Annotated in this window: 51 protein-coding genes and 1 riboswitch (1 of these 52 cut by a window edge); of the genes, 31 read left to right on the forward strand and 20 right to left on the reverse strand. The window is 73.3% G+C overall.

The annotated features are described in order from the left end of the window. Window positions 1-541: 541 nt before the first annotated feature. Window positions 542-2,488: an anthranilate synthase family protein gene (locus AB0K43_RS09400; protein ID WP_363637547.1), complete on the reverse strand. Its 1,947-nt coding sequence runs from the start codon at window positions 2,486-2,488 to the stop codon at window positions 542-544. A 308-nt stretch (window positions 2,489-2,796) separates the two neighbouring features. Here AB0K43_RS09400 and AB0K43_RS09405 point away from each other — a divergent pair, with 308 nt between their 5' ends. Both AB0K43_RS09405 and AB0K43_RS09410 read left to right on the forward strand, forming a co-directional pair. Further along, a complete protein-coding gene (locus AB0K43_RS09405) occupies window positions 2,797-4,146 on the forward strand; it encodes a class II 3-deoxy-7-phosphoheptulonate synthase (protein WP_363637549.1) in 1,350 nt (449 codons plus the stop codon). A 202-nt stretch (window positions 4,147-4,348) separates the two neighbouring features. Continuing rightward, window positions 4,349-4,585 carry a (2Fe-2S)-binding protein gene (locus AB0K43_RS09410; protein ID WP_363637551.1) on the forward strand — a complete coding sequence of 79 codons (237 nt, stop codon included), beginning with the start codon at window positions 4,349-4,351 and terminating at the stop codon, window positions 4,583-4,585. Between the two features lie 16 nt (window positions 4,586-4,601). On the opposite strand, the gene bfr is transcribed toward AB0K43_RS09410, so the two are convergent. After that, a complete protein-coding gene (gene bfr, locus AB0K43_RS09415) occupies window positions 4,602-5,081 on the reverse strand; it encodes a bacterioferritin (protein WP_363637553.1) in 480 nt (159 codons plus the stop codon). A gap of 191 nt (window positions 5,082-5,272) precedes the next feature. On the opposite strand from bfr, the gene AB0K43_RS09420 reads away from it, so the two are divergent. Then, window positions 5,273-5,902 (forward strand): sulfite oxidase-like oxidoreductase, encoded by a 630-nt coding sequence (locus AB0K43_RS09420; protein WP_363637555.1) that lies wholly within the window; start codon window positions 5,273-5,275, stop codon window positions 5,900-5,902. A 35-nt stretch (window positions 5,903-5,937) separates the two neighbouring features. Here the strand turns inward: AB0K43_RS09420 and AB0K43_RS09425 are convergent, their stop codons facing one another. From AB0K43_RS09425 to thiO, 7 genes are all read right to left on the reverse strand, one after another. Next, window positions 5,938-6,579, reverse strand: a complete 642-nt coding sequence (locus AB0K43_RS09425) for a hypothetical protein (RefSeq protein ID WP_363637557.1) — start codon at window positions 6,577-6,579, stop codon at window positions 5,938-5,940. Continuing rightward, window positions 6,576-7,565 carry a PPE domain-containing protein gene (locus AB0K43_RS09430; RefSeq protein WP_363637559.1) on the reverse strand — a complete coding sequence of 330 codons (990 nt, stop codon included), beginning with the start codon at window positions 7,563-7,565 and terminating at the stop codon, window positions 6,576-6,578. The genes AB0K43_RS09425 and AB0K43_RS09430 overlap by 4 nt, the downstream gene beginning before the upstream one ends. Beyond that, complete coding sequence (locus AB0K43_RS09435; RefSeq protein ID WP_363637561.1) at window positions 7,562-7,876, reverse strand: type VII secretion target; 315 nt, start codon at window positions 7,874-7,876, stop codon at window positions 7,562-7,564. The genes AB0K43_RS09430 and AB0K43_RS09435 overlap by 4 nt, the downstream gene beginning before the upstream one ends. 132 nt (window positions 7,877-8,008) lie before the next feature. After that, window positions 8,009-9,760, reverse strand: a complete 1,752-nt coding sequence (gene pknB / locus AB0K43_RS09440) for a Stk1 family PASTA domain-containing Ser/Thr kinase (protein ID WP_363637859.1) — start codon at window positions 9,758-9,760, stop codon at window positions 8,009-8,011. 95 nt (window positions 9,761-9,855) lie between these two features. Further along, window positions 9,856-10,653 carry a thiazole synthase gene (locus tag AB0K43_RS09445; protein WP_363637563.1) on the reverse strand — a complete coding sequence of 266 codons (798 nt, stop codon included), beginning with the start codon at window positions 10,651-10,653 and terminating at the stop codon, window positions 9,856-9,858. A 5-nt stretch (window positions 10,654-10,658) separates the two neighbouring features. Then, window positions 10,659-10,868 (reverse strand): sulfur carrier protein ThiS, encoded by a 210-nt coding sequence (gene thiS, locus AB0K43_RS09450; RefSeq protein WP_363637564.1) that lies wholly within the window; start codon window positions 10,866-10,868, stop codon window positions 10,659-10,661. Further along, window positions 10,865-12,037 carry a glycine oxidase ThiO gene (thiO, locus tag AB0K43_RS09455; protein WP_363637566.1) on the reverse strand — a complete coding sequence of 391 codons (1,173 nt, stop codon included), beginning with the start codon at window positions 12,035-12,037 and terminating at the stop codon, window positions 10,865-10,867. The genes thiS and thiO overlap by 4 nt, the downstream gene beginning before the upstream one ends. After that, a riboswitch (TPP riboswitch) is annotated at window positions 12,006-12,118 on the reverse strand. Its footprint overlaps the gene before it by 32 nt. Window positions 12,119-12,196: 78 nt before the next feature. Between thiO and AB0K43_RS09460 the strand changes: the two genes are divergently transcribed. Genes AB0K43_RS09460 through thiE form a run of 3 tightly spaced genes read left to right on the forward strand, consistent with a single transcriptional unit; the run spans window position 12,197 to window position 14,447 of the window. Further along, entirely contained in the window at window positions 12,197-13,390 is a 1,194-nt protein-coding gene (locus tag AB0K43_RS09460) for an FAD-dependent oxidoreductase (RefSeq protein WP_363637568.1), read from the forward strand. A 47-nt stretch (window positions 13,391-13,437) separates the two neighbouring features. Beyond that, complete coding sequence (locus tag AB0K43_RS09465; RefSeq protein ID WP_363637570.1) at window positions 13,438-13,803, forward strand: Rv2175c family DNA-binding protein; 366 nt, start codon at window positions 13,438-13,440, stop codon at window positions 13,801-13,803. Next, window positions 13,800-14,447, forward strand: a complete 648-nt coding sequence (gene thiE / locus AB0K43_RS09470) for a thiamine phosphate synthase (RefSeq protein ID WP_363637572.1) — start codon at window positions 13,800-13,802, stop codon at window positions 14,445-14,447. The genes AB0K43_RS09465 and thiE overlap by 4 nt, the downstream gene beginning before the upstream one ends. 4 nt (window positions 14,448-14,451) lie before the next feature. Here thiE and AB0K43_RS09475 read toward each other — a convergent pair whose 3' ends face one another. Next, window positions 14,452-15,558 carry a polyprenyl synthetase family protein gene (locus tag AB0K43_RS09475; protein WP_363637574.1) on the reverse strand — a complete coding sequence of 369 codons (1,107 nt, stop codon included), beginning with the start codon at window positions 15,556-15,558 and terminating at the stop codon, window positions 14,452-14,454. 179 nt (window positions 15,559-15,737) lie between these two features. Between AB0K43_RS09475 and metF the strand changes: the two genes are divergently transcribed. Together metF and AB0K43_RS09485 are read left to right on the forward strand one after the other, a co-directional pair. Next, a complete protein-coding gene (metF, locus tag AB0K43_RS09480; RefSeq protein WP_363637576.1) occupies window positions 15,738-16,652 on the forward strand; it encodes a methylenetetrahydrofolate reductase [NAD(P)H] in 915 nt (304 codons plus the stop codon). A gap of 128 nt (window positions 16,653-16,780) precedes the next feature. Continuing rightward, window positions 16,781-17,563, forward strand: a complete 783-nt coding sequence (locus AB0K43_RS09485) for a hypothetical protein (RefSeq protein WP_363637578.1) — start codon at window positions 16,781-16,783, stop codon at window positions 17,561-17,563. Window positions 17,564-17,579: 16 nt separating this feature from the next. Here AB0K43_RS09485 and AB0K43_RS09490 read toward each other — a convergent pair whose 3' ends face one another. Together AB0K43_RS09490 and AB0K43_RS09495 are read right to left on the reverse strand one after the other, a co-directional pair. After that, the gene (locus AB0K43_RS09490; protein ID WP_363637580.1) at window positions 17,580-19,004 is read right to left on the reverse strand and encodes an FAD-dependent oxidoreductase; all 1,425 of its coding nucleotides are present in this window, start codon (window positions 19,002-19,004) and stop codon (window positions 17,580-17,582) included. A gap of 96 nt (window positions 19,005-19,100) precedes the next feature. Next, a complete protein-coding gene (locus AB0K43_RS09495) occupies window positions 19,101-19,706 on the reverse strand; it encodes a DUF4126 domain-containing protein (RefSeq protein ID WP_363637582.1) in 606 nt (201 codons plus the stop codon). A gap of 452 nt (window positions 19,707-20,158) precedes the next feature. Between AB0K43_RS09495 and AB0K43_RS09500 the strand changes: the two genes are divergently transcribed. From AB0K43_RS09500 to AB0K43_RS09510, 3 genes are all read left to right on the forward strand, one after another. Beyond that, window positions 20,159-20,758, forward strand: a complete 600-nt coding sequence (locus AB0K43_RS09500) for an SAV_6107 family HEPN domain-containing protein (RefSeq protein WP_363637584.1) — start codon at window positions 20,159-20,161, stop codon at window positions 20,756-20,758. Between the two features lie 94 nt (window positions 20,759-20,852). Beyond that, window positions 20,853-21,605, forward strand: a complete 753-nt coding sequence (locus tag AB0K43_RS09505; RefSeq protein ID WP_363637586.1) for a methyltransferase domain-containing protein — start codon at window positions 20,853-20,855, stop codon at window positions 21,603-21,605. A 362-nt stretch (window positions 21,606-21,967) separates the two neighbouring features. Continuing rightward, on the forward strand, window positions 21,968-22,351 hold the full coding sequence (locus tag AB0K43_RS09510) for a DUF3040 domain-containing protein (protein WP_363637588.1): 384 nt from the start codon (window positions 21,968-21,970) through the stop codon (window positions 22,349-22,351). Between the two features lie 116 nt (window positions 22,352-22,467). On the opposite strand, the gene AB0K43_RS09515 is transcribed toward AB0K43_RS09510, so the two are convergent. The 4 genes from AB0K43_RS09515 to AB0K43_RS09530 all read right to left on the reverse strand — a co-directional run bounded on the left by AB0K43_RS09515 (window position 22,468) and on the right by AB0K43_RS09530 (window position 28,116). Beyond that, window positions 22,468-24,879, reverse strand: a complete 2,412-nt coding sequence (locus AB0K43_RS09515) for a DUF3488 and transglutaminase-like domain-containing protein (RefSeq protein ID WP_363637590.1) — start codon at window positions 24,877-24,879, stop codon at window positions 22,468-22,470. After that, entirely contained in the window at window positions 24,876-26,213 is a 1,338-nt protein-coding gene (locus AB0K43_RS09520) for a DUF58 domain-containing protein (RefSeq protein WP_363637592.1), read from the reverse strand. The genes AB0K43_RS09515 and AB0K43_RS09520 overlap by 4 nt, the downstream gene beginning before the upstream one ends. A 1-nt stretch (window position 26,214) precedes the next feature. Next, the gene (locus AB0K43_RS09525; protein ID WP_363637861.1) at window positions 26,215-27,162 is read right to left on the reverse strand and encodes a MoxR family ATPase; all 948 of its coding nucleotides are present in this window, start codon (window positions 27,160-27,162) and stop codon (window positions 26,215-26,217) included. Window positions 27,163-27,573: 411 nt separating this feature from the next. Continuing rightward, window positions 27,574-28,116, reverse strand: a complete 543-nt coding sequence (locus AB0K43_RS09530; protein ID WP_363637594.1) for a carbonic anhydrase — start codon at window positions 28,114-28,116, stop codon at window positions 27,574-27,576. A 520-nt stretch (window positions 28,117-28,636) separates the two neighbouring features. Between AB0K43_RS09530 and rsmH the strand changes: the two genes are divergently transcribed. The 15 genes from rsmH to AB0K43_RS09605 all read left to right on the forward strand — a co-directional run bounded on the left by rsmH (window position 28,637) and on the right by AB0K43_RS09605 (window position 46,549). Further along, complete coding sequence (gene rsmH / locus AB0K43_RS09535; RefSeq protein WP_363637596.1) at window positions 28,637-29,605, forward strand: 16S rRNA (cytosine(1402)-N(4))-methyltransferase RsmH; 969 nt, start codon at window positions 28,637-28,639, stop codon at window positions 29,603-29,605. Between the two features lie 105 nt (window positions 29,606-29,710). Further along, a complete protein-coding gene (locus tag AB0K43_RS09540) occupies window positions 29,711-30,334 on the forward strand; it encodes a septum formation initiator family protein (RefSeq protein ID WP_363637598.1) in 624 nt (207 codons plus the stop codon). Then, window positions 30,331-32,394 (forward strand): penicillin-binding protein 2, encoded by a 2,064-nt coding sequence (locus tag AB0K43_RS09545; RefSeq protein WP_363637600.1) that lies wholly within the window; start codon window positions 30,331-30,333, stop codon window positions 32,392-32,394. Before AB0K43_RS09540 ends, AB0K43_RS09545 begins: the two co-directional genes overlap by 4 nt. 194 nt (window positions 32,395-32,588) lie before the next feature. Beyond that, window positions 32,589-34,076 carry a UDP-N-acetylmuramoyl-L-alanyl-D-glutamate--2,6-diaminopimelate ligase gene (locus AB0K43_RS09550; RefSeq protein ID WP_363637602.1) on the forward strand — a complete coding sequence of 496 codons (1,488 nt, stop codon included), beginning with the start codon at window positions 32,589-32,591 and terminating at the stop codon, window positions 34,074-34,076. Further along, complete coding sequence (murF, locus tag AB0K43_RS09555; RefSeq protein ID WP_363637604.1) at window positions 34,073-35,476, forward strand: UDP-N-acetylmuramoyl-tripeptide--D-alanyl-D-alanine ligase; 1,404 nt, start codon at window positions 34,073-34,075, stop codon at window positions 35,474-35,476. Before AB0K43_RS09550 ends, murF begins: the two co-directional genes overlap by 4 nt. Then, window positions 35,473-36,534, forward strand: a complete 1,062-nt coding sequence (mraY, locus tag AB0K43_RS09560) for a phospho-N-acetylmuramoyl-pentapeptide-transferase (protein ID WP_363637606.1) — start codon at window positions 35,473-35,475, stop codon at window positions 36,532-36,534. The genes murF and mraY overlap by 4 nt, the downstream gene beginning before the upstream one ends. Then, window positions 36,531-37,964, forward strand: coding sequence for a UDP-N-acetylmuramoyl-L-alanine--D-glutamate ligase (gene murD / locus AB0K43_RS09565; RefSeq protein WP_363637608.1), 1,434 nt, complete (start codon window positions 36,531-36,533; stop codon window positions 37,962-37,964). Before mraY ends, murD begins: the two co-directional genes overlap by 4 nt. Before the next feature lie 143 nt (window positions 37,965-38,107). After that, window positions 38,108-39,373, forward strand: coding sequence for a putative lipid II flippase FtsW (ftsW, locus tag AB0K43_RS09570; protein ID WP_363637863.1), 1,266 nt, complete (start codon window positions 38,108-38,110; stop codon window positions 39,371-39,373). Between the two features lie 6 nt (window positions 39,374-39,379). Beyond that, the gene (murG, locus tag AB0K43_RS09575) at window positions 39,380-40,486 is read left to right on the forward strand and encodes an undecaprenyldiphospho-muramoylpentapeptide beta-N-acetylglucosaminyltransferase (protein WP_363637610.1); all 1,107 of its coding nucleotides are present in this window, start codon (window positions 39,380-39,382) and stop codon (window positions 40,484-40,486) included. Further along, a complete protein-coding gene (locus AB0K43_RS09580; protein WP_363637612.1) occupies window positions 40,479-41,252 on the forward strand; it encodes an FtsQ-type POTRA domain-containing protein in 774 nt (257 codons plus the stop codon). The genes murG and AB0K43_RS09580 overlap by 8 nt, the downstream gene beginning before the upstream one ends. Before the next feature lie 361 nt (window positions 41,253-41,613). Further along, window positions 41,614-42,819, forward strand: a complete 1,206-nt coding sequence (gene ftsZ, locus AB0K43_RS09585; RefSeq protein WP_363637614.1) for a cell division protein FtsZ — start codon at window positions 41,614-41,616, stop codon at window positions 42,817-42,819. 385 nt (window positions 42,820-43,204) lie between these two features. Continuing rightward, entirely contained in the window at window positions 43,205-43,939 is a 735-nt protein-coding gene (locus AB0K43_RS09590) for a YggS family pyridoxal phosphate-dependent enzyme (protein WP_363637865.1), read from the forward strand. 211 nt (window positions 43,940-44,150) lie between these two features. Beyond that, on the forward strand, window positions 44,151-44,759 hold the full coding sequence (sepF, locus tag AB0K43_RS09595) for a cell division protein SepF (RefSeq protein WP_363637616.1): 609 nt from the start codon (window positions 44,151-44,153) through the stop codon (window positions 44,757-44,759). A 76-nt stretch (window positions 44,760-44,835) separates the two neighbouring features. After that, the gene (locus tag AB0K43_RS09600) at window positions 44,836-45,126 is read left to right on the forward strand and encodes a YggT family protein (protein ID WP_363637618.1); all 291 of its coding nucleotides are present in this window, start codon (window positions 44,836-44,838) and stop codon (window positions 45,124-45,126) included. Window positions 45,127-45,175: 49 nt separating this feature from the next. After that, window positions 45,176-46,549 carry a DivIVA domain-containing protein gene (locus AB0K43_RS09605; RefSeq protein ID WP_363637620.1) on the forward strand — a complete coding sequence of 458 codons (1,374 nt, stop codon included), beginning with the start codon at window positions 45,176-45,178 and terminating at the stop codon, window positions 46,547-46,549. 141 nt (window positions 46,550-46,690) lie between these two features. On the opposite strand, the gene ileS is transcribed toward AB0K43_RS09605, so the two are convergent. Beyond that, window positions 46,691-49,819 (reverse strand): isoleucine--tRNA ligase, encoded by a 3,129-nt coding sequence (gene ileS, locus AB0K43_RS09610; RefSeq protein WP_363637622.1) that lies wholly within the window; start codon window positions 49,817-49,819, stop codon window positions 46,691-46,693. A 601-nt stretch (window positions 49,820-50,420) separates the two neighbouring features. On the opposite strand from ileS, the gene AB0K43_RS09615 reads away from it, so the two are divergent. The 5 genes from AB0K43_RS09615 (at window position 50,421) to AB0K43_RS09635 (ending at window position 53,812) form a co-directional block, all read left to right on the forward strand. Further along, a complete protein-coding gene (locus AB0K43_RS09615) occupies window positions 50,421-50,927 on the forward strand; it encodes a TraR/DksA family transcriptional regulator (protein WP_363637624.1) in 507 nt (168 codons plus the stop codon). 256 nt (window positions 50,928-51,183) lie between these two features. Then, on the forward strand, window positions 51,184-51,759 hold the full coding sequence (gene lspA, locus AB0K43_RS09620) for a signal peptidase II (protein ID WP_363637867.1): 576 nt from the start codon (window positions 51,184-51,186) through the stop codon (window positions 51,757-51,759). Between the two features lie 99 nt (window positions 51,760-51,858). Next, window positions 51,859-52,797 carry an RluA family pseudouridine synthase gene (locus AB0K43_RS09625; protein ID WP_363637626.1) on the forward strand — a complete coding sequence of 313 codons (939 nt, stop codon included), beginning with the start codon at window positions 51,859-51,861 and terminating at the stop codon, window positions 52,795-52,797. An 11-nt stretch (window positions 52,798-52,808) separates the two neighbouring features. Next, window positions 52,809-53,264, forward strand: a complete 456-nt coding sequence (locus tag AB0K43_RS09630) for a GNAT family N-acetyltransferase (RefSeq protein WP_363637628.1) — start codon at window positions 52,809-52,811, stop codon at window positions 53,262-53,264. A 101-nt stretch (window positions 53,265-53,365) separates the two neighbouring features. Further along, window positions 53,366-53,812, forward strand: coding sequence for a hypothetical protein (locus AB0K43_RS09635; protein WP_363637630.1), 447 nt, complete (start codon window positions 53,366-53,368; stop codon window positions 53,810-53,812). Window positions 53,813-53,831: 19 nt separating this feature from the next. Here AB0K43_RS09635 and AB0K43_RS09640 read toward each other — a convergent pair whose 3' ends face one another. The 3 genes from AB0K43_RS09640 to AB0K43_RS09650 all read right to left on the reverse strand — a co-directional run. Next, window positions 53,832-54,851, reverse strand: a complete 1,020-nt coding sequence (locus tag AB0K43_RS09640) for a mechanosensitive ion channel family protein (protein WP_363637632.1) — start codon at window positions 54,849-54,851, stop codon at window positions 53,832-53,834. Window positions 54,852-54,980: 129 nt separating this feature from the next. Next, window positions 54,981-55,364: a VOC family protein gene (locus AB0K43_RS09645; RefSeq protein WP_363637634.1), complete on the reverse strand. Its 384-nt coding sequence runs from the start codon at window positions 55,362-55,364 to the stop codon at window positions 54,981-54,983. Between the two features lie 195 nt (window positions 55,365-55,559). Next, window positions 55,560-56,932 carry the 3' portion of an N-acetylmuramoyl-L-alanine amidase gene (locus AB0K43_RS09650; protein WP_363637636.1) on the reverse strand. 1,975 nt of this gene lie beyond the right edge of the window, so 1,373 of the gene's 3,348 nt are visible here — the last part of the coding sequence; the start codon falls outside the window, past its right edge — the gene reads right to left on this strand; its stop codon occupies window positions 55,560-55,562.

The following is a 56,932-nucleotide window of genomic DNA, read 5'->3' on the forward strand; positions in this document are numbered from 1 at the left end:
CCTGCCGTCCGGCTGCGCGACCACATCAACGGTCTCGGACCGCTTCGAGGCCACCTCGACCGGCTTCCCGGTCCGCCTCGCCTCCACAACCGCCGCCACCTCGGGGGAAGCGTCCTTGGCCGGTGCCGTCTGCGCCGCCGGCGTGGAGGGAGACCCGGCGGCCGTCGCTGCCACTGCCGGGGTCACCCCCGCACCGGCGAGTATCCCTGCGGCAGCCACGGCGGCCAGCCAGCCGCGTGTGGACCGTCTCCACTCAGAATGTGCCACTGTTTCCCAGTCCCAGTTCCGGATTCTTAAGATCTTTTAATGCGGGCTCGCGGAGCTTCGCGGACGCTCGAACTGGGTGTCAAAGGGAAATCGCCGAGAGTGACCCTCCGTGGCGATCATGATCGTGATCAAGAGGGTCTATAGGTAGCAAATCGGCCACTCCTGGCATCGATTTGTGGCGGGAATCACCCCTGCCCGTGACCGAGCGTCACAAGCTGGGGGTGATTCTTACCCTCCATCAATCGAACGCCGGAGCAGTAAAATTGACGGATGGTCAGCCGGAAACGGGGGTGGCGGCCGTGTGCAGGAGGTGGGCGACGATGTCGACGCCTTCGCGGGTGAGGACCGACTCCGGGTGGAACTGGAGGGTCGCGAAGCCCGGGCCGCGCAGGGCGTGGACGTCGCCGGTCAGGGGGTCGCGGGCGACCTCGATGCCGTCGAGGGCGAGGCGGGCCGCGTCGGCGTCGGTGCAGCGGGCGGTGAAGGTGTTGTAGAAGCCCACGGTGCGGCGGGTGCCGAACAGGTCGACGGTCTCCTGGGCGCCCTGGTAGGGGATGTGCTTGCGGGCCAGCGGCAGTCCGAGCAGGTCGGCGGTCAGCTGGTGGCTGAGGCAGACCGCGAGCAGTGGCGCGCCGCGGGTGCCGGTCCGGGCGGCCGCCAGGGCGTCGGCGGTGATCGAGCGCAGCAGCGCCATCTTGGCGTCGGACGGGTCGGCGGGGTCGCCCGGGCCCGGGCCGAGCACCAGCGGGCCCCGGTGGGCCGCCACCAGCGCGCGCAGCCCGGGGGTGTCGTAGCGCAGCACGGTGACCCGGTGGCCGAGCGAGCGGAGCAGGTGGGCGAGCATCGAGGTGAAGGTGTCCTCGCCGTCCACCACCAGGGTGTCCAGGCCCGCCACCGGCGCGACGGGCTGCTGCATCCGCAGCCAGAACGGGGCGAGTCCGGCCCGCCGGGCGTCCAGCGCGGCCTGCACCCGGTGGTCGTCGGCCAGCCGGGGCCCGCCCCCGCCGGCGCCGCCCGCCCTGGCCGGGCCGGGCCGGGCACCGATCGCGGCGAGCACGCCGGCCGCCTTGGCGTGCGTCTCGGCGACCTCGGAGTACGGGTCGGAGTGCCGCACCAGGGTGGCGCCGACCCGGACCACCAGCTCGCCGGTGGCGGGGTCGATGTCGGCCGCGCGGATGCAGATCGGCGAGTCCAGCTGCTGTCCGCCGCTGGCGCCGCGTCCGATCAGGGCCAGCGCGCCCGAGTAGTAGCCGCGCCCGCCGCGCTCGTAGCGCTTGATCACCCGGGTGGCGTTCTGCACCGGGCTGCCGGTGACGGTGGCGGCGAACATGGTCTCCTTCAGCACCTCCCGGACGTCCAGCGAGGTGCGGCCGCGCAGCTCGTACTCGGTGTGCGCGAGGTGGGCCATCTCCTTGAGCCGGGGGCCGAGCACCTGGCCGCCGAGGTCGCCGACGGTGCACATCATCTTGAGCTCCTCGTCGACCACCATGGTGAGCTCCTCCAGCTCCTTGGGGTCGTGCAGGAACGCGAGCAGCGAGTCGATGTCGGAGCCGCCCGCCGGGTAGCGGTAGGTGCCGGAGATCGGGTTCATCACCACCGTGCCGCCGGACTGCCGGACGTGGACCTCGGGGGAGGCGCCGACCAGCACCCGGTCGCTGGTGTGCACCAGGAAGGTCCAGTACGCGCCGCGCTCCTGCTCCAGCAGCCGGCGGAACAGGCCGAGCGCGGTGCCGGTGCCGAAACCCTCCAGCACGGCACCGAAGTCGCGCCGGATGACGAAGTTGGCGCCCTCGCCGTTGCCGATCTCGTCCTCGATCACCCGGCGGACGATCCCGGCGTACTCCTCGTCGTCGATGTCGAAGGCGCCGCCGCGCAGCCGGACCGGCGCCGCCGGCAGCGCCGCGAGCAGCTCGTCCAGCCCGAAGGCGTACTGCTCCTCGACCGCGAGGGCCTGCAGCGGGGTGCCGTCGTCGTGCGCCTCGAAGCCGCGCTCGCGGATCTGCCGGTACGGGACGAGGGCGAGCAGGTCGTGGCGCGGGCCGTCGGCCGGGATCCCGGCCGCGACCGGCAGGTCGGCCAGCTCCCGGTAGCTGCCGACGGTGCCCAGCAGCACCTCGACGGTGTCCGGGGCGAGCCGGGGGGTGCGGCGGTGCAGCAGGGCGAAGGCCGGGGCGCCGGGGGCGGTGAGACGGGCGAGCAGGGCGGCGGGACTGGTGGTCACGGGTGCGGCTTCCTTCCGGGGAGGTGGGCGGGGAGCTGTGCTCCGGTCCGCTGTCCGGGAGGGCCGTCAGAGCCTCGATACGCCGACGGCCGCCCCGAGGGGCGGCCGTCGTTCGTCTCAGGGACGCGCGATTCGTGGACCACCCGACGGGTTGGTCCACCACCAGCAGAGGGTGTGCGGCGCGTTCATGGGGACGAGCGTAACCGATCGCCCGGAGGTGTGAACCGGATCACCGCAATGTCCACCGGGTGTCTCATCCAGCGGGCGGTGGTCACAATTGGGTTGGCGCACCCCGTAGCCTTGATCCTGTGACCGTGACGACTGAGACATCGAGGACTGGCCACTCCTGGCAGTCCCTGCCCGCGGCGCAGCAGCCTGAATGGCCGGACCAAGAGGCGCTGCGCAAGACCCTTGCGGACCTCGCCTCCTATCCGCCGCTCGTCTTCGCCGGCGAGTGCGACCAGCTGCGTGCCAGGCTCGGTGCCGTCGCGCGCGGTGAGGCGTTCCTGCTCCAGGGCGGTGACTGCGCCGAGGCCTTCGACGGAGTCTCGGCCGAGCAGATCCGCAACAAGCTGAAGACGCTGCTGCAGATGGCCGCGGTGCTCACGTACGCGGCCTCGGTGCCGGTCGTGAAGGTCGGCCGGATCGCCGGGCAGTACTCCAAGCCCCGCTCCAAGTCGACCGAGACCCGCGACGGGGTGACCCTGCCGGTCTACCGCGGCGACTCGGTGAACGGCTTCGAGTTCACCCCCGAGTCCCGGATCCCGGACCCGGAGCGGCTGAAGCGGATGTACAACGCCTCCGCGGCCACCCTCAACCTGGTCCGCGCGTTCACCACCGGTGGTTACGCGGACCTGCGCCAGGTGCACGCCTGGAACCAGGACTTCGTGCGCAACTCGCCGGCCGGTCAGCGCTACGAGAAGCTGGCCCGCGAGATCGACAACGCGCTGGCCTTCATGAACGCCTGCGGGGTCGCCCCCGAGGAGTTCAAGACGGTCGAGTTCTTCTCCTCGCACGAGGCGCTGATCCTGGACTACGAGACCGCCCTCACCCGGACGGACTCGCGCACCGGCCACCTGTACGACGTCTCCGGCCACATGGTCTGGATCGGCGAGCGGACCAGGCAGCTGGACCACGCGCACATCGAGTTCGCCTCGAAGATCCGCAACCCGATCGGGGTCAAGCTCGGCCCGACCACCTCGGTCGACGAGGCGCTCACCCTGATCGACCGGCTCGACCCGGACCGCGAGCCCGGCCGGCTCACCTTCATCACCCGGATGGGTGCGGGCAAGGTCCGCGAGCACCTGCCCAACCTGGTCGAGAAGGTGACCGCCTCCGGTGCCCAGGTGGTGTGGATCTGCGACCCGATGCACGGCAACACCTACGAGGCCGAGACCGGTCACAAGACCCGGCGCTTCGACGACGTGCTCGACGAGGTCAAGGGCTTCTTCGAGGTGCACCGCGCGCTCGGCACCCACCCGGGCGGCATCCACGTCGAGCTGACCGGTGACGACGTCACGGAGTGCGTCGGCGGCGGCGACGAGGTGTTCGAGGACGACCTGCACCAGCGCTACGAGACGGCCTGCGACCCGCGGCTCAACCGCAGCCAGTCGCTGGACCTGGCCTTCCTGGTGGCGGAGATGTACCGCGGCCACTGAGGCCCGGCGGTTGCGCCGGTGTGACGAAGGCCCCTCCCCACTCGGGTGATCCGAGCGGGGAGGGGCTTTTTCGTGCGCCGATCCGCGGGTAAGGTAAGGCTTAGCGAGGTAAGGCAAGGCTTTACTGATCTTGCTCGCGCACCGCCAGTACCGCCAGTACCGTCCACCCCCAACCGGGCCAGCACCACCGGGAGAGAGCGCGATGTACGTCTGCATGTGTCATGCGGTCACCGAGGCCCAGGTGAAGGACGAGATCGACGCCGGTGCGGTCACCCCGCGACAGATAGCCAAGGGGTGCAAGGCCGGCACGGACTGCGGCTCCTGCGTGCGACGGATCCAGGCACTGCTCGGGGAGCACGGTGCCCGTCCGTGCCCGACAGCCAGGCTGGCGGCCAGACTGGGGCTCGCCGAGCCGGACTCCGAGCCGCTGGCGGCGTAGCGCCCTAGGGGGCGGGTCAGGACTCCGGCTGCTCGATCAGCTGGGCCAGGTAGAGCGCCTCGCCGAGCTTCTCCAGGAGTTCCAGCTGGGTGTCGAGGTAGTCGATGTGGTGCTCCTCGTCGGCCAGGATGTCCTCGAAGATGTTGGCCGAGGTGACGTCGTTCTTGGCCCGCATCACCACGATGCCCCGGCGCAGCCGGTCGATCGCCTCGACCTCGACCTGGCGGTCGGCCTCGAACATCTCCTTCACGGTCTGCCCGATCCGGACGTGGAACAGCCGCTGGTAGTTGGGCAGGCCGTCCAGGAAGAGGATCCGGTCGGTCAGGACCTCGGCGTGCTTCATCTCGTCGAACGACTCGTGCCGGGTGTACTTGGCGAGCTTCGTCCACCCGTTGTTCTCCTGCATCTTGGCGTGCAGGAAGTACTGGTTGATCGCGGTCAGCTCGGCGGTGAGCTGCTCGTTGAGGAATTCGATGACCTCGGGGTCGCCCTTCATGGCGGTGCCTTCCTGTCCCATGCGTCACTCGCGCTACCGCGATTGAGGGCATCGTGGCACCGTTTCGCGCCGTAATTCCAGTAAGTTCACACTCACTAGGACATGTGTCGGATTGTCCGATATGCGTCAAGCGGGGGGCGTGGAGAAGGGGCGCGCACGGTGTGGCGTCCGCCGTCTGTCACCATGGAGGCATGGGTCAGCACGAACCGGAACATCCTCAGCCGTCTGACCCGCGGATCCCCCCGGGCCAGCGGCTGCAGCGCGGCTGGCCGGTGCTGCACTACGGGCCGGTGCCCCGTTTCAAGCCGCTGAGCTGGGATTTCCAGGTGTTCGGCGCGACCGCCTCGGCCGAGAAGCAGAGCTGGGACTTCACCGCCTTCCACGCGCTGCCCCGGGTCACCGTGCGGGGCGACTTCCACTGCGTGACCCGCTTCTCGATGCTGGGCAACGAGTGGGGCGGGGTGGCCGCCAAGACCATCCTCGACCTGGTGCCCCCGGCGCCCGGTGTCACCCACGTCATGGTCTGGGCCGAGTACGGCTACAGCGCGAACCTGCGGCTGGCCGACTTCGCCGATCCGGGCACCGTCTTCGCCACCCACCACAACGCCGAGCCGCTCACCCTGGAGCACGGCTTCCCGGTCCGCCTGGTGGTGCCGCACCTGTACGCCTGGAAGGGGCCCAAGTGGGTCCGCGCGGTCGAGTACATGCGGGCCGACCGGCGCGGTTTCTGGGAGGAGCGGGGCTACCACAACCTGGCCGACCCCTGGGCCGAGCAGCGCTTCTCGTACCAGGAGGAGCCCGGCGACGGGCCGCTGCGGTAGCCCCGCCGGCCGGACCGGCCGGCGGGGCCCGCCGGTCAGTCCAGGGCGGCGCGCAGCGCGGCCACGTCCTCGGGGCGCTCCATCCGCAGCGCGAGCCAGGAGCCGTCGGCGAAGGCCAGGTCCACCCGGCGGGTCTGCCGGGCCGGATGCGGCTCGCGGCGGCGGTGGAAGCCGCCCCTCGGGACGGCGGCCAGCAGCTCCTCGGGCTGCGGACGGCTCGGCGTCGAAGCGTCGGTGAGCAGTAGCAGGCGGTGGCCGGTGACGGCCAGCACGAGGTTGTCGTCGTCCCAGCGGACCGGCCGCAGCCGGGCGGAGTTGCGGACCGCGGCGAGCAGGCCGCCCGCAGTGCCGGACCAGCCGCCGGACCAGGAGCCGCCGTGGAAGGCCCGGCGCACCGCGCGGTAGGAGCGGCGGCCGAAGGCGGGGCCGTGCCAGCCGACCGCGAACGGATTCAGCCATGCGGGCAGCAGCTGTTCGAAGGCCGCGCCGAGCCAGCTCTCGGTGTCCGGCCCGCCGGGGCGCCGGCGGCGGTGGGCCCGCGGCACCTGCAGCGGCAGCAGGTCGTCCAGGTCGCACTGGAGGGCGATCAGCACCTGCTCGCCGGCGTACAGGTGCGGGGCCAGTACGGGGGCGAGCCAGCCGTGGCCGGTCCGGTGGGGGGCGTTCGGGATGCTCATCCGAAGGCCTGCTCGATCCGGCCGCGGTCCACGTGGTACGCGGGCGGTGCCTCGTCGCCGTCGTCCAGCAGCGACCGGCGGCCGTCCTCGTCCTTGGCGTAGTCCTTCAGCGGGCCGGTCCACTTCTTGTCGATGCCGAGCTCCTTGAGCCCCTTGCCGACGATCTTCGCGGGGGCCCCGACCGCCTGCCGCTGCAGGAAGCTCAGGCCCTCCTCCTTGCCCTTCTTGCCGCTGAGTGCCTTGGCGGTCTTGCGCACGTCGGCGGCGGCGGAGCGGACCTTCTTGGCCTCGGCCAGGATCTCCTTGATCGGCTTGCCCGCCCGCTGCGCCTCCTTGAGCTCCTTGACCGCCTTCAGCAGCTCCTCCAGCGCCTTGCCGAGCCGCACCGAGACGGCCGAGATCCGCTCGACGTAGACCGCCACCTCGGCCCCGCTGACCAGCGCGTCGACCACGGTGGCCAGGCCGAAGCTGACCAGGTCGAGGATGAAGCTGGTGGCGAGCTGGGCGATCAGCAGGTCGATCAGCTCGGAGATCAGGTGGATCACCGTCTCCTCGGCCAGCTCGCACTCCTTGGCGGCCTGCCCGAGGATCTGCGCGGTCTGGCTCATGTCCTCGGCGGTGGCGTCCACCGCCTCGACGATCTGCGCGGTGTGCCGGGCGAAGTTGTCGGAGGCCGCGCCCTGCCACTGCCCGGCCAGCGGAACGGCGCCGGCCCGCAGGTCGTCGGCGACCCTGGCCAGCTCGACCGCCCGGTCACGCCAGCCGTGGGCGGCCTCGGACAGCAGCTCGGGGGCACCGGTGACCTTCTCCAGCCACTCCAGGACCCCGGTCTTCTCCAAGGTCCACTCGACGGCCTCGTCCAGCGCGCCGCTGATCCCCTCCCGGTCGGGGCTCTTGGCCTCGGGTATCGCCGGGAAGTCGGGCCGGGCGGACTGCCTGGTCCAGGCGTAGGCGTCGGAGGCGCCCTGCTCGCTCGGCATGCTCATGCGGGGATACCGCCGATCGCGTCGGCCAGCTCGGCGTCCAGCGCGCGGTAGTTCTCGGCGGTGCCGGACAGGCCCTCGGCGGTCTCCGCCAGCAGCTGGGCGAGATCGGCGCAGTTCTGCACGTCCGCGTCGTGGTGCTCCTGGTAGGAGGCAGCCAACCCGTGGGAGTCGGGGAGCTTGCCGAAGGCGTCCTCGGGGACGTCGACCGAGCCCAGCGAGCTCATGATCTGCGCGACCTGCTGGGCGGCCTGCTCCAAGGCCGAGGCGTATCGATCGAGTGCGTCCGGTTGGACCTGGTACCCCGTACTCATGACTCTCCCCGTGCTGAACTCACGTTCGGACGGTGCGTCAAGTTACCGGACCGGGGCAGCCGATCAGGCCGCGAGCGGCTGCCCCGGAGCGGTTCAGGTGAAGGTATTGCCCAAAGATGATCTGTTCTTTGCCTAGAACAGGCTGAAGTCGAGCGTCACCGTCGAGCCCTGGGGGCGGGGCTGGCCGGCGGCCGGGCTCTGCTTGTTCACGGTGTTCAGCAGGCCGAACGGGTCACGGCCGGTGACCTGGGCCTTGAAGCCGGCGTCGGTGAGCGCCTTGGTGGCCGCGTCCTTGTCCAGCCCGACCACGTTCGGCACCGGGACCATGCCCTTGCTGACCACCAGCGCGACCGGGGCGCCGACCGAGAGCGGCTGACCGGTGCCGGGGGAGGCGCTTACCACCGCGCCCTTGGGCACCGTGTCGTTGAAGGCCTCGGTCACCGTCCCGGGCGTCAGCCGGGCATCGGTGAGCGCCTTGCGGGCGGCCTCCAGCGGCTTGCCGGCCAGGTCGGGCACCGGGATCCGCTCCGGGCCGCGGGAGACCCTGACCTTCACCGAGTCGCTCTTGCGCAGCTTGTGCCCCACACCGGGATCGGTCGAGATCACCTGGCCGGCCTCGACCGACTCGCTGAACTCCTGGGTGTAGGTGCCGTGCAGGCCGGCCCTGTCCAGTGTCGCCTGGGCCTGCGCCTGGCTCTGCCCGAGCACGCTCGGCATCTTCGTGTACACCGCGCCGGACAGCGTGAAGGTCGCGACGCCGACCATGGCCAGCACCACCGCGACCACCGCGGCCCAGACGAACGGCTTGCGCGAGCGCCGGGGCCGCCCCGGCGGCCGGACCGCGCGCAGCTGCACGGTGCGGTGCGAGGCGGGTTCGTCCACCGGGGGCCGCTGCGGCAGCAGGTCCGGCGGGACCTCCAGCACGCTGGTGCGCTCCACCGGCGGGGCGATCACCGAGGTGACCTCGCCGGTGGAGTACTGCGGGGTGAGCCGCGAGGAGGCGGGCGGCTCGGCGTCCAGCTGGGCCTGGGTCAGCCGGCGGCGGACCCGCTGCAGGGTCGCCAGCAGCTCGACCGCGTCCCAGGGCCGGTCCTGCGGGTCGCGGGCGGTGGCGGCGGCCACTATCGCGTCCAGCTCGGGGCCGACGGCCGGCGCGGACAGCGAGGGGGCCGGGACGTGCTCGTGCAGGTGGCGGTACATCACCTGGGCCGGGTTGTCCCCGGTGTGCGGCTTGGCGCCGGTGAGCAGCTCGTACAGCAGGATGCCGGCCGCGTAGACGTCCACCCGCTGGTCGGTCGGGTCCTGCCGGATCTGCTCCGGCGCCAGGTAGGAGACGGTGCCCAGCACGGTGCCGGCCTCGGTGGTGCTGGTGACCGCGCCGTCGGTGCCGGAGAGCAGCCGGACCAGGCCGAAGTCGGCGACCTTGACCATGCCGCCCTCGGTGATCAGGACGTTCTCCGGCTTGATGTCCCGGTGCACCAGACCGGCCCGGTGCGCCGCGCCGAGCGCGGCCAGGATCGGCTCCAGGACGTCCAGTGCCGCCCGCACCGAGAGCGCGCCGCGGTCGCGCAGCACGTCGCGCAGATTGCTGCCGGGGACGTACTCCATCGCCAGGAAGACCGCCTGGCCGTCGGCGCCCTGGTCGAAGACGTTCACCACGTTCGGGTGGGCGAGCCGGGCGATCGCCTTGGCCTCGCGGATGAAGCGCTCGGTGAAGTCGCTGTCGCCCGCCAGCGACGGGTGCATCACCTTCAGCGCCACCACCCGGTCCAGCCGGGTGTCCAGCCCCCGGTAGACGGTGGCCATTCCGCCCGCGGCGACCCGCTGCTCGACCCGGTACCGACCGTCGAGCAGGGTTCCGATGAGGGGATCGCGCAGCGTCATGTCCACCAGAGGAGTGTAGGGGCGCGGCCCCCCGGGCGGCCGGGGAGCCCGGCCGGAGCGGGCAGTCTGTGCCGAAGTTGAGACCCGTCGCCCGCTCAGAAGGCGGGGCGCTCGCGGACGTCGAGCTCGGCCCGCCCCGCCATCGCCGAGGAGGCCTCGGCGTGGAAGCGGCGCGGGATCCGCCCGGCGCGGTGGGCGAGCCGGCCGGCCTCCACCCCGCGGCGCATCGCCTCGGCCATCAGCACCGGGTCCTGAGCCCGCGTCACGGCCGAGGCCAGCATCACCGCCGCGCAGCCCAGCTCCATCGCCAGGGCCACGTCGGAGGCGGTGCCGGCGCCCGCGTCCAGCACCACCGGCACGCCCGCGTTCTCCACGATCAGCTGGAAGTTGTGCGGGTTGCGGATGCCCAGGCCGGAGCCGATCGGCGAGCCCAGCGGCATGATCGCCGCACAGCCCACGTCCTCCAGCTTCCGCGCCAGCACCGGGTCGTCGTTGGTGTACGGGAGCACCGTGAAGCCGTCGTCGACCAGCGTCTCGGCGGCGTCCAGCAGTTCGATCGGGTCGGGCAGCAGGGTGCGCTCGTCCGCGATCACCTCCAGCTTCACCCAGTCGGTGCCGAGCGCCTCGCGGGCCAGCCGGGCGGTCAGCACGGCCTCGCCGGCGGTGAAGCAGCCGGCCGTGTTGGGCAGCACCCGGATCCCGTTGCGGGTCAGCACGTCGAGCACCGAGCCCTGGGTGCCCGGGTCGACCCGGCGCATCGCCACGGTGGTCAGCTCCGTCCCGGAGACCAGCAGGGCCTGCTCCAGCACCTCCAGGCTGGGGGCGCCCCCGGTGCCCATGATCAGGCGGGAGGTGAAGGTGGCGTCCGCGATCGTGAACAGGTCGTCGGCCATCGCGCTCAGCCGCCCTGGACGGCGGTGAGGATCTCCACCCGGTCGCCCGCGCTCAGCACGGTCTCGGCCCACGACCCGCGCGGCACCACGGCCTCGTTGAGCGCCGCGGCGACCCCGGAGGGCGCCTTGCTCAGCTGGGCCACCACCTCGGCGAGCGTGGTCGCGGCGGGCAGTTCGCGGGGCTCGCCGTTGACGGTGAGCGGGATCTGGTTCATGACGGGACCTCTGCGGTGAAGCGGCTGGGGGTGAAGGGGGCGGCGAGCTCGGGCACGGCCCCGGTGGCCAGGTGCTCGGCCAGCAGGTCGGCGGTGACCGGGGTGAGCAGCACGCCGTTGCGGTAGTGGCCGGTCGCCACGGCGAGGCCGGGCAGCGCGGTCGGGCCGAGCAGCGGGGCGTTGTCCGGCGAACCGGGCCGCAGCCCGGCGCCGGTCTCCACCAGCGGCAGCTCGGTGATGCCGGGGATCAGCTCGTGCGCGTCGCGCAGCAGCTCGTACACCCCGCCGGCGGTGACGGTGGTGTCGTGGCCCAGCTCCTCGCTGGTCGCCCCGATCACCAGCTCGCCGTCGGCCCGCGGCACCAGGTAGATGTGCTGTCCGCGCACCACGGCCCGGACGTTGCGGGACAGGAACGGCGCGTACGGCCCGGGGATCCGCAGCCGCAGCACCTGACCCTTGACCGGGCGGATCGCCGGCAGCACCCCGGCCGGCAGGCCGGGCAGCAGGTGGCTGCGGCAGCCGGCCGCCAGCACCAGCCGAGGAGCCGTCAGCCGCGAGCCGTCGGCCAGCCGTACACCCCTCGCCCGGCCGTCGGCGACCAGGAGCTCGACGGCCTCGGCCCGGTGCAGCACCACGCCGGCCCGCTCGCAGGCGGCCAGCAGGGCCGCCGACAGCCGCCGCCCGTCGACCTGGTGATCGCCCGTCACCTGGAGGCCGCCGCGCACGCCCGGGGCCAGCATCGGTTCCAGCCGGCGGCACTCGCGGCCGGTCAGCCAGTGCGACTCCAGGCCGAGCCGCTGGTGGAAGGCGAGCAGCTCGCGCAGCTCCGCACGGTCGTCGGAGTCCAGCGCCACCGCCAGCGTCCCGGTCGGCCGGTAGCCGGTGTCCAGGCCGGTCACCTCGGTCAGCTCGGCGGCGAAGGCCGCGTACCGCTCGTTGGACGCCATGCCCAGCCGCAGCAGCGGCTCCTCGCCGTACTGCAGCTCGGTGACCGGCGCCAGCATGCCGGCCGCGACCTGGGCCGCGCCCCCGCCGGGTGCCGGGTCGAGGACGGCGACCGCCAGCCCGCGCTGGGCCGTGCGCCAGGCCACGCCGAGGCCGATGATCCCGCCGCCGATCACCAGGACGTCAGGTGTCCGTGCCAAAGTCGATACTCCCTTCGCCGGCATGACCCGGATCAGGTTCGGACGGTCGCAGGCCGCCGCAGCCCGCCTCTCAGCCCGGTGCGCCGGGCTCCCGTGTGAGGTGTCCGTCCACCATAACGCCGGGTGCGCCCCAGCCCGAAGGTGCGTACGGGGGGTGGACACGGCGGTGGATAGGCTGACCCGGTGGTCGAACTGAAGAGAACCGGACGAGTGGTCGTGGTCGGGGCGGGCATGGCGGGCGCGCAGGCCGCGCTGGGCCTGCGGCGCGGGGGCTGGGAGGGCCGGATCTCGCTGCTCGGGGAGGAACCGCACCGCCCGTACGACCGCCCGCCGCTGTCCAAGAACGTGCTGCTCGGCACGGTCGACGACACCGCCTTCGACATCGACTGGGAGCAGCTGGGCGTCGAGCTGCTGCCCGGCCGCCGGGCCCTCGCCCTGGAGCCCGGGGTGCTGCGCACGGACGCCGGCGAGCTGCCGTACGAGGCGCTGGTGCTCGCCACCGGCGCCGAGCCCCGCCCGCTGCCCGGCGCTCCCGGCGCCCGGCTGCTGCGCACCCTGGACGACGCGCTGGCACTGCGCGAGCGGCTGCGGCCCGGGGTGCGGCTGGTGCTGGCCGGGGCGGGCTGGATCGGCGCGGAGACCGCCACCGTGGCCCGGCAGCTGGGCTGCGAGGTGACGGTGGTGGAGGCCGGCCCGGCGCCGCTCACCGGTGCGCTGCCCGAGGCGCTCGGCGCGGTGATGGCCGGCTGGTACGCGGCGGCCGGGGTGGCGCTGCACCGCGGCGTCGGCGTGCTGGCGGCCGAGCCCGGGGCGGTGGTGCTCACCGACGGCACCCGGCTGCACGCCGACGAGCTGCTGGTCGGGATCGGCGCCCGCCCCGCCACCGGCTGGCTGGCCGGCTCCGCGGTGGAGCTGGACCCTTCCGGCGCGGTCCTGGTGGACGAGCGGCTGCGCACCACCGCCCCCGGCGTCTGGGCGGCCGGCGACTGCGTCAGCTACCCCTCGGCCCGCACCGGCACCCGGCTGGCCGTGCAGCACTGGGACCACGCCCTGCAGTCCGGCGGCGCGGCGGCGGCCTCGGTGCTCGGCTCCCGGACGCCGTACGACCCGGTGCCCTACTTCTGGTCCGAGCAGTTCGGGCGGATGGTGCAGTACGCGGGCCGGCACGCCGACTCGGACGAGCTGCTGCACCGCGGCTCGCCCGAGGAGCCGTCCTGGACGGTGCTGTGGCTGCGCGACGGTGTGCTGGTGGCGGCCCTGTCGGTGGACCGGCCGCGCGACCTCAACCAGGCCCGCCGGCTGATCGCCGCACGGGCGGTGCCGGACCGCGCGCTCGCCGCGGATCCGTCCGTCCAGCTCAAGGCGGCGGTGGCCTGAGCGGGTGACAGGTGCGCCCGGGGCGCCGGAGGTGGCAGGCTGGGGGCGTGAGCACCATTGATCCCAAGATTGAAGCCCTTGTCCCCGCGTGGCTGTACCTGCCCGACATCTCGGAGCTGTGGGGGGTGCAGATCACCGAGGTCCGTGACCAGGTGAAGAACCGGACCCTGCTGGCCGTCCGGCGCGGCCCGAACAACTCGCTCCAGGTGCCCGCCGCCTTCATCGAGCCCGAGGGCCCGGTGAAGCACCTGATCGGCACGCTGACCGTGCTGCGCGACTGCGGGCTCAACGACGAGGAGATCCTCGAGTGGATGTTCACCGAGGACCCGTCGCTGCCCGGCAGCCCGATCCAGGCACTGCGGGAGAACCGCGGCACCGAGGTGAAGCGCCGCGCCCAGGCCATGCTGCTGTGACGGCCGACCCGCGCGCCGCCCTCGCCGACGCCCGCCTCTACCTGTGCACCGACGCCCGCCGGGAGCAGGGCGACCTGCCCGAGTTCCTGGACGCGGTGCTGGCCGGCGGCGTGGACATCGTCCAGCTGCGGGACAAGGGGCTGGAGGCGAAGCAGGAGCTGGAGTACCTGGAGGTCTTCGCCGAGGCCGCCCGCCGGCACGGCCGGCTGTTCTCCGTCAACGACCGCGCCGACGTGGCGCACGCCGCCCGGCCGCAGGTGCTGCACCTCGGCCAGGACGACCTGCCCGTCCCGGCCGCCCGGGCGATCCTCGGCCCTGAGGTGCTGGTCGGCCGGTCCTGTCACGCGGAGTCCGAGGTGGACACCGCCCTGGTCGAGCCCGGCGTCGACTACTTCTGCACCGGCCCGGTCTGGCCCACCCCGACCAAGCCCGGCCGGCACGCTCCCGGCCTCGGCCTGGTCTCGTACGCGGCGAAGCGGGTGACGGACCGTCCGTGGTTCGCCATCGGCGGCATCGACCTGGGCAACCTCGACGAGGTGCTGGCCGCCGGCGCCCGCCGGGTGGTCGTGGTCCGGGCGATCACCGCGGCCGACGACCCCGGCGCGGCCGCCGCCGAGCTGGCCCGCCGGCTCCGGGAGAGCTGACCGGTCAGTAGGTGCGGACGGTGGCGGCCTCGGCCAGCGCGAGCAGGACCGGCCGGGCCGGGCCCTCGGCCAGCGGGGCCGCCTCCAGCGCGGCCAGCGACCGGTGCATCAGCTCGTCGATCCGCTTCTCCACCAGCTCGGCCGCCCCGCTGCGCTCGACCAGCCCGCGCAGCACCGGGATCTCCTCGGCCGTCAGGTCGGGCGCGCCGAGCCGCTGGTCCAGGTGGCGGGCCTCGGCGGGCGGCAGGCCGCGCATGGCGTGTGCCACCAGCAGGGTGCGCTTGCCCTCGCGCAGGTCGTCGCCGGCCGGCTTGCCGGTGACCGCCGGGTCGCCGAAGACGCCGAGCAGGTCGTCCCGGAGCTGGAAGGCCTCGCCCAGCGGCAGGCCGAAGGCCGCGTACGCCTCGACCAGCTCGGGGCCCGCCCCGGCCAGCAGCGCGCCGACCTGCAGCGGGCGCTCGATGGTGTACTTCGCCGACTTGTAGTGCAGGACGGTCTGCGCCCGCTCCAGGGCCTGCTGGTCGGCCGAGTCGCCGGCCACCGGCTCCAGCACGTCGAGGTACTGGCCGACCATGACCTCGGTGCGCATCAGGTCGAAGGCCGGTTTGGCCTGCCGCACGGCCGCCGGATCCAGCCCGGAGCGGTTGAACAGCTCGTCGCACCAGATCAGCAGCAGGTCGCCGAGCAGCACCGCCGCCGAGGCGCCGTACTGCTCGCGGTCGCCGCGCCAGCCGCTGGTGCGGTGCAGGGCCTCGAAGCGGCGGTGCACGGAGGGCAGGCCGCGGCGGGTGTCGCTGCGGTCCATCAGGTCGTCGTGCACCAGAGCACTCGCCTGGAGCAATTCCAGCGCGGCTGCCGCGCGGGCGATCCCGGGGTCGTCGGCGGACCCGCCGGCCCCGCGCCAGCCCCAGTAGCAGAAGGCCGGGCGGAGCCGCTTGCCGCCGTCCAGCAGGAAGTCGCGCAGCGCGCCGGAGACCGGCCCCAGCTGGGGCGAGATGCCGGCGAGCAGGGCCGTGCGGCCGTCCATGAACTCGGCGAGGGCCGCGTTGACGCGCTCGCGTACGGCTTCCGCGTCGATGGGGTGGGTGGGCAGACCGCTGGGCGAACGCACGGGAGACTCCGGATCGATTGGCTGCCAATCAGACTATCGGGGTGTTCGAAAGGCTTCTCGCCACGGTGGATCCGGGCCCGGATCGGCGATGGATCGGAGGCGAACCGGCGTCTCGGACGGTGTCTCATTCCGTGGACCTCGTTTGGTCGGCCTCTCCGGATCCCGGCTAACCTGCGAGCATGGCACTCGGGATTCCCTCCACCAGGACCGACCGTGCGCAGACCGTGCGCGATCTGCTGGCGGCAGGTGACCGTTCGTTCTCCTTCGAGTTCATGCCGCCCCGCAGCGAGGCCGCCGAGCGCCGGCTCTGGGACGCGATCCGCCGGGTCGAGTCGCTCGACCCCAACTTCGTCTGCATGACCTACGGCGCCGGCGGCTCCTCGCGCGGCCGCACGGTCAACCTGGTCGGCCGGATCGCCACCGAGACCACGCTGACCCCGGTCGCGCACCTGACGGCCGTCGACCACTCGGTCGCCGAGCTGCGCAACATCATCGGCCAGTACGCGGACGAGGGCGTCCGCAACGTCCTGGCGGTCCGCGGCGACCCGCCCGGCGATCCGATGGGGGAGTGGGTCCGCCACCCGCAGGGCGTCACCTACGCCTACGAGCTGGTCGAGCTGATCAAGGGGATCGGCGACTTCTGCGTGGGCGTGGCCGCCTTCCCGCAGATGCACCCGCGCTCGGCGGACTGGGACTCCGACATCCGGCACTTCGTCGCCAAGTGCCGGGCCGGCGCCGACTACGCGATCACCCAGATGTTCTTCGAGGTGGAGGACTACCTGCGGCTGCGCGACCGGGTCGCCGCGGCGGGGTGTCCGACGCCGATCATCCCGGAGATCATGCCGGTCACCAACATCAAGCAGCTGGAGCGCTTCCCCCAGCTGTCCGGCTCGGCCTTCCCGGTCGAGCTGGAGCGGCGGTTCCTGGCCGCGGCCGAGGACCCGGAGGCGGTGCGGGCGATCGGCATCGAGCACGCCACCGCGATGTCCGAGCGGCTGCTCGCCGAGGGTGCGCCGGGCCTGCACTTCATCACGCTGAACCACTCGACCTCGACGCTGGAGATCTACCAGAACCTCGGGCTGCACCAGCGCTGAGGTGCGCACCCCGCCACCTCCCGGCCGCCGCCGGGCGGCCGGGACGGCCGTGCGGGGATGTGGGGCCCGCGGCCGGGAACCGGTACAGTCGCCCGCAACCGCGCGTCACGCGACTGGAGGTAGCGGGGATGAGCATCGGATACCTGCTGCTGTACGTCGCGTTGGCGCTGGTGGCGCTCTGGCTGGTGGCCGAGCTGCTGCTGCAGAGCCGGGCCCCGCTGGTCTGGCGGGCCGTGGCGCTCGCCGGGTTCGGCTGCGTGGTCGCCGGGATGCAACTGGGTTCGGTCCTGGTGATAGGGGCCGGCGCCGCCACCTTCGCACTCGGCCAGGCCTTCGTCACGCTCGCCGTCAAGCGCGGCCGGCCGGTCGGCTGGTCGCTGCGCAGGCCGGACGGCGCCCTGCCGGGCCCGCTCGCCAAGGTGCCGCTGCTCGGCGCCGTCACCGGCGGCGCGGCCGCGATGGCCGCCGCGGCCGCGGCACCCGCGCCGGTCGGCGAGGTCGGCCCGGTCGAGGCCGAGGAGACCGAGGCCCCGTACGCCTACGAGCAGTACCAGGAGCTGGGCCCGGACGACGGCGTCTACGCCGAGCAGCCCGCGGCGTACCAGCAGCAGGAGCAGCAGCCCTACTACCAGGCCGAGTACCAGCAGGCCGGGTACGCCGACCAGCAGTGGCAGCAGCAGCCCGGGTACCAGTACGACGCCTACGGGCAGCCGCAGTACCAGCCCCAGTACCAGGACCCGTACGCCCAGGCGCAGTACCAGGACCCGTACGCGGCGCAGCAGCAGCCGGTCCAGCCCTGGAGCGAGTACCAGCAGCAGCCGTACCCGGGCATCCCGCAGCAGCCGGGCCCGGAGTACCCGCCGGCCGCCGAGTACCAGCCGCAGCCCTGGGACTATCAGCAGCAGGGCTGAGCCCGGCCCGGGTCGCTCAGGCCGGCCCGATCAGGCCGGCGGTGACCGCGGCGGACATCCCCGTCCTGGCCAGCCCGCCGCCCGGATGGGCCGCGCCGCCGACCAGGTGGAGACCGGGCAGGGCGGCCTGGTTGGGGACGCCGAGGTAGGCGCCGCCCGCGCCGGCCAGGGCCGGTGCCGGGAGCGGGGCGCCGATGCGCGGCTCCTGCCAGAGGATCCGCTCGCGCAGGTCCAGGCCGGCCGCCGCGAGGTGGTCCAGCAGGTGCTCCGGGTAGCCGTCCAGGTCGTCCGGCCCGACCTGCTCGGGCACCGCCACGGTCAGGGTGATCGCCTCGTGCTCCCGGTCGGGCACCAGCGCCCCGTCCGCCGGGCGCAGCACCTCGACGGTGGGCAGCTCGGGCGGTGTGCCCGGCGCGTCGAACAGTTGCTCCCACTCCCGCCGCTGGTCGGCGGCGTGCACCACCGTGCGGTGCACCGCCCCGGGCGGGCGGCCGCCGCGCAGCGCGAGCAGCACCTTCAGCTGCCGCACCCGGGCGCCCGGGCTGGGGCGGCCGGGCCCGGCGGGCACCAGCTCCTCGTGCCCGCCGGCCGCGACCACCAGGTCCGCGTCGAGCCGCGTGCCCGAGGCGAGGACCCCGCTCACCCGCCCGCCGTCGGTCAGGATCTCCGTCACCGGGGTGTCGAACCGGAACTCCACCCGGCGCAGCTCGCACCGCCGGTACACGGCCTCGGCCAGCGCCCGCAGGCCGCCCCGGACGTACCAGACGCCGAAGGACTGCTCCATGTACGGCAGCACGGTGGCCCCGGCGGGCACCTCGCGCGGGTCCAGGCCGTGCCGCAGCGCGTACTCGTGCAGCAGCCGGGCCAGGTCGGGGTGGCCGCCGAGCTCCTCGCGGGCCACGTCGGCCAGCGTCCAGGCGCCCGGGCGGCGCAGCCGGGCCAGGCCGCGGCGCGGCGGGCGGGGGTACGGGTCGGTGTGCAGCGGGGCCGTCTCCGCCGGGAGCGGCTCCTCCAGCAGGGGGCGCCGGGTGGCCTCCCAGACCGCCCGGCCGCGGTTCATCACCTCGCCCCAGCGCGCGCCGGAGCCCGCGCCGAAGGCCGCGTCCAGGGCCTGGCCGACACCGCCGCGGGAGGCGTTGGGCAGCAGCACCTCGGTGCCGTCGGGGAACAGGTGCCGGCTCTCCGGATCGACCGGGACGAGCTCGACCAGCTGCTCCAGCGGCTCCTTGCCGGTCTTCAGCGCGAGGTCGCGGTAGACGGCCGGCAGGCTGAGCAGGCCGGGCCCGGTGTCGAAGGCGAAGCCGTCCCGCTCGTACCGGCCGAGGGCGCCGCCGTAGCTGCCGGTGGCCTCGCAGACCGTCACCCGGTGCCCGACAGCGGCCAGCCGGGCGGCGGCGGCGAGCCCGCTCATTCCTGCGCCGATGATGACGATCCGTGCCATGGCAGAAGATCCTAGGCCGTGTCCACAATTCGCACGCCCGGCGGGAATTGTGAGACACGGCCCAGGCCGCGCGGGGCGGCCCGCCGGACGGGCGGGTCAGTACGCGGGGGCGGTGGCCGTCCGGGCGGCCCGGCGCTCCTTGCGGCGCTGGAGGAAGCGGCGGATCCGGGAGACGGCGAAGAGCACCAGCAGCACGCCGAGCGCCAGCAGCACCGCGGCCACCGAGGCCGCCACCCAGGGGTGGAAGATCGCCAGGGTGACCACGCCGGCCACCGAGAGGTCCTCCAGCAGGCTGACGATGATGTTGGAGGCCGGCTCCGGGGAGGTGTTGACGGCCATCCGCAGCGAGGCCTTGACCAGATGGCTGACCAGCGCGGTGGTGCCGCCCACCGCCCCGGCGGCGACCTCGCCCAGCGAGCCCGGGTCGTGCGAGGCCATCAGCGCGGCCACCGTGGCGCCCGCGGCGGGCCGGATCACGGTGTGGATGCCGTCCCAGACGGTGTCCACGTACGGGATCTTGTCGGCGACCGCCTCGCAGAGGAACAGCAGGCAGGCCGCGACCAGCACGTCGGTGCGCTCCAGCACCGGCGGCACGCTGTCCGCGCCGCCGAAGCGGCCGAACAGGCCCAGCAGCAGCACCACGGCATAGGCGTTGATCCCGCTCGCCCAGCCGCTGGTGAAGACCAACGGAATGATGCTCAACCCTGCGCTCCCCTTCGCCTGCGCCGCCCGCCGGCCGGCCGGGCCACACCGTACCCGCGACGGGCCCGGCGCTGTCAGGACGTGCCCCGGGCCCGTGCGGTTCCCGTCCCCGGGGCCGGCGGCCGAAATGAGTACGGATACTCAGTTTGGCACTTGAGTACCTCAGCGGATGGCCTCCCACCTGCGCGGACGGCAGAGTGTGCGGGGCGCGGCCGCCCCGGGGGAGCGGCCGGCGGGGGCGCCGAGGGGGGCCCGAGGGGGCCCGTGGGGGGTCCGGGGGCGGTGCCGGGTCGGTCGGCCACAGGGGAGTCGACCGGCCCGGCACCGCCCCCGCCCGCCTCAGCGCGGGACGCTTCGGGGCCGCACGGTCGGCCGGACTGTCAGTGGTGCGGTTCACGATGGAGGGGCACGGGCCGCCCGGCCCGGGCACTCGCCTCGGACCGGGGGAGACCATGACCATCAGTCGTCCTGAGCCCGTCACCCGCCGCCCTGTCGCCGACCAACTGCCCGCCACCCCGCTGCCCAGCGCGCCCGCCATCTCGCCGCCCGCCACCTCGCCGCCCCGGCCCGCCGCGGCGCTGCTGCCGCACGCCCGGGGCAGCGACGTCCACCCCGTGCCCCGCCGGGCCACCGCCCCGCCGGCCGCCCTCGACCTGCTCCGGCACGCCCACCGCACCCTCGAGCAGGCCCGGGCGCTCCAGGATCCGCTGGAGCGCTACGCCACCGCCCACCTGGCCGCGCTGCGCACCACGGCCGCCGTGCTGGCGGTGCACGGCCGCCCGGAGCGCCACCCGCGCCGCCGCCAGGCCATCCGCAGCGCCTGGGAGCTGCTGCCCGAGGTCGCCCCCGAGCTCGCCGAGTGGGCGGTGTACTTCGCCGCCGGGGCCCGCCGGCGGGCCGCCGCCGAGGCCGGTATCACCGGCGCCGCCACCGCGCGGGACGCGGACGACCTGATCCGCAACACCGCGCTCTACCTGCGGATCGTCCAACGCCTGCTCGGGCTGTCGCCGGCCCCGCCGGCCCAGCCGCTGCCGCTGGAGGAGGCCGGCTGACACCGGCGCCGCAGGGCGGCGCCGAAGTGGTGCGGGCCGGTCGGTCTAAGGTGGAGCCGTCCGGCGAAACCACCCGCGCCCGAGGAGTCCACCCTTGTACCCGACTCGTCCCCGCAGTGCCCTGCGTACCGCTGTGGTCTGGGAGGTGGTGCGGGCGGCTCTGGAGCGGCGGGTCGCCGAGTTGGACCAGCCGGTGCTGGACGTCCTCGACACCGGCGGCGGCACGGGCAACTTCGCCGTGCCCGTGGCCAGGCTGGGGCACCGGGTGACGGTGGTCGACCCGAGCCCGGACGCGCTGTTCGCGCTGGAGCGCCGGGCCGCCGAGGCCGGTGTCACCGAGCTGGTACGGGCAGTGCAGGGCGACACCCAGACCCTCCCCGAGCTGGTCGACCGGGGCTCGGTGGACGCGGTGCTCTGCCACGGCGTGCTGGAGGTGGTGGACGACCCGGCGGAGGCCCTGGGCAGCCTCACCGGGACGCTGCGCAAGGGCGGCCTGGTCAGCCTGCTCGCCGCCAACCGCAACGGTGCCGTGCTGGCCCGCGCGCTGGCGGGCCACTTCGCCGAGGCCCGTACCGTGCTGGAGGCTACCGACGGCCGCTGGGGCGTGGGGGATCCGATGCCCCGTCGGTTCACCGGGGAGGAGCTCTCGGGGCTCGCCTCCGCGGCCGGGCTGCGGGTCTCCTCGGTGCACGGCATCCGGGTCTTCGCCGACCTCGTCCCCGGCGTCCTGGTGGACACCGAGCCCGGCGCCATGGACGCGCTGCTGAAGCTGGAGCTGGCCGCCGCCGAGCAGCCCGCCTTCCACGCCGTGGCCACCCAGCTGCACCTGCTGGCCGAGCTGGCCTGAGGCCCGGCCGGCGGGCCGCACCCCCGCACGTCCACCGCAGGTCGCCCACCCGCCGCCCACCCGCCGCCCGCCCGCCGCCCGCCCTTCGCCCGTTCTTCGTCCACGGACCGGCGGCGGCCCGACGGGGTGATTCCGCCGACTCGGGCACTTGTCCCCGGCCTGCGGCGTTGGGCAGCGTGCGGGCACTGCGCCGAAGTGTCCCGAGCCACGCTGGATTGACCACGCCGAAGCAGGCCGCTGGACCGTATGATCTGGGTAAAGCCGGAAAGCATGACACCCGGACCCTTGGGGCATATGGACCACACAGGGCCAGCCAGGGGTGGCGGACCGGTCGCCCCGCGACCGACGAGTAGGAGGACTCCGTGCCGCTCTCGGAGCACGAGCAGCGACTGCTCGAGCAGATGGAGCGAGCGCTGTACGCCGAAGATCCCAAGTTCGCGTCAGCGCTTGAGGGAACCGGGCTGCGCACCTACACCCGTCGGAGGGTCTACCTGGCCGCCGCCGGGTTCGTGGCGGGCATCGCGCTGCTGATGGGCGGCATGGTCGCCCAGCTCATCTGGGTGAGCGTGGTCGGGTTCCTGGTGATGCTGGGTTGTGCAGTCCTCGCCGTCACCGCTTGGAGGCGGGGCCCGATCGGGTCCCACACCGGCCCGAGGACAGCCTCGACACCGCGCCGCAAGGCCGGCGTCATGGATCGTATGGAGCAGCGCTGGCAGCGCCGCAGGGACGAGCACGACGGCCTGTAGACCAGGGCCGGAGCGCGGAGTCCGGGGCGGCCGCCGGTTGGACCGCAGAGCACACGGACCGCGAGGGCGGGCAGTCGACCGACTGCCCGCCCTCGCGGTCCGTTCGCTGTGCCCGGTCAGCCCCGCCGGAACGGCCGGGTGACCGCGGACCGGACCGTGCCGACCACTCGGCCGACCCGCTCCCGGGTGGCCTGACGGAACGCCATGACCCGGTCGGCGGCCCGCCACCAGACCCGGGCCATCGAGGCCGGCAGCAGCACCGCGCGGAGCCGGCCGAGCCGGCCGGTGCGGGCCCGCAGGCCCTCCCGGGCGGTCCGCACGTCCGGTCCGAGTGCGGTCAGCGGGCCGAGCTCGCGGGCGTACAGCACCCGCTCGGTGGCGAGTGCCACCCGCCCGGCCGCCGCGGCCGCCTCGGCGCCGAGTTCGGCGGTCTCGGTGAGTCGCTGCACGGTGCGGCGCGGGGTGCGGGCGTCGTCCGGCGGGATGCCGAGGTCCCAGGCCGAGTCGACCAGTTCCTGCCAGGCGGCGAGCACCTGCGCGTCGGTCAGCTCGACCCGCTCGGCGCCCGCGCGGTAGCGGCCGGTGCCGAGCCGCCGGCGGCGGATCCGGGAGCGCCAGACCATCGGCGTCCCGAGCAGGGCCAGCAGCAGTGCCGTCACCCCGGCCGAGGCCAGTACCGGCGGGCTGGTCCACCAGTCCTGCCGGCCGGCGCCCGCCGCGGCGGTGGGCCGGTCGTCGCCGCACTCGCCGATCCGGCGCAGCTTGGCGTCGCAGGAGCTGTTGGCGGACGCCGTCGGGGTGGCCGTGTCGGTCGCGGCGGTGGTGGGCTGCTGGGTCGGCGAGGTCGGCTCCGGCGCGTTCTTGTCCCGGGTGTAGACCGGGGCCGAGCCGCGGCTGGGGGTGGGCTCGAACCTGGTCCAGCCGGTGCCCGGGAAGAACAGCTCGGGCCAGGCGTGGTAGTCCAGGCTGCGGACCTGGCGGTTGTGGCCGCCCAGGTCCTGACCGGGGGTGAAGCCGACGGCGACCCGGGCGGGGATGCCCAGGGACCGCGCCATCGCCGCCATGGTCGCCGCGAAGTGCACGCAGAAGCCCTCGCGGGTCTCCAGGAACTTCTTGATCGCATCCGGGCCGGTGCCCGCGTCGATCTTGGTGGAGTAGGTGAACCGGCCGCTGGTGAACCAGGTCTGGAGCGCGAGCGCCCGGTCGTACGGGTTGTTCAGACCGGCGGTGACCGTCAGCGCGGTCGCCTTCACCTCCGGCGGCAGGTTGTCCGGCAGCCGCAGGTACCGGTCGATGATCTCCTTGGACGCCGCCGGCGCGGCCCGCAGCTGGTCGGCGGTGGTCCGCACGTCGAGGCTGGTGACCTCGTAGGCCAGGCCGTTGGACTTCTGGCCGTTCTCGCCGGTGACCATCCGGGTCACCGGGTCGAAGCGCCAGCGGCCGGGTGCCTTGACGGCGGTGGCCGGGTAGGGCATCGGCAGCCAGTCGCTGCTCAGGCTGTCGGTCACCCGGACGCTGGTGTGCACCGTGGCCGGGGTGGCGTTCTGCGACAGCCCGTCCGGCGGCGGGAAGGGCGAGGAGCTGAGCGGCGTCAGGGACTGGTCGCCGAACTTCCACTCCACACCGTCGAAGTCGTCCAGCGCGGCGACCCGCAGGTACATCTCGTCCGCGTCCGGGCCGTCGGTGGCGTAGTTGAACAGGACGGTGTTGTCGTTGCTCTTCAGGCTGGCCGCCAGGGTGACCACCGGGCTGAGCGCCTTGAGACCGCCGCCCGCGCCGCCGCTGCCGCCCGTACCGTGGCCGCCGAAGCCGTTGACCAGGCCGAGGCCGACCGGGCCGACCAGCAGCGGGACGAGCAGCGCCACGGCCAGCGCGATCACGCCGGCCTGCCGGCCGCCGTGGGTGACGGTGCTCGCGCCGTCGCGGCCGGTGCCGTGGAAGACCCGGCCCCAGCGGGAGATCCGGTCCTGGCCCTCGGTGTGCAGCAGCGCCAGGTAGCCGGCGCCGGCCAGCAGGAACCAGAGCCAGGCCGCACCGGTGTCGCCGGACAGCCCGGTGCCGACCGAGTACAGCGCGAGCAGCGGCAGACCGGCCGCGGCCGCCCGCCGGTAGGTCACCGCGACGGCGTCCACCAGGACGGCGACCAGGGCGACCGACCCGACCACGATGAGCCGCAGACCGGCGGTGGCCGGTGCCGGGATCGCGTACTCCTGGATGTTGGTGCCGCCCTGGGCGAGCACGCTGCCCAGCGCGTCCAGCGCCCTCGGGCCGGGCAGCAGGCCGGCCGTCATCGAGGACTGCACGAAGCCCAGCATCACCAGGTAGACCACGGCCAGCAGCTGGAGCGGGAGCACCAGTATCCGGGGCATCGGCAGCCGCCGCAGGCCGGCGCCGATCGCTCCGGCGGCCGCGATCAGCAGGATCGCGTGCGCCACCCAGCCGCTGGGGTGCAGCACGGGGATCAGGCTGAAGGTCACCAGCGTGGTCGCCAGCGCGGCGAACACGGTCAACTTGGCCCGGGTGGTCATCGGCCCACCTCGTCTCGGTAGGGGGAGGAGCTGCCGGCCCGGCCGGAGCCCTCGGTGCGGTCGGCCGACCGCCACAGCTGCGGTACGGAGTCGCCGGCCCTGACCGGCAGCACCGTCCAGCCGGCCAGGCGCAGCCGCTTGGTCTGCTCGTCCAGCTCGGAGTCGGGGCCGTCCGGCATCAGCTGCCGCAGGCCGGACCAGGAGCCGGTGTCGAGCAGGAAGGCCACCGCGCCCGCGCTGCGGCGGCGCAGCCGGCTCAGCCGGGTGACCTGCTCCTCGTCCAGCGAGCCGAGGATCGCCACCAGCAGGCCCTCGCCGCCCAGGCGCAGTGCCTCCTCGGCCCGGGAGAACCCACCGCCGTCGGAGTGCTCGACCACCGCGAGCGCGTCGAGCAGCAGCCCGGTGGCCTCTCCGACGGTGCTCACCCCGATGCCGGGCTCGGGCACCAGGTGGCCGGTGTCGGTCAGCAGCCTGATCTGGTAGCCGCGCTCGGCCAGGTGCACCCCGACCGAGGCGGCGCAGCTGACGGCCCACTCGAAGGAGGAGGCCGGGCCGCTGCCCCGGTGGCCGATCTCGCGGGTGTCGAGCAGCACGGTGGCCTTGGCCTTGAGCGGCTGCTCCTCCCGGCGGACCATCAGCTCGCCGTAGCGCGCGGTGGACTTCCAGTGCACCCGGCGCAGGTCGTCGCCGTGCCGGTACTCGCGCGGGATCACGTCGTCGTCGCCGGCCAGCGCCAGCGCGTGGGCGCTGCTCTCGCCCTGGCCGGACCACTCGCCCGGCAGCCGGACCGGCGGCAGGCTCTGTACCTGCGGCACCACGGTCAGCACGTCGGAGGCGGCGAAGGACCTGGTCAGCTCGCACATCCCGAACGGGTCGGACAGCCGCAACTGGAGCGGCCCGAGCGGGTAGCGGCCGCGCAGGTCCGAGCGGACCCGGTAGGAGACCTCCCGGAAGCCGCGCGGCTCGACCCGGTCGAGCACGAAGCGCGGGCGCGGCCCGAGCACGTACGGGACCTTGTCCTCCAGCAGCAGCAGCCCGGTGGGCACCCGGGAGACGTTGTCCAGGCGCAGGTGCACCCGGGCCTCCTGGCCGGCCGCCGCGCGGTGCGGGCTGAGCCGGCGCCCGCTGGCCACCCGGTAGCGGGTGCGCAGCAGGAGCGCGGCGGAGGCCAGCGGCAGCGCCGCCAGCAGGATGCCGATCTGGAACAGCGCGTCCTGCCCGAAGAGGAACGCGCAGAGCGCCGCGGTGGCGCCGGCGGCCAGGAAGGACCGGCCGCGGGTGGTCAGGCCGCGCAGGCCCGACCTGAGCCCCGACGGGTTCTCCGACCCGGGCATCTCAACGGCCCTGCGGACGCGGGATCGGGAGCCGCGCCACCAGGTCGAGCACCACCTGCTCGGCGGTGCGCCGGCTCAGCTGGGTCTCGGCGGTGGGCAGCAGGCGGTGGGCCAGCACCGGGACGGCCAGCGCCTGGATGTCGTCCGGCAGCACGTAGTCCCGGCCGTCCAGCGCGGCGGCCGCGCGGGCGGCCCGCACCAGGTGCAGGGTGGCCCGCGGGGAGGCGCCCAGGCGCAGCTCGGGGGAGGTGCGGGTGGCGCCGACCAGGTCGACGGCGTAGCGGCGGACCGGGTCGGAGACGAACACGGTGCGGACCAGCTCGACCAGCTTGAGGATGTCGTGGGCGTGCGCGACCGGCAGCAGGTCGTCCAGCGGGTTGGCGCCGCCGTGCAGGTCGAGCATGGCGAACTCGGCGTCGGGGCTCGGGTAGCCGATCGAGATCCGGGCCATGAAGCGGTCGCGCTGGGCCTCGGGGAGCGGGTAGGTGCCCTCCATCTCCACCGGGTTCTGGGTGGCGATCACCATGAACGGCGAGGGCAGCTCGTAGCTGGTGCCGTCGATGGTGACCTGGCGCTCCTCCATCGACTCCAGCAGCGCGGACTGGGTCTTGGGCGAGGCGCGGTTGATCTCGTCGCCGACCACGATCTGGGCGAAGATCGCGCCCGGCCGGAACTCGAAGTCGCGCTGGTGCTGGTCGAAGACGTTGGTGCCGGTCACGTCCGAGGGCAGCAGGTCGGGGGTGAACTGGATCCGTCGAACGGTGCAGTCGACCGACCGGGCCAGCGCCTTGGCCAGCATGGTCTTGCCCACGCCCGGCACGTCCTCCAGCAGCAGGTGGCCCTCGGCCAGCAGGACGGTCAGGGCGATCCGGACGGCCTCCGGCTTGCCCTCGATCACGCTCTCCACCGAGCCGCGGATCCGCCCGGCCACCTCGGCCAGCTCCGCCAGGCCCGCCTTCTCGCGGTGCCCGCCGGGGCCCGCCGTGGGCGATGTCCCCGCTGCGCTCTGCCCGTTGTAGGTCGTCACCCGTTGCTCCCATTTGGCCGTTCACATGCCGGGCCTCGTCACGGCCCCGCCCACCCCGATGACACGGGCCCGGACACCCGGCCGGTTCCGTGGGGAACCGCGCCGGCGGGCTCGTGGCCGGACCGCCCCAGGTGGTTCGGGGTCCGGTCCGCAGGCGCATTCTCCCCTGTCGGCCGGGCAGAAGTCACCCTTCGGGCCCGGGCCGCCGGAGCGGGCGGCGAGGTCGGCGGGTGACAAGCGGTGCCCTGTCCCGGTTCGTCCCCGAAATGATCGCCGACCCGGACGTCGTCGGCCGGGTCGGGGGACTGATGGGCTGGTCGCAGCGGTGGCGGCTTAGTTCTGCACCTCCCGGAGCAGTCCGGTGTGGACGTCGAAGACGAAGCCGCGGACGTCCTCGGTGTGCAGCAGGAAGGGCGAGGTGCGGACCCGCTGCATGGACTGGCGGACGTCGCCGTCCAGGTCCACGAAGGACTCCACCGCCCACTGCGGGCGCTGGCCGACCTCAAGCTCCAGCTCCCGGCGGAAGTCCTCGGTCAGCCCGAGCAGACCGCAGCCGGTGTGGTGGATCAGGGCCACCGAGCTGGTGCCCAGCGCCCGCTGGCTGATGGTGAGCGAGCGGATGGTGTCGTCGGTGACGACCCCGCCCGCGTTGCGGATGATGTGGGCGTCGCCGAGTTCCAGACCCAGTGCGGCGAACAGGTCGAGGCGGGCGTCCATGCAGGCGACCACGGCGACCTTCTGGACGGGGCGGGCGTCCATGCCGCCGTCGCGGAAGTCGACGGCGTAGGTGCGGTTGGCCTCGACGAAGCGGTCGATGATCGACGCGGTGGGTGTGGCAGCGGCGGTCGGCGTGGGCCGGTCGGGGGTCACTGTCATGGGGATGACGGTAATAGGATTTCCGCGCCCGTGGGACAGCAGGTCACCCCTTGAACCCCGGCTGTGACCGAGCCCATAGCGGAATTCGAGTCGCCGGTCGGCGGCGCGGGACCGGATTGCGCCGTTCTGTCCGGCGCGGAGCCCCGCCGTGCGCCTGTTCCCCGGACCGCCAGTGCGCCCGCCCCGACCTGCGGGAATCCATACCTCCGCCCGGGTGGCTCGCCGGTGCGGACCGTTGACTGGCCTCCGGCCCGCGATAGGCTGGCGGCGCGCTGGAGCACAGTCCGCACAGATCGTCAACTGTGTCTCCCCAGCCGGTCGCTGCGGCCCGTGCGCCGCCCGCGGCCTCCACCCGCTCCTGGCCTCCCGGCACACCTTCCCCGGTGCCTGGCGGCCCCTTCTTCCCCAGGTGAGCGGGCGGGGACCACGGGCGGCGTCCCGCCGTCGCGGCCCGGTGGGCCAGAATGGGAGCAGCCGTCCGGTCCCGGGCGGCCGCACCGAGGAAGGGCGCCACCGCGCAATGACGAACGACGCTCCGGCACCCAAGCACGTCCCGGTGATGCTGCAGCGCTGCGTGGACGCGCTGGCACCCGCCATCGCCGCGCCGGGCGCGGTGGTGGTGGACGCCACCCTCGGCCTCGGCGGCCACAGCGAGGCCCTGCTCACCCAGTTCCCCGAGGTCCGGCTGGTCGCGGTGGACCGCGACCCGGCCGCGCTCGAGCTCTCCGGCCGGCGGCTCGCCCCCTTCGGTGAGCGGGCCACCCTGGTGCACGCCGTCTACGACGAGATCCCGCAGGTGCTGGCCGACCTCGGCATCCCGCAGGTCCAGGGGATCCTGTTCGACCTGGGCGTCTCCTCGATGCAGCTGGACGAGGCCGAGCGCGGCTTCGCCTACGCCCAGGACGCCCCGCTGGACATGCGGATGGACCAGACCCGGGGCCTGAGCGCCGCCGAGGTGCTGAACACCTACAGCCACGGCCAGCTCGCCCGGATCCTCAAGGTCTACGGCGAGGAGCGGTTCGCCGGCAAGATCGCCTCGGTGATCCTGCGCGAGCGCGAGAAGGAACCGTTCACCAACAGCGCGCGTCTGGTCGAGTTGGTGCGCAACGCCATCCCCGCCGCCACCAGGCGCACCGGGGGCAACCCCGCCAAGCGCACCTTCCAGGCGCTGCGGATCGAGGTCAACGGCGAGCTGGAGGTGCTGGACCGGGCCATCCCGGGCGCGCTGGACTCGCTGGCCCTCGGGGGGCGGATCGTGGTGATGTCGTACCAGTCGCTGGAGGACCGCCTGGTCAAGCAGTACCTCACCGCCGGGGCGACCAACACCGCGCCGCCCGGGCTGCCGATCATCCCGGAGGAGCACCAGCCCTGGCTGAAGCTGCTCACCCGGGGGGCCGAACTGGCCACCGAGCAGGAGATCGAGGAGAACCGGCGCGCCGCACCCGTGCGGCTGCGGGTGGCGGAGAGGATCAGGGAAAACCGGGGCTGACCCCACCGCTCCTCGCCAGCCGAAGGGCGCGCCGGAGCAGGGAACGTCGGCATCGGGCCGCAGGGGCCCGCAGGCGAGTGCGGAAGACCGAGAGGGAGGGCAGCGGTGCCGGTGGCCGGCCAGGGGGCCTGGGGGAGCGGTCGGCTCCCGGGGCAGAGCGGCAGGGCGCGGATCACCGTGCGCCCCGGCGCCCGGCAGATCCGGGGGCGCACCCCGTTCGCCGTGCTGGTGGTGGCGCTGCTGACGGCCGGGCTGCTCGGGCTGCTGACGCTCAACACCGCGCTGAACGAGAACTCCTTCGAGCTCTCCCGGCTCAAGCGCCAGACCACCGAGCTGACGGACCGCAAGCAGTCGCTCCAGCACCAGATCGACCAGTACTCCGCCCCCGACGCGCTGGAGCGCCGGGCCCGCGAGCTCGGCATGGTGCCCGGCGGCGACCCGGCCTTCCTGAAGGACGACGGCTCGGTGCTCGGCAAGCCGGGCCAGGCCCAGGACGGCCCGCCGGTGAAGCGCACGGACAACGGGCTGTGGCAGCAGCCGGGCACCCCGGCCGCCGCCCAGCCGGGCACCCCGCAGCCGAGCCCGGGCCCGAGCGCCCCGCCCTCCGGACAGCCCTCGGCCCAGCCGACCCCCCCGGCGGCCGCCGACGGCGGGGTGGAGATCGCCCCGCTGCCGCCGGCCACCAGGTCCGCCGCCCCGTCAGCCCCGGCCGGAGGTACGCCGCGATGAGCACGCCCCGTCAGCCGTCCCGAGGCTCGGGCGAGCGCCGCCCGACCCGGCCCGCCCGCCCGGGGGAGCAGCGGCCGCGCGCGCCCCGCCCCCGCCCGGGCGAGCAGCGCCGGCCCGCCGCGCGCCGCCCCGCCCCCCGCCGCCCGGCCGCCCGGCCGCAGTCGCGGCCGATCAGACTGGCCGACCCGCGGCGCCGGCTGCGCCTGGTGACCATCGCGCTGACGCTGGTCTTCACGGTCTTCGCCGGCCGGCTCGTCCAGCTGCAGCTGCTCGACTCGGACGCGCTGGCCGCCGCCGCGGGCGCCAACAAGTACGTGAAGATGGAGCTGCCCGCCGAGCGCGGCTCGATAACGGCCGCCGACGGCACCGTGCTCGCCACCACCGTGGACGCCTACGACATCGTGGGCGACCCGACCCTGCTCACCCCGGCCGCGCTGCGGGTGGCCGACGGGCCGGAGCAGGCCGCCGCGCTGCTCGCGCCGATCCTCGGACAGCCGAAGGAGAAGCTGGCCGCCGCGCTGCACCTCAACCCCAAGAACCCGAAGAGCCAGTACGCGCCGCTGGCCTTCCGGCAGACCCCGGACGTCAAGAACCGGATCACCGAGCTCAGGAGCACCCTGGCCAAGCAGACCGACACCGCCGCCTGCCGCGGCCAGCGCCAGCTGCTCGGCAAGCCCGCCGAGCAGGGCGGCCGGCAGTACCTCGACGCCGCCTGCGTCAATCCGATGACCTCGATCGCCAGCACCGAGAGCAGCCGCCGGGTCTACCCGGCCGACGGACTGGCCGCCAACCTGGTCGGCTTCGTCAACTCCGAGGGCGTCGGCACCGGCGGGCTGGAGCTGCAGTACCAGCCGGAGCTGGCCGGGCAGCCCGGCCGGACCACCTACGCCTCGGCCGGCGGCCGGATGGTCGCCACCGCGGGCGGCAGCCGGCAGGACCCGGTGCCCGGCGCCGACCTGCGGCTCACCCTGCACCCCGACATCCAGTGGGCGGCCCAGCGGGCGATCACCGACCAGGTGGCCAACGCCGGTGCGGAGAAGGGCTACGTGGTGGTCCAGGACGTGAAGAGCGGCCAGGTCCTGGCGATGGCCACCTCGCCCGGCTTCAACCCCAACGACCTGTCGGCGGCCAAGTCCGACCAGCTCGGCAACGCTGCCCTCCAGGACGCCTACGAGCCCGGCTCCACCGCCAAGTTGATGACCATGGCGGCGGTGCTGGACACCGGCAAGGCGACCTGGGACACCCGGGTGACCGTGCCCAACACCCTGCAGCGCTCCGACCGGGTCTTCCACGACGACGTGGACCACGAGACCTGGTACCTGACCCTGGCCGGCGTGCTGGCCAAGTCCTCCAACATCGGCACCATCGAGGCGGCCGAGACGCTGGGCGCGGACCAGGCCGAGTCCAACCGGGTGCTGGCCGGCTACCTGGACCGGTTCGGCATCGGCCGGCCCACCGGGCTCGGCTTCCCCGGCGAGACCCGCGGCATCCTGGCCAAGCCGGAGGACTGGAAGGGCTCGCAGCAGTTCACCATCCCGTTCGGCCAGGGACTGTCGGTCAACGCGCTGCAGGCCACCTCGGTGTTCTCCACCATCGCCAACGGCGGGGTCCGGGTGCAGCCGAGCCTGCTGATGGGCACCACCGGGCCGGACGGCCGGTACACCCCGGCGCCGGCCGCGCCCACCTCCCGGGTGGTCGGCGAGCAGACCGCGAAGACGCTGACCGAGATGCTGGAGTCGGTGGTCACCGACGAGCAGGGCACCGGCACCAAGGCGGCCATCCCGGGCTACCGGGTGGCCGGCAAGACCGGGACCGCCAACCGGGTGGACCCGAAGACCGGCAAGTACTCCGGCTACACCGCCTCCTTCATCGGCTTCGCCCCGGCCGACCAGCCCCGGGTGACGGTCTCCTGTGTGATCCAGGACCCGGTCAACGGCCACTTCGGCGGCCAGCTCTGCGGGCCGGTGTTCAAGCAGGTGATGGAGTTCACCCTGAAGTCCCTGCAGGTACCGCCGAGCGGCAGCGACGCGCCCAACCTGCCCGTCGACTGGAAGCCCTGATGAGCAACGCCCCGGACCGCAGCACCGGCACACCGCGCCCCGTAGGTACCGAAACCACCGGGGCCGAGGAGCCGGGCGCGCAGAAAGCTTCCCCCCGTTTTGGCCCTGGGGGCACTTCGGCCGATAGCCTGCCCGCCGTGCCGAAACCCGATCAAATCTCCGCGAGCCCGCCCCGTCCCACCCAGGAGGCGGCGATGCCGCTCGCCGAGGTCGCCCGACTGCTGGGCCTGGAGCCCCTCGACGGGCCGCAGGTCACCGGTATCACCCATGACTCCCGGGCGGTGCGGCCCGGCGACGTGTACGTGGCCTTCCCCGGTGCCAACCACCACGGCGCGGCCTTCGCCGCCGCCGCGGTCGCGGCCGGCGCGGCGGCCGTCCTGACCGATGCGGCCGGCGCCGAGCTGGCCGCCGACTGCGGCGCGCCGCTGCTGGTGGTGGAGAGCCCCCGGGCGGCCATGGGCGAGCTGGCGGCGGCGGTCTACGGCCGGCCGAGCGAGCGGCTGCTGATGATCGGGCTCACCGGCACCAACGGCAAGACCACCACCTCCTACCTGGTCGAGGGCGGTCTGCGCGGCGACGGCCGGCTGCCCGGGGTGATCGGCACCGTGGAGATGCGGGTCGGCGACGAGCGGATCAAGAGCGAGCGCACCACCCCGGAGTCCACCGACCTGCACGGCGTCCTCGCGGTGATGCGCGAGCGGGGCGCGGACGCGGTGGTGATGGAGGTCTCCAGCCACGCCCTGGTGTTCGGCCGGGTCGACGGCGTGGTCTACGACGTGGCGCTGTTCAACAACCTCACGCCGGAGCACCTGGACTTCCACCCGGACATGGAGGACTACTTCCGCGCCAAGGCGCGGCTCTTTCAGCCGGACAAGGCCCGCCGCGGCGTGGCCAACCTGGACGACGCGTACGGCCGCCGACTGGCCGGCGAGGCGCCGATCCCGATGACGACCTTCTCCGCGCTGGGTGACGAGGCCGCCGACTGGCGGGCGCTGGAGGTCCAGCTCGGCCCGGCCGGCTCGACCTTCAAGGTGGCCGGACCCGACGGCGCCCGGGCCGACGCCTCGGTGCCGCTGCCCGGCCCGTTCAACGTGGCCAACGCGCTCGGCGCGATCGCCGCGCTGGCCACCGCTGGGGTGCCGCTGGCCGCCGCGGTCGCGGGCGTGGCCGCTGTGCCCGGGGTGCCCGGCCGGCTGGAGCGGGTGGACGCGGGCCAGCCGTACGTGGCCGTGGTCGACTACGCGCACAAGCCGGACGCGCTGCAGGCGGTGCTGGAGTCGCTGCGCGAGGTGACCAAGGGCCGGCTGCACGTGGTGGTGGGCTGCGGCGGCGACCGCGATCCGTACAAGCGCGGGCCGATGGGCGCGATCGCCGCCCGGCTCGCCGACACCGCCGTGCTGACCAGCGACAACCCGCGCTCCGAGGACCCGCTGGCGATCCTGGCGACGATGCTGGCCGGCGCCGCCGAGGTGCCCGAGCCGGAGCGCGGCGAGGTGCTGGCGGTACCCGACCGGGCCGAGGCGATCGGCCTGGCGGTGGCCCGGGCGCACGCCGGTGACGCGGTGCTGGTCGCCGGCAAGGGCCACGAGCTGGGGCAGTACGTCCGAGGCGAGGTGCGGCCGTTCGACGACCGCGAGGTGCTGCGCGAGGCCATCGTTCAGCTTCAGGAGGTGGACCGGTGATCGCACTCACCCTGGCCGAGGCCGCCGCGGCGGTCGGCGGCACCCTGGACGGCGCCGACCCCCAGGCGCCGGTCACCGGGGCCGTGGTGGTCGACTCCCGGCTGGTCGAGCCGGGCGGCCTGTTCGCCGCCGTGCTCGGCGAGCACGTGGACGGCCATGACTACGCCGAGCGCGCCCTCGCCGCCGGAGCGGTGGCCGTGCTGGCCTCCCGGCCGGTCGGCGTGCCCGCGATCCTGGTGGACGACGTGGTGGTCGCCCTCGGCCGGCTCGCCCGCGCGGTGGTCGATCGGGCCCGGGACACCGCCGTGGTGGCGCTCACCGGCTCGGCCGGCAAGACCTCCACCAAGGACCTGATCGGCCAGCTGCTGCAGCGCCGCGGCGAGACCGTCTTCCCGCCCGGCTCGTTCAACAACGAGATCGGCATGCCGCTGACCGCCCTGCGGATCACCGACACCACCCGGCACCTGGTGCTGGAGATGGGCGCCCGCGGCAAGGGCCACATCGACTACCTGACCGGCATCGTGCCGCCCACCGTCGGCGTGGTGCTCAACGTCGGCACCGCGCACGTCGGCGAGTTCGGCTCCAAGCAGGCCATCGCCGAGGCCAAGGGCGAGCTGGTCGAGGCGCTGACCGGCGACGGCATCGCGATCCTCAACGCGGACGACCCGCTGGTGCGGGCGATGGCCGAGCGGACCAAGGCCCGGGTGGTGTTCTTCGGCGAGAGCCGGGAGGCCGGGATCAGGGCGGAGGGCGTTCGCCTGGACGACACCGGACGGCCATCGTTCACGCTTGTCACCCCAGCCGGTTCCGCACCCGTGAAGCTGCGCCTGTACGGTGAGCACCACGTCTCGAACGCCCTCGCCGCCGCAGCGGTGGCGGTGGAGCTCGGGATGTCCGTCGACGACACCGCCGAAGCCCTCGGCGAGGCGGGAGCGCTGTCCCGCTGGCGCATGGAGGTCGTCGACCGGGCCGATGGTGTCACCGTCGTCAACGACGCCTACAACGCGAACCCCGACTCGATGCGGGCCGCGCTGCGGGCACTCGCGACGATGGCGGGCCGCGGCCCGGAGCGCCGTCGTACCTGGGCGGTGCTCGGAGAGATGCGGGAGCTCGGCGAGGAGAGCCTCGACGAGCACGACGCCATCGGGCGGCTCGCGGTCCGGCTCGACGTCACCAAGCTGGTGGCGGTCGGCGGACGCGACGCGGCCTGCATGGAACTGGGCGCGAGGAACGAAGGTTCGTGGGGTGAGGAGTCGGTGCTGGTGTCCGACGCGGACGCGGCGGTCGAGCTGCTGCGCAGTCAGGTGCGGCCGGGGGACGTGGTGCTGGTGAAGGCCTCCCGATCGGTGGGTCTGGAAAAGGTCGCTGAGGCGCTGCTCTCGGACGGAGCCGCGCAGTGAAGCAGATCCTCTTCTCGGGCATGATCGGCCTGGTGCTGTCCCTGCTCGGGACCCCGGTCCTGATCAAGTTGCTGGCCAAGCACGGCTACGGCCAGTACATCCGCGACGACGGCCCCAAGGCCCACCACAGCAAGCGCGGCACGCCCACCATGGGTGGCATCGCCTTCATCCTGGCGACGCTGATCGCCTACGCGGCGACCAAGGCGATAACGGGCGAGTCGCCCACCGCCTCCGGCCTGCTGGTGCTGTTCCTGACGGCGGGTCTGGGCCTGGTCGGCTTCCTGGACGACTACATCAAGGTGGTCAAGCGCCGCTCGCTGGGCCTGCGGGCCAAGGCGAAGCTGGCCGGCCAGTCCCTGGTGGGTCTCGCCTTCGCGATCCTGGCGCTCCAGTTCAAGGACGGCCGCGACCTCACTCCGGCCTCCCAGCACCTGTCCTTCGTCCGGGACTTCGGCTGGTCGGTCGGCCCGGTGCTGTTCGTCATCTTCGCCTACTTCATGATCGCCGCGATGTCCAACGGCGTGAACCTGACGGACGGTCTGGACGGCCTGGCCACCGGCGCCTCGGTGATGGTCTTCGGTGCGTACACCTTCATCGGTGTCTGGCAGTACAGCCAGAGCTGTGCGTACGCGATCACCGCGACGGCCAACTGCTACGACGTCCGCGACCCGCTCGACCTGGCCATCGTGGCCGCCGCGCTGATGGGCTCCTGCTTCGGCTTCCTGTGGTGGAACACCTCGCCCGCCAAGATCTTCATGGGGGACACCGGCTCGCTCGCCCTCGGCGGCGCGCTGGCCGGCCTGGCGATCTGCTCCCGCACCGAGCTGCTGCTCGCCCTGCTGGGCGGCCTGTTCGTGGTCATCACCCTCTCGGTGATCATCCAGGTCGGCTCGTTCCGGATGACCGGCAAGCGGGTCTTCAAGATGGCGCCGCTGCAGCACCACTTCGAACTCAAGGGCTGGAGCGAGGTGCTGATCGTGGTCCGGTTCTGGATCATCCAGGGCCTGTGCGTCGCGGTCGGCCTCGGACTCTTCTACGCAGGATGGGTAGCCGGATGACCCCCAACCCCGAGTGGCCGGGCCTGCCGGTCGTGGTGGCCGGCCTCGGCCTCTCCGGGATCAGTGCCGCCCGGGTGCTGCACGGCCTCGGCGCCCAGGTGACCGTGGTGGACGGCAGCGAGGGGCCGGCCCAGCAGGCCAAGGCCGCCGAACTCGCGGCCGAGGGCGTCACCGTGCGCCTCGGCGACGGGGAGACCCTGCCGGCCGGCACCCGACTGGTGGTCACCTCGCCCGGCTGGGCGCCCACCAGCCCGCTGTTCACCGAGGCCGCACTGGCCGACGTCCCGGTCTGGGGCGACGTGGAGCTGGCCTGGCGGCTGCGCCGTCCGCTGCCGGAGACCGGTGAGCCGGCCCCCTGGCTGGCCGTCACCGGGACCAACGGCAAGACCACCACCGTGCAGATGCTCGCCTCGATCCTCCGCGCGGCCGGCCGGCGCACCGCCGCCGTCGGCAACGTCGGCGTCTCGGTGCTGGACGCCGTGCTCGCCGAGGAGCCCTACGACGTGCTCGCGGTCGAGCTCTCCAGCTACCAGCTGCACTGGGCGCCGAGCCTGCGCCCGCACTCGGCCGTGGTGCTCAACCTGGCCCCCGACCACCTGGACTGGCACGGCTCGATGGAGGCGTACGCCGCCGACAAGGGCCGGATCTACCAGGGCAACCAGGTCGCCTGCGTCTACAACCTCGCCGACCCGGTCACCGAGGAGCTGGTCCGGGCCGCCGACGTCGAGGAGGGCTGCCGGGCGATCGGCTTCGGCCTCGGCGCCCCCGGCCTCTCCCAGTTCGGGGTGGTCGACGGGCTGCTGGTCGACCGGGCCTTCGTCGCGGACCGGCAGAAGAACGCCGCCGAGCTCGGCTCGGTCGAGGACGTCCAGCCGCCCGCGCCGCACAACATCACCAACGCCCTCGCGGCCGCCGCCCTGGCCCGGGCCTACGGGGTCGACACCAAGTCGGTCCGGGACGGCCTGCGCGCCTTCCACCCGGACAAGCACCGGATCGCCGAGGTCGCCCAGGTCGACGAGGTCACCTGGATCGACGACTCCAAGGCCACCAACACGCACGCCGCCGCGGCCTCGCTGGCCGCCTACCGGCCGGTGGTGTGGATCGCCGGCGGCCTCGCCAAGGGCGCCACCTTCGACGACCTGGTGGTGGGCGCCGCCGAGCGGCTGCGGGCGGCGGTACTGATCGGCGAGGACCGCGAGCTGATCCGCCAGGCGCTGGCGCGACACGCGCCGGATGTCCCGGTGATCGAGGCGGCCGCGGGCCAGACTGGCGCGGTGGCGATGGCGGAGGTGGTCCGTACGGCCGCCGGGCTCGCCCGGCCGGGTGACACCGTGCTGCTGGCGCCGGCCTGCGCCTCGATGGACATGTTCACCGACTACGGCGAGCGCGGCGACCTCTTCGCGGCAGCGGTAAGGGAACTGGGGCGGTAGCCGGGCCGGGGGTGTCCGGGCGGACGAGGGGAGCGGGGATCGTGGCGGGTGACGGCAAGGCGGGTACCACCGCCCCGCCCGAGCGGTCCTCCCCGCTCAAGCTGATCTCGGCGACCACCACCACCTTCAAGTCGGCCGGGCCGATCGCCCGCGCCCGCGCCTTCCGGGCCCGCTTCCGGTACACCCTGGACCGGCCGCTGACGCCGTACTACCTGATCCTCGGCTCGGCCCTGCTGCTGGTCGTGCTCGGCCTGGTGATGGTCTTCTCCGCCTCGCAGAGCGTGGTGACCGACAACCACCTGCCGATGACCTTCTTCTTCCGCAAACAGCTGGTCGCCCTGCTGCTCGGTGCCGCCCTGGCCATGCTGCTGGCGAGGGCGCCGGTCAAGGGGCTGCGGGCGCTCGCCTACCCGGTGCTGTTCGGCGTGCTGGCCGGCCTGGTGCTGGTCGCGATCCCCGGCATCGGCACCCAGGTCAACGGCAACCGGAACTGGATCAGCCTGGGCTTCTTCCAGGTCCAGCCGTCCGAGTTCGCCAAGCTGGCGCTGGTGCTGTGGGGGGCCGACCTGCTCGCCCGCAAGCAGCGCACCCACATGCTGGACCAGTGGAAGCACCTGCTGGTGCCGCTGGTGCCGGGCACCGTGCTGCTGATGCTGCTGATCATGATCGGCGGCGACATGGGCACCACCATGGTGCTGGTCGGGATGCTGTTCGGCCTGCTCTGGATGGTCGGCGCCCCGATGCGGCTGTTCGCCGCCACGCTGGGCATCGCGGTGGTCGCCTGCGCCGCGCTGATCATCACCGTGCCGCACCGGCTCGACCGGCTCGGCTGCGTCGGCGTCACCAGACCGGATCCGAACCTCAACTGCTTCCAGGCCCTGCACGGCCTCTACGCCTTCGCCGCCGGCGGTCCGTTCGGCTCCGGCCTCGGCGCCGGCGTGGAGAAGTGGGGCCAGCTGCCCGAGGCCCACACCGACTTCATCTTCGCCGCGACCGGCGAGGAACTGGGCCTGGTGGGGACGCTGTCGGTGCTCGGTCTCTTCGCGGCACTAGGGTATGCGGGTATCCGTGTGGCTCTCGGCACCAAGGACCCGTTCGTCCGCTACGCCGCGGGAGCGGCCACCACGTGGATCATGGCGCAGGCCGTGGTCAACCTGGGGTCGGCCCTGGGACTCCTGCCCATCGCAGGCGTCCCACTCCCGCTGTTCTCGTACGGCGGCTCCGCCATGCTGTCGGCCATGTGCGCCATCGGCGTGCTGCTCTGCTTCGCGCGCAGCTCCCCGGGGGCGAAGGCGGCCCTGGCCGCCCGGAGCTCGAACTCCCGGGTCAGGCCCGTCCTGGCCCGGGTGCTGCCACGACGACGGACCACAGCGCGCAAGGCCATCCGGCCGCCGCGCAGGGAGCGGTGAATTTCGGTGCATGTCGTACTCGCCGGCGGCGGGACCGCCGGCCACATCGAGCCGGCCATGGCCCTCGCGGACGCCCTCCGCAGGCACGACCCGTCGATCGGGATCACCGCGCTCGGCACCGAGCGCGGCCTGGAGACCCGGCTGGTGCCCGAGCGGGGCTACCACCTGGAGCTGATCCCGGCCGTCCCGCTGCCCCGCAAGCCCACCCCGGAGCTGATCACCGTCCCGGGCCGGCTGCGCGGCACCGTCCGGGCCGCCCAGGACATCATCGAGCGGGTCAAGGCGGACGCCGTGGTCGGCTTCGGCGGCTACGTCGCGATGCCGGCGTACCTGGCCGCCAAGCGCGCCGGGGTGCCGATCGTGGTGCACGAGGCCAACGCCCGGCCGGGCCTGGCCAACAAGATCGGCGCCCGGTACAGCGACTTCGTCGCCGTCTCCACCCCCGACTCCAAGCTGCGCGACTCCCGGTACATCGGGATCCCGCTGCGCCGCACCATCGCCACCCTGGACCGCAACGCGGTGCGCCCGGAGGCCCGGGCGCACTTCGGGCTCGACCAGCGGCTGCCCACCCTGCTGGTCTCCGGCGGTTCGCAGGGCGCCCGCCGGCTGAACGAGACCATCCAGGCGATCGCGCCCCGGCTCCAGCAGTACGGGGTGCAGATCCTGCACGCGGTCGGCCCCAAGAACGAGCTGCCGCAGATCGACGACATCCCCGGGATGCCGCCGTACCGGGCGCTGCCCTACGTCGACCGGATGGACCTGGCTTACGCCGCCGCGGACCTGATGCTCTGCCGGGCCGGCGCGATGACCGTCGCCGAGCTGGCCGCGGTCGGCCTGCCGGCCGCCTTCGTGCCGCTGCCGATCGGCAACGGCGAGCAGCGGCTGAACGCGCAGCCGATGGTGAAGGCCGGCGGCGGCCTGCTGGTGGACGACGCCGAACTGACCCCGGACTGGGTGCTGCAGAACGTGCTGCCGGTGCTCACCGACCCGCGCCGGCTGTGGGACATGAGCCGCGCGGCCGCCGAGTTCGGCCGCCGGGACGCGGACGACCTGCTGGTCGGGATGGTCTACGAGGCGATCGAGGCCGCCCGAGGTGGTCGCCGACGTGGCTGACGCCTCGGTCCGCGACGACCTGCTGGAGGAGGACGGGGAGGAGCGCGCGCCGCGGCTCCGGCTCTCCCGGCGGGGCGTCGTGGTGCTGGGCGTGCTGGCCGCACTGGTGGCCGGCACGCTCGGTTGGCTGATCTTCCTCTCCTCGGCCCTGGACGTGCGGACGGTCGCCGTCCAGGGCCTGGAGAGCGGCCACCTGAGCGAGGACGAGGTGCGCCGGGCGGTCGGCCCCGAGCAGGACCGGCCGCTGGCCCGGGTCGACCTGGCGGCGGTGGAGCGCCGGGTCGCCGCGGTGCCCCGGGTCGCCGGGGTCGAGGTCTGGCGGGGCTGGCCGCACACCCTGCGGGTGAAGGTGACCGAGCGCCGGCCGGTGGCCGCGATCCACACCGAGCAGGGCCGGTTCGTCCAGGTCGACGCGGGGGGCAAGGAGTTCGCGGACGAACCGCAACCCCCGGACGGGGTACCGGTGGTGGAACTCCAGCTCAGTCAGCAGGCGAACGAAGCACTCGGCGTGATCGACCGCCCGGCGCTGGTGCGGGCCGCCGTGATGGTGGCGGCGGGCCTGCCGGCGGACGTCGCCAAGCGGGCCGGTGCCCTCCAGGTGCACTCCTGGGACGACATCCGGCTCCAGCTGCGCGACGGGGTGACGGTGCGTTGGGGGAGCCCGGACCGGACCGCGCGCAAGGCGGTGGTGCTGACCGCGCTGCTCGGCCGGAAGGCCGCGAATTATGACGTGAGTGCGCCGGACGCACCAGCTGTGTCGGGATGATCCGGTAAGTTCTGTGCCTGAGGGCGGTATTGACGGGGCTCAGGCTCCGGTCCGACTCTTGGTGGTCACCCCGGTTTCACCGAGGGGTCGATGATCACATAGGCTCAAAAGAAAAAAGGGAAGCTCGGCGTGTTCGTTGAACACGTACCGTCCCGCAACCTACTGTCCTGTTCACCAGGCTGTGTCGGACAGTGATGTGACACAGGAACAGCAGTAACCCTAAACCTCAAGTTCAGGGTTCGGGTCGGCGGTCGGCATTTCGGACAATCTGTTCGAAAGCGCGCTCCCCACCCATCGACATCCGTCGGCCTTCACCCACGAGGGGAGCCGACCCGGAAATTCGAGGCGAGAGGCCTTCGACGTGGCAGCACCCCAGAACTACCTCGCAGTCATCAAGGTTGTCGGAATCGGCGGCGGTGGTGTCAATGCCATCAACCGGATGATCGAGGTCGGGCTCAAGGGCGTCGAGTTCATCGCGATCAACACCGATGCGCAGGCCCTCCTCATGAGTGACGCCGACGTGAAACTCGATGTGGGCCGTGAACTCACCCGGGGCCTCGGCGCCGGCGCCAACCCCGATGTCGGCCGCAAGGCCGCCGAGGACCACCGCGAGGAGATCGAGGAGGTCCTCAAGGGGGCCGACATGGTCTTCGTGACCGCCGGTGAGGGTGGCGGCACCGGCACCGGCGGCGCGCCCGTGGTCGCCAACATCGCCCGCTCGCTCGGCGCCCTGACCATCGGTGTGGTCACCCGCCCCTTCACCTTCGAGGGCCGCCGCCGGGCCAACCAGGCCGAGGACGGCATCGCCTCGCTGCGCGAGCAGGTCGACACCCTGATCGTGATCCCCAACGACCGGCTGCTGTCCATCTCGGACCGCCAGGTCAGCGTGCTGGACGCGTTCCGCTCGGCCGACCAGGTGCTGCTCTCCGGCGTCCAGGGCATCACCGACCTGATCACCACCCCGGGTCTGATCAACCTGGACTTCGCCGACGTGAAGTCGGTCATGTCCGACGCCGGCTCCGCGCTGATGGGGATCGGCTCGGCCCGCGGCGAGGACCGGGCCAAGGCGGCCGCGGTGATGGCGATCTCCTCGCCGCTGCTGGAGGCCTCCATCGACGGCGCCCGCGGTGTGCTGCTCTCCATCTCGGGCGGCTCCGACCTCGGCCTGTTCGAGATCAACGAGGCGGCCCAGCTGGTCAGCGAGGCCGCGCACCCCGAGGCGAACATCATCTTCGGTGCGGTCATCGACGACGCGCTCGGCGACGAGGTGCGGGTGACCGTGATCGCGGCCGGCTTCGACGGCGGTCAGCCGCCGGCGATCGTCCGCGAGCCGGTGGTGAAGTCCGCCTCCGCCGCCCCGGCGAGCGCCCCGGAGCGTCCGGCCACCCGCCCGTCCTACGGGTCGATCGGCTCGGTGACCTCCCGCGGCGAGGAGACGGCCCGCTCCGGCGAGTCGGCGCCCGCCACCACGACCGCGGCGCCGGTGCCGCCGCAGGTGCAGCCGGCCCGCCAGCCGTACGTGGAGAGCCCGGCCGAGGAGCTGGACGTTCCCGACTTCCTGAAGTAGGCAGCGGCCCGAAGCGGGTAGCGGCCTCGAGCAGGCCGCGGCCCGGGCCTCGGAAGCGGCCGACACATCGTCACGGTGCTCACTCGACCCCCACCACCCGGTGGGGCCGGGTGGGCATCGTGCCGTTCGGCGGGCGGTGAGGGGCGGGCCCGGTGGCCGGGGGGCGTGCGGGGGGCGGGAACCGCCGGTGTGGCGGTGACCCTCAAGGCGTCTCGGGCCGCCGAATTGGTGAGATCATCTTTCTGCACCCCTGCGCCGGTCGATCACCACTCCTACCGTCGCGAGCAGCCGGCCGGCTCGCGAGCTACCTCTGGTTGGGTCCTGAACTCTCATGACGAACGACATCTACGGGCCGTTCCCGGGCAGCAGTGAGTTCCTGGCAGGCCTGACGGATCGGCAGCGCGCCCGGTACGAGCAGCTCGGCACCAACCTCGACGTGGTCGAGCGGCGGATCGCCGATGCCTGCAGGGCGGCCGGGCGAGCGCGCTCGGAGGTGTCGCTGGTCGTGGTCACCAAGACCTACCCGGCCGAGGACACCGCCCTGCTGGCCGCGCTCGGGGTCACCGAGGTCGCGGAGAACCGGGACCAGGACGCCGCCCCCAAGGCCGAACTCTGCGTCGGCCTCCCGCTGACCTGGCACTTCGTCGGTCAGCTGCAGACCAACAAGGTGCGCTCGGTGGTCCGTTACGCGGACCTGGTGCACTCGGTGGACCGGCCCCGGCTGGTGGAGTCGCTCGCGGCCGCGGTGCGCAACGCCGAACGGGCGCCGCTCGGCTGCCTGGTGCAGGTCGCGCTGGACAAGGAGGCGGGGGAGGGGCAGCACCGGGCCGGGGTGGCGCCGGCCGAGGTGCCGGCGCTGGCCGACCTGATCGCCGACACGCCCGGGCTGCGGCTGGCCGGTGTGATGACCGTCGCGCCGCTGTCCGGGCCGCTGGCCGGCGATCCGTCGGCGGCGTTCGGGCGGCTGGCGGAAATCGCAAGCGCCGTACGCGCGGCGCATCCTGCTGCCACGATGGTTTCGGCAGGGATGAGCGGAGATCTGGAGCAGGCCGTGGCGGCCGGAGCGACACATGTGCGCGTCGGGACGGCGGTACTCGGAGTGCGGTCACCGCTCGGGTAACGTCACCGGGTAGTAGATCAGACTGCAGGACAAAATAGGACAGAACCTAGCAGCTTTTCAGAGCGCTAGCGAACCGTGGATCGCACCTCCGCAACCCCCTCCCTCGCGGCCTGATAAGCCGTCGGCCTGACGGCCTGTGAGTGGGCGGCGGAATCCGCAGGCGAAGACCGTAGTCGGAGCCGATCCACCACAGAGCGGAGGAGACAGGAGCATGGCCGGCGCAATGCGCAAGATGGCGGTCTACCTCGGCCTCGTGGAGGACGAGACGTACGACGGCCAGGGGTACGACCCCGACGACGACTACGACTCGGACCCCGAGCCGATCCGGACCGGGCGGACGGAGGACCTGAGGTCCGCGGCCGCCACCCAGCCCGCCCCGGCACCGGTCGCCCACATCGCCCCCCAGCCGGTGCCGGCCGCCGTGCCGATCCGGCAGGAGGCCCCGCGGATGGCTCCCGTGTCGTCCATCACACCCGACCGTCGCCACAACGTGGAGAAGAGTGCCCCGGTGATCATGCCCAAGGTAGTGAACGAACGAGAGCCCTACCGCATCACCACGCTGCACCCGCGAACCTACAACGAGGCCCGTACCATCGGGGAACAGTTCCGCGGCGGGACTCCTGTGATCATGAATTTGACCGAGATGGACGACACCGACGCCAAGCGCCTCGTAGACTTCGCCGCTGGACTCGTCTTCGGTCTGCACGGCAGTATCGAGCGCGTGACCCAGAAGGTGTTCCTCCTGTCTCCTGCTAACGTCGATGTCACGGCGGAGGACAAGGCTCGGATCGCCGAGGGTGGGTTCTTCAACCAGAGCTGACCCGGCCACGACTTTATGTGTGGATCGAGCAACAGTGTGTGACTGACGGAATGTCGGCAGGGGAGAGGGAATCGAGATGGGGATCGTCGGCGCGGTGCTGTACTGGGCGCTGACCGTCTTCCTGTTGATCCTGCTCCTCCGGCTGGTGATGGACTGGGTCTTCCAGTTCGCCCGCTCGTGGCGACCCGGCAAGGCCATGGTCCTGGTCCTGGAGGCCACGTACACTGTCACGGATCCGCCACTCAAGCTTCTTCGGCGATTCATCCCGCCGTTGCGTCTCGGGGGCGTGGCGCTCGACCTGTCCTTCTTCGTTCTGATGATCATTGTGTATGTCCTGATCTCGCTCGTGCGGTCCCTGTCGGTGTGAGCGATGCGACAGGATTCCGGAGTGCCGACGATCACGTTGAGGTGAAGAGATGCCATTGACCCCCGAGGACGTTCGGAACAAGCAGTTCACGACCGTCCGGCTGCGCGAAGGCTATGACGAGGACGAGGTCGATGCCTTCCTCGACGAGGTCGAAGCCGAGCTGACCCGCCTGCTGCGCGAGAACGAGGACCTGCGCGCCAAGCTGGCGGCGGCGACTCGTGCTGCCGCACAGAACCAGGCCAACATGCGCAAGGAGCAGCAGCCGCAGGACGCCCGCCCGGGTGCTCCCGTTCCCGCTGCCATATCCGGCCCGCCGGTGCCCGGCCAGCAGCAGGGCCCCGGTCCGCAGCAGATGGGCGGCCCCCAGCAGCAGCAGATGGGCAACCAGCCGCTCGGCCTGCCGTCCGGCGCCCCGCAGCTTCCGGCCGGTCAGGGCGGCCCGATGCAGCAGATGGGGCAGCCGCAGCTCGGCCAGCCGATGGGCCAGCCGCAGATGCAGCAGCAGATGGGCCAGCAGCAGATGGGCCAGACCATGGGCGGCCAGCAGCAGCTGGTGCAGCCGATGGGCGGTCAGATGCTGCAGCCGATGGGCAACCCCATGCAGCAGCAGATGGGCCAGCAGCAGATGGGCCAGCAGCCACTGGGCCAGACCATGGGCGGGCAGCAGCAGCTGCAGCCGATGGGCGGTCCGATGGGCCAGCAGCTCGGCGGCCCGATGGGCCAGCCGCAGATGCAGCAGCAGCAGGGCCCCGGCGGCGACAGCGCGGCCCGCGTGCTCGCGCTTGCCCAGCAGACCGCCGACCAGGCGATCTCCGAGGCGCGGTCCGAGGCCAACAAGATCGTCGGCGAGGCCCGCAGCCGCGCCGAGGGTCTGGAGCGGGACGCCCGCGCCAAGGCCGACGCCCTGGAGCGGGACGCGCAGGAGAAGCACCGCGTGGCGATGGGCTCCCTGGAGTCCGCCCGCGCGACGCTGGAGCGCAAGGTCGAGGACCTGCGTGCCTTCGAGCGCGAGTACCGCACCCGCCTGAAGTCGTACCTGGAGACCCAGCTGCGCCAGCTGGAGTCGCAGGCCGACGACTCGCTCGCCCCGCCGCGGATCCCCGCCACCGCTTCGCTGCCGCCGGCCGCGTCGTCGATGGCGCCCGCCGGTGCGTCCTCGATGAGCAGCGCCACTCCGAGCTTCGGCGGCCAGCCGTCGTTCGGCGGCAACGGCCAGTCGTTCGGCGGCCAGAGCTCCTTCGGCGGCGGCAACGGGCAGCCCTCCTTCGGTGGCCAGTCGGGTGTCGGCAACGGCGCACCGCAGATGGCTCCCGCCGGGATGACCCAGCCGATGGCCGCGGTGCGGCCGCAGCCGCCGCAGCCGATGCAGCAGGCTCCGGCGCCGATGCGTGGCTTCCTCATCGACGAGGACGGCGACAACTAAACAGCTCCACCTTCGAGGGCGCCCCCGCCGTGACCATGGTCACAGTGGGGGCGCCCTCGTTCGTCCGCACGGGGGCGGGAGACGCGGACGGGCCGGCCCGCCACCCCGGATCGGGTGGCGGGCCGGCCCGTCGGCCTCGGGTCAGGCCTTGCGGAGCCGGAAGCTGAGGCCGAGCGACTCGTCGGTGAAGGTCTCGGACTCCCAGTCGGCCGGGCCGGCCGCGAAGTCCACCGCGAGCACCTCGTCGGCGACCAGGCCACCGTGCTCGGTGACGGCCGCGGCGGTCTCCTCGTCGGCGGACTCCCAGCGCAGGACGATCCGGTCGGCCACGTCGAGGCCGGAGTTCTTCCGGGCCTCCTGGATCTGGCGGATCGCGTCGCGGGCGACGCCCAGGCGCTTGAGCTCGGGGGTGATCGCCAGGTCCAGTGCGACGGTGGCGCCGGCCTCGTTGGCCACGGCCCAGCCCTCGCGCGGGGTCTCGGTGATGATCACCTCGTCCGGGGTGAGGGCGACGCTCTCGCCGTTCACCTCGACGTTCGCCTCGCCACCGGCCCGCAGTGCGGCCGCCAGCGCGGCGGCGTCGGCGGCCGCGACGGCCTTGGCGACCTCCTGGACGCCCTTGCCGAAGCGCTTGCCGAGCGCCCGGAAGTTGGCCTTCGCGGTGGTGTCGACCAGCGAACCACCCACTTCGGCGAGCGACTCCAGGGCGGCGACGTTGAGCTCCTCGGCGATCTGCGCCCGCAGGTCGGCCGGCAGCTCCTCCCAGCCCTGGGCGGCGACCAGCGCGCGGGACAGCGGCTGACGGGTCTTCACCCCGGACTCGGCCCGGGTCGCCCGACCGAGCTCCACCAGCCGGCGCACCAGGGCCATGTGCCGGGACAGCTCGGAGTCGATCAGCGCTTCGTCCGCCACCGGCCAGCCGGCCAGGTGCACCGAGGCCGGGGCCTCGGGCGCCACCGGGACGACCAGGTCCTGCCAGACCCGCTCGGTGATGAACGGGGTGAGCGGGGCCATCAGCCGGGTGACGGTCTCCAGCGCCTCGTGCAGGGTGGCCAGTGCGGCGGCGTCGCCCTGCCAGAAGCGCCGGCGCCCGCGCCGGACGTACCAGTTGGAGAGGTCGTCGACGAAGCCGGAGAGCAGCTTGCCGGCCCGCTGGGTGTCGTAGGCCTCCAGCGCCGTGTCCACCTCGCGGACCAGGGTGTGCAGCTCGGAGAGCACCCAGCGGTCCAGCTGCGGCCGGTCGGCCGGGCGGGGGTCGGCGGCCGAGGGCGACCAGCCAGCGGTGCGGGCGTACAGCGCCTGGAAGGCGACGGTGTTCCAGTAGGTCAGCAGGGTCTTGCGGACGACCTCCTGGATCGTCCCGTGCCCGACCCGGCGGGCCGACCACGGCGAGCCGCCGGCCGCCATGAACCAGCGCACCGCGTCGGCGCCGTGCTGGTCCATCAGCGGGATCGGCTGCAGGATGTTGCCCAGGTGCTTGGACATCTTCCGGCCGTCCTCGGCCAGGATGTGGCCCAGGCAGACCACGTTCTCGTACGCGTTCTTGTCGAACACCAGGGTGCCGACCGCCATCAGCGTGTAGAACCAGCCGCGGGTCTGGTCGATCGCCTCGGAGATGAACTGCGCCGGGTAGCGGCTCTCGAACAGCTCCTTGTTCTTGTACGGGTAGCCGTACTGGGCGAAGGGCATCGAGCCCGAGTCGTACCAGGCGTCGATCACCTCGGGCACCCGCACGGCGGTGCCGGAGCACTCGCGGCAGGCGAAGGTGACGTCGTCGATGAACGGGCGGTGCGGGTCGAGACCGCTCTGGTCGGTGCCGGTCAGCTCGCCCAGCTCGGTCAGCGAGCCGACGCAGGTGAGGTGGCCCTCCTCGCAGCGCCAGATCGGCAGCGGGGTGCCCCAGTAGCGGTTGCGGGAGAGGGCCCAGTCGATGTTGTTGTTCAACCAGTCGCCGAAGCGGCCGTGCTTGACCGTCTCCGGGTACCAGTTGGTGGCCTCGTTCTCCCGGATCAGGGCGTCCTTGACCGCGGTGGTGCGGATGTACCAGGAGGGCTGCGCGTAGTACAGCAGCGCGGTGTGGCAGCGCCAGCAGTGCGGGTAGCTGTGCTCGTACGGCAGGTGACGGAAGAGCAGGCCGCGCGCGTCGAGGTCGGCGACCAGGCTTTCGTCGGCCTTCTTGAAGAAGACGCCGCCGACCAGCGGCACGTCGGCCGCGAAGGTGCCGTCCGCCTCGACCGGGTTGACCACCGGCAGGCCGTACCGGCGGCAGGTCGCGAGGTCGTCCGCGCCGAAGGCGGGGGACTGGTGGACGATGCCGGTGCCGTCCTCGGTGGTGACGTAGTCGGCGGTCAGCACGTAGTGCGCGTTCTCGATCTCGACCAGGTCGAACGGTCGGCGGTACGCCCAGCGCTCCATCTCGGCGCCGGTGAACGACTCGCCGGTGGTCTCCCACCCTTCGCCCAGCGCCTTGCCGACCAGCGGCTCGGCGACGACCAGGCGCTCGGTGCCGTCGGTGGCCACCACGTAGGTGACCTCCGGGTGCACTGCGGCGGCGGTGTTGGAGACCAGGGTCCACGGGGTGGTCGTCCAGACCAGCAGCGCGGCCTGCCCGGCCAGCGGGCCGGAGGTCAGCGGGAAGCGGACGAACACCGAGGGGTCGACCACGGTCTCGTAGCCCTGGGCCAGCTCGTGGTCGGACAGGCCGGTGCCGCAGCGCGGGCACCAGGGGGCGACCCGGTGGTCCTGCACCAGCAGGCCCTTGTCGAAGATCTGCTTCAGCGACCACCAGACGGACTCGATGTACTCCGGGTCCATCGTCCGGTAGGCCTCGTCGAGGTCGACCCAGTAACCCATCCGCTCGGTGAGCTTGGCGAACTCGTCGGTGTGCCGGGTGACCGAGTCGCGACACCTGGCGTTGAACTCGGCGATGCCGTACGCCTCGATGTCCTGCTTGCCGGAGAAGCCGAGCTCCTTCTCGACGGCCAGCTCGACCGGCAGGCCGTGGCAGTCCCAGCCGGCCTTGCGGGCGACGTGGTAGCCCTTCATGGTCCGGAAGCGCGGGAAGACGTCCTTGAAGACGCGGGCCTCGATGTGGTGGGCGCCCGGCATGCCGTTCGCGGTCGGCGGGCCCTCGTAGAACACCCACTCGGGGCGGCCCTCGGACTGGTCGAGGCTGCGCCGGAAGACCTTCTGGTCCTGCCAGAAGCTCAGGATCTGGTGTTCCAGGGCGGGCAGGTCTACCTGGGCGGGAACGGCGTTGTAGGTGCTCATCGCGGGCGTCTACCTCCGACGGATGCGTGGACTGGCTTCCGACGGAGGGACGAGACGGCGCGCCGTCCCGCGGTACCACCCTCCTTGACCGCGATGCTGCTCTGCGGCCCTCTTGTTTTGGGGGTTGCTGCCGGTTCTACCGGGCCGCGCCGCGGCCGTTCTTCCGGCGGCTCCGGGGTGATCTTCCCGCCGCGCACACCCCCGGGCTCACACCGTCCCCGGGTCGCTCGTGGCTGCGTACGTCGGTACTCGTCCCATCAGCGCCTTGCAGGCCCAGTGTATCGGCCCGGGCAAGCGCCTTTTGCTGGCTTGCGCACGCGGCGTGAGATTAGCCGATGACGATCTGGGCACAACTGGGGCAGCAACGGGGTGCGGGTCGAGCGGTCGCGGCTGCCCGAGTGGGTTCGGAGAAGCGTATCGGTATGTCCCGTTGTGACCGGATTCGATGGGGATTATCGTTCCGGCACCGGAGACCGCCGGGAACCGGCGGTTCGAATTATTCGTAAATGAGGTCGAAGCCATGGCTGAGAAGGCAACAGGTGCGGGTACCGCCACCAAGCGGGCGCGCAAGGCTGTGGCAGGCGACCCAGGGGAGGGGACCGTGAGCACTACACGGCGCAAGACCACCACCACCGGCCATTCCGCGGCCACCAGCCGCACCCACGTGCCCGCGGGCAGCGGTGCCCGCGGCGGCGGCGCCGAGTCGGTCGACCCGGCCGAGCTCCCGGTCCGCCCGGGGGAGGAGCCGTGGACGGCCGCCGAGGTGGTCGAGCTGCACGCCGAGCTGGCCAGCGACCTGGAGCGGCTGCGGGCCGAGATCGAGGCCTCCGAGGCCGCCATCGCCGGCCTGATGCGGGACTCCAACGACGGCGCGGGCGACGACCAGGTCGACGCAGGCACCAAGAACATCAACCGCGAGAGCGAGCTGTCCCTGGCCAACAACGCCCGCGACAGCCTGGCGCAGACCGAGCGGGCGCTGGTGCGCCTGGAGGGCCTCGGCTTCGGCGTCTGCGAGTCCTGCGGCCAGGCCGTCGGCAAGGCCCGGCTGCAGGCCTTCCCGCGAGCCACGCTCTGCGTGACCTGCAAGGCGAAGCAGGAGCGCCGCTGACACCCGGCCCGGATGACGGGAGACGGGCGGTCGGCCTGGTCATTGCCGTACGCTCGTCCCCGTAACGTCGGCCCGCTCGGCCGGTCCATCCGGCCGGCCCGCTCGGCCGGTCCACTCGTACACGGCAGCGGAGCGGATCATCAGCACTCCAGGTTCCCACCAGACCCAGGACGACGCCGTCCCCACCGCGCGCGCGCCGCACCAGCCGGAGAACGCCGTGGACGAGCCCGTCGAGCCAGCCGCCGCCACCGGCCCGGTGGGGGCCACCGCCGCCGACGGTGCCCGGGCCGCGGTCCGCCGGCGCCGGATCGGGGTGCTGCTCGTGGTCGCGCTGCTCGCCTACGTGATCGACCTGGTCTCCAAGCTGGTGGTGGTCTCCCGGCTGGAGCCGGACCACTCGGTGATCCGGGTGCTCGGCGACGTGATGACCTTCCAGGTGATCCGCAACCCCGGCGCCGCCTTCGGCATGGGCCAGGCGATGACCGTGGTCTTCACCGCCATCGCCGCCGCCGTGATCGTGGTGATCTGGCGGATCGCCCGCCGGCTGTACAGCCTGCCCTGGGCGATCGCGCTCGGCCTGCTGCTCGGCGGGGCGCTGGGGAACCTCACCGACCGGCTGTTCCGCTCGCCCGGGGTGTTCCGCGGGCACGTGGTGGACTTCATCTCGGTCCAGCACTTCGCGGTCTTCAACCTCGCCGACTCGGCGATCGTCTGCGGCGGCATCCTGGTGGTGCTGCTCTCCTTCCGCGGTTCCAACCCGGACGGCACCAGCCACCAGCCGGCGAAGGCCAAGGAGCGCTCCGCCGACCCGGACGCCGCGAAGCCGGAGTAACGGACGCGGTGAAGGGGGCAGGCCGGGGCGGTGCTCCGGCCGGGCCCACGGGTCGGGCGGCGGTCGGGCGGTGGCTCGCGGTCCGGCATACTCGTACGGGTGAGTACCGCAGCGCAGACCCGCAGCCTCCCCGTACCCGACGGCCTGGAGGGTGAGCGACTCGACGCCGCCCTGGCCCGGATGTTCGGCTTCTCCCGGACCAAGGCCGCCGAGCTGGCCGCCGACGGCAAGGTGACGCTCGACGGGGCCGTGGCCGGCAAGTCGGACCGGGTGACCGCCGGTGCCTGGCTGGAGGTCGAGATCCCCGCCCCCGCCGCGCCCGTCCGGATCGTCGCCGAGCACGTCGAGGGCATGCGGATCGTGCACGACGACGACGACATCGTGGTCGTGGACAAGCCGGTCGGCGTCGCCGCCCACCCCAGCCCGGGCTGGACCGGCACCACCGTGATCGGCGGCCTGGCCGCCGCCGGCTACCGGATCTCCACCTCGGGTGCGGCCGAGCGGCAGGGCGTGGTGCACCGCCTGGACGTCGGCACCTCCGGCCTGATGGTGGTCGCCAAGTCCGAGCGCGCGTACACCGACCTCAAGCGGCAGTTCCACGACCGGATCACCGAGAAGAAGTACCACACGCTGGTCCAGGGCCACCCGGACCCGATGAGCGGCACCGTGGACGCCCCGATCGGCCGCCACCCCAGTTCGGACTGGAAGTGGGCGGTGACCCGCGACGGCAAGGCCTCCATCACCCACTACGACCTGATCGAGGCCTACCGGGCCGCCTCGCTGCTGGACATCAAGCTGGAGACCGGCCGCACCCACCAGATCCGGGTGCACATGTCCGCGCTGCGCCACCCCTGCGTCGGTGACCTCACCTATGGCGCCGACCCCACGCTGGCCAAGCGGCTCGGGCTGACCCGGCAGTGGCTGCACGCCGTCCAGCTGGGCTTCGAGCACCCCTCGGACGGCGAGTGGGTGCAGTTCACCAGCGAGTACCCGGCCGACCTGCAGAAGGCCCTGGACATCATCTCCTCGGAGAGCTGAGGGAGCCCGGCATGACCGAGATCCGGGAGGCCGTGGGCCCCGCCGACCTCGCCCTGGTGCGCGGCATCCGCCACGAGGTCTTCGTGGTCGAGCAGAACGTGCCCGAGGAGCTGGAGTACGACGACCTGGACGCCACCGCGGTGCACCTGCTGGCGGTCGCCGACGACGGCGCACCGCTCGGCACCGGCCGGCTGATCCACGGCGCCGACGCGCTCGAGCTGACCGGCGTCGAGGGGCGGGTGCTGCTCGGCCGCCTCGCCGTGCAGCGGGCCGCCCGCGGCACCGGGCTCGGCGCGGACCTGGTCCGGGCGATCGAGCAGGCCGGGCGCGAGCGCGGCGCCGTCGAGCTGGAGCTGCACGCCCAGGTGCAGGCACTGGGCTTCTACGAGCGGCTGGGCTACGCCGCCGAGGGCCCGGTCTACCAGGACGCGGGCATCGACCACCGGACGATGACCCGGGTGCTGTAGCGGGCTGCGCCGGGGTCGGCCGCGCCGGGCTGCGGTGGCAGGGCGCGGTGGTGGGGTGCGGTGGTGGGGCGGTGCCGCGGGCGCCGCTAGGCTGCGGCCGCATGAAGGTGATCCTCGGCCTCGGGGCCGGAGCGCTGGCGGTGGTGCTGCTGCTGGGCGGTGGCTGGTGGGCGGTCAACGGCGGCCTGTACGGCTGCTCCGCCGCCGACGAGCGGCTCGGCCCCCGGCTGGTCGCCGAGCAGGTGCTGCCGGTGCCCCCTGACGGGCTGGCGCCGGTGGGGCCGGTCGAAGCGGGCAGGTGCGACGAGGACGACCAGCACGTCGAGGTCTGGCAGCAGTACCGGTCGTCCGGACCGGTCGCCGAGGTGACCGAGCGCTACCGGGCGGCGGCCGTCGCCCAGGGCTGGCGGCCGGCTCCCGACCCCAGGGGGATCGACCCGCAGTACTGCAAGGACGCCGCGGGGACGGTGGCCTGTCTGCGCTTCGGGGCGGACGACGACGGAGCCGGCTTCACCGCGCTGCTGACGGCCTATCCGGGCGGCGGGTGACCGAGCCGGCGCGTGGTGGTCAGCCGGATTCGGCGGTGCGGACGCGGGGGAGCGCGCCGGGGTGGCGGTCGCGCAGGTGGGCGATCAGGTGCTCGCGGACGTCGAAGCGCAGCGCCGCGGTGTCGTCCGGGGTCCGGGCGGTCATCGCGGCCCGGACCACCACGGTGCTCGGGGTGGTGTCGACGACCTGGAGGTACCACTCCTTGCCGTCCCACAGCTCGCCGGCCGCCAGCCGCTCGTGCAGCACGCCGCGCAACTCCTCGACCGGGGCGGTGTGGTCGAGGTGCAGCAGCACCCAGGCCAGCAGGCCGGGGTCGCGGCGGGTCCAGTTCTCGAAGGGCTTGCTGACGAAGTACGAGACCGGGACCACCAGCCGCCGGTAGTCCCACAGCCGCAGCACCAGGTACGAGAGCGTGATCTCCTCGACGGTGCCCTGCTGGCCGTCCACCACGACGGTGTCGCCGATCCGGACGGTGTCGCCGAAGGCGATCTGCAGGCCGGCGAAGAAGTTGCCGAGGGCGGACTGGGCGGCGATGCCCGCGACGATGCCGATGATGCCCGCCGAGGCCAGCAGGCTGGCGCCGATGGTGCGCATCGCCGGGAAGGTCAGCAGGATCGCGGCCGCCGTGACCACCCAGACCAGCGCGCTGAGCACCCGGCGCAGCAGGTCGAGCTGGGTGTGCACGCGCTGCACCCGGGAGGCGTCCTCGGTGACCGTCTCGTACCGGCTGAGCACCGCTCCGAGCACGGCGGCCATCACCCGGACGGTCAGCCAGCCGAGGGCGGCGATCAGGACCAGCAGCAGGGTGTGCCGGACGCTCTCGTCGTCCAGGTCGAGCAGGTGCTCCAGCGGCCGGGTGGCGATCAGCAGCCCGGCCAGCAGGACGAGTTGGAGCGGCACCCGGCAGCGCCGCAGGAGCGGCCACAGGGGTGCGTCCGGCCGACCGGCCGCGACCCGCTGGAGCACCTGGTCGACGATCCAGCCGACCGCGAGCGTCGCGAGCAGGATGGCGAGCAGGCTGACGAGGGGCCAGAGCACGGGAACACCTCGGTCGGGGTCGACACCTGGGTGTCTGGCACCATACCCCCGGGCCGGGCCGGATCCCGGCTGGCGCCGGCCGGCGGTGTGTCAGCCGCGGGGGCGGCCGGGCGGCCCCGGGGCGGGGGCTCAGGTGGTCGGGGTGGTGCGTTCGGCGGCGCTGCGTTCGACGCAGAACTCGTTGCCCTCGGGGTCGGTGAGGACGGCCCAGCCGCTGCCGTCGGGGTTGCGGCGGTCGTCGATGAGGGTGGCGCCGGTGGCGCGCAGGCGCTCGATCTCCTGGTCGCGGGTGCGGTCCTGGGGCTGGAGGTCCAGGTGCAGGCGGTTCTTGATGCTCTTGGCCTCGGGGACGGCGATGAAGAGCATGCCGGTGCCCGGGAGTTGGACGAGGACCTCGTCGTCGCCGGGCCGGTCGTCGGGGTGGATCGGGGCATCCAGCACGGTGGACCAGAAGGTGGCCAGCCGGTAGGGGTCGGCACAGTCGACGCTGATGTGACGAACGAGAGAAGCCATGACCGCCACTATGGCGGCGGGCCGGGTGGCGGTCCAGCGGATTCGACCCCGACGCGGGCGGGGGCGGGGGGGGCGGGGGGGGCCGGCCCCCCCCCCCCGCCCCCGGGGGGGGGGGGGGCCGCCCCCCGGGGGGGGGGGGCGGGGGCGGGCCGAGGAGCGCTCCTCGGCCGCCGGCCCGCCGCGGGTGGGGGCGGGTCAGCCCGCCGTGTAGTAGCCGGCGACGTCGGCGATCAGGTGGACGGCGCCGTCGTTGTTGTAGAGGTCGACCTTGCCGTTGGTGACCGGGACGACGACCAGGTTGGGGATGGTCTGGCCGGGGGTGAAGTTGAGGTTGGAGGCGGCGGTGCGCTGCCGGCCGTCGGGGTAGACGGCGACGAAGCTGTTGCCGGTGGGGTCGGTCGCGGTGACGTTGAGGACCACGGCCGTCACGTTCGCCGGGAGGCCGGCCCGCCCGGTGACCTGGAGCGCCAGGGACTGGCCGCCCTGCAGCTTGCCGACCGGGGCGCCGGTGCCGTCCCGGGTGTCCAGCAGCCGGGTCGGGCCCGCGCTGACGAAGGACGCTCCGCCACCGGTGGTGTAGTAGCTGCTGATGTCGGCGATCAGGTGGACGGCGCCGTCGTTGTTGTAGAGGTCGACGGTGCCGTTGGTGACCGGGACGACGACCAGGTTGGGGATGGTCTGGCCGGGGGTGAAGTTGAGGTTGGAGGCGGCGGTGCGCTTCTGGCCGTCGGGGTAGACGGCGACGAAGCTGTTGCCGGTGGGGTCGGTCGCGGTGACGTTGAGGACCACGGCCGTCACGTCCGCGGGGACCTTCCTGCCGTCGCCGAGGTCGGCCCCGGCGATCTTGAGCGGGATGGACTGGCCGGCGCCGACCTTGCCGGTGGTGCCGCCGGTGCCGTCCCGGGTGTCCAGCAGCCGGGCCGGGCCGGCCGTGACCAGCTTCGAGGTGCCGTTCGGCGAGTAGTAGCCCGTGATGTCGGCGATCAGGTGGACGGTGCCGTCGTTGTTGTAGAGGTCGACCTTGCCGTTGATGACGGGGACGACGACCAGGTTGGGGATGGTCCGGCCCGGGGTGAAGTTGAGGTTGGACGCCGAGGAGCGCGGCTGCCCGTCGGGGTAGACGGCGACGAAGCTGTTGCCGGTGGGGTCGGTCGCGGTGACGTTGAGGACCACGGCCGTCACGTCCGCCGGGACGGTCCTGCCGCCGCCGAGGTCGGCCCCGGCGATCTGCAGCGCGATCGACTGGCCCACGCCGACCTTCCCGGCGTGGCCGCCGGTGCCGTCCCGGGTGTCCAGCAGCCGGGCCGGGCCGGCCGGGGTGTAGCCGCTGGCCGGCGGGGTGACGGCGGTGCGGGTCTGGACGTCGCTCGCCTTCAGGTAGGCCAGCCGGTGGTTGTAGCGGATCGGGTAGTAGGTCTCGTCCCCGACCACCAGGGTGCGGTCGGCCGGCGCGTCCCCGTTGATGTTCTGCGCGTAGTAGTAGTCGCCCCTGACCGGGTCGGGCCCGAGCGCGAGGTAGGACTGCCCGGCCGGCACCGAGATGCTGGTGTAGGAGATCGGCGCGAGGT

Source organism: Kitasatospora sp. NPDC049258, assembly GCF_040678895.1.
Classification (GTDB): domain Bacteria; phylum Actinomycetota; class Actinomycetes; order Streptomycetales; family Streptomycetaceae; genus Kitasatospora.

Coding starts and splice junctions, on each gene's coding strand:
- AB0K43_RS09530 (WP_363637594.1), bottom strand. CDS start 28,116: ATGACAGTGACCCCCGACCGGCCCACGCCGACCGCCGCTGCCACACCC.
- murD (WP_363637608.1), top strand. CDS start 36,531: ATGACCCCCAACCCCGAGTGGCCGGGCCTGCCGGTCGTGGTGGCCGGC.
- AB0K43_RS09410 (WP_363637551.1), top strand. CDS start 4,349: ATGTACGTCTGCATGTGTCATGCGGTCACCGAGGCCCAGGTGAAGGAC.
- metF (WP_363637576.1), top strand. CDS start 15,738: ATGGCACTCGGGATTCCCTCCACCAGGACCGACCGTGCGCAGACCGTG.
- sepF (WP_363637616.1), top strand. CDS start 44,151: ATGGCCGGCGCAATGCGCAAGATGGCGGTCTACCTCGGCCTCGTGGAG.
- bfr (WP_363637553.1), bottom strand. CDS start 5,081: ATGAAGGGCGACCCCGAGGTCATCGAATTCCTCAACGAGCAGCTCACC.
- thiS (WP_363637564.1), bottom strand. CDS start 10,868: ATGAACCAGATCCCGCTCACCGTCAACGGCGAGCCCCGCGAACTGCCC.
- AB0K43_RS09645 (WP_363637634.1), bottom strand. CDS start 55,364: ATGGCTTCTCTCGTTCGTCACATCAGCGTCGACTGTGCCGACCCCTAC.
- AB0K43_RS09490 (WP_363637580.1), bottom strand. CDS start 19,004: ATGGCACGGATCGTCATCATCGGCGCAGGAATGAGCGGGCTCGCCGCC.
- pknB (WP_363637859.1), bottom strand. CDS start 9,760: ATGACGCTGCGCGATCCCCTCATCGGAACCCTGCTCGACGGTCGGTAC.
- AB0K43_RS09445 (WP_363637563.1), bottom strand. CDS start 10,653: ATGGCCGACGACCTGTTCACGATCGCGGACGCCACCTTCACCTCCCGC.
- AB0K43_RS09515 (WP_363637590.1), bottom strand. CDS start 24,879: ATGACCACCCGGGCCAAGTTGACCGTGTTCGCCGCGCTGGCGACCACG.
- ileS (WP_363637622.1), bottom strand. CDS start 49,819: ATGAGCACCTACAACGCCGTTCCCGCCCAGGTAGACCTGCCCGCCCTG.
- AB0K43_RS09630 (WP_363637628.1), top strand. CDS start 52,809: ATGACCGAGATCCGGGAGGCCGTGGGCCCCGCCGACCTCGCCCTGGTG.
- AB0K43_RS09425 (WP_363637557.1), bottom strand. CDS start 6,579: ATGAGCATCCCGAACGCCCCCCACCGGACCGGCCACGGCTGGCTCGCC.
- AB0K43_RS09430 (WP_363637559.1), bottom strand. CDS start 7,565: ATGAGCATGCCGAGCGAGCAGGGCGCCTCCGACGCCTACGCCTGGACC.
- AB0K43_RS09605 (WP_363637620.1), top strand. CDS start 45,176: ATGCCATTGACCCCCGAGGACGTTCGGAACAAGCAGTTCACGACCGTC.
- AB0K43_RS09500 (WP_363637584.1), top strand. CDS start 20,159: ATGACCATCAGTCGTCCTGAGCCCGTCACCCGCCGCCCTGTCGCCGAC.
- AB0K43_RS09435 (WP_363637561.1), bottom strand. CDS start 7,876: ATGAGTACGGGGTACCAGGTCCAACCGGACGCACTCGATCGATACGCC.
- AB0K43_RS09545 (WP_363637600.1), top strand. CDS start 30,331: ATGAGCACGCCCCGTCAGCCGTCCCGAGGCTCGGGCGAGCGCCGCCCG.
- AB0K43_RS09550 (WP_363637602.1), top strand. CDS start 32,589: ATGCCGCTCGCCGAGGTCGCCCGACTGCTGGGCCTGGAGCCCCTCGAC.
- rsmH (WP_363637596.1), top strand. CDS start 28,637: ATGACGAACGACGCTCCGGCACCCAAGCACGTCCCGGTGATGCTGCAG.
- AB0K43_RS09600 (WP_363637618.1), top strand. CDS start 44,836: ATGGGGATCGTCGGCGCGGTGCTGTACTGGGCGCTGACCGTCTTCCTG.
- AB0K43_RS09520 (WP_363637592.1), bottom strand. CDS start 26,213: ATGCCCGGGTCGGAGAACCCGTCGGGGCTCAGGTCGGGCCTGCGCGGC.
- AB0K43_RS09635 (WP_363637630.1), top strand. CDS start 53,366: ATGAAGGTGATCCTCGGCCTCGGGGCCGGAGCGCTGGCGGTGGTGCTG.
- AB0K43_RS09485 (WP_363637578.1), top strand. CDS start 16,781: ATGAGCATCGGATACCTGCTGCTGTACGTCGCGTTGGCGCTGGTGGCG.
- AB0K43_RS09420 (WP_363637555.1), top strand. CDS start 5,273: ATGGGTCAGCACGAACCGGAACATCCTCAGCCGTCTGACCCGCGGATC.
- thiO (WP_363637566.1), bottom strand. CDS start 12,037: ATGCCGGCGAAGGGAGTATCGACTTTGGCACGGACACCTGACGTCCTG.